Below are 54,884 nucleotides of genomic sequence, written 5' to 3'. Positions count from 1 at the left end.
GGCGCGGGCGCGGGCGCCGAGCGCCCGTGGGACCGGGGCCGCCGGCCCCGGGATGGCGCCCCGCGAGCCGTGGTCCGGTTCGCCCCGCGGCGGAGCCGCCCCGCACGGGCCCGCCAGGGCCCGAGGCCCCGGGAAGCCGCCGGCAGGCGCACGGTAGCGTGCGGCAGCATGACGCGTACCGCCCTCGTCGGGGTCACCACCCTCGTCGTTCTGGAGATACTGCGCCTCGCCGGAACCGCGTTCGGTGACGCGGCGACGGTGGGGCTGCCGCTGGTGGTCGCGTCGGCCGCGCTCGGGGCCGGGCCGGTGGCCTGGTGGTTGGGCCGGCGACGCGCGCTGCCCGCCGCGCTCGGCGCCCTCGCGGCGCTCCGGCTGCTGATCCAACTCCCGGCCCTCCGCAGCCTGTTCCTCGTCGCCCTGGCCACCGCCCTGGCCGTCGTCACGCTGCTGCTCGCCGCCCGCCGCGCCGGCGCCCGCAGGACCGGCCGGGCCGTCGCCCTCGCCGTCGCGGCCGACGTCGCGCTGCGGCTGCCGCTCGACCTCGTCGACCCGATCCGCCGTGGCGGACTCGTCGGCTGGACGGTCGCCCTGCTGCTCGTCGCCGCGCTCGGCTTCCTCGCCCGCGGGCTGTATCCGACGACGCCGTCCGCCGGCCCGCTCCGCCCGCCGGCCGAGACGGTCAGGGCGCTGGCCACCGCCGCCCCCTGGGGGCGGCCCGGCGGGCGGATCCCCGCCACCGCGCTGCTCGGCCCGGCCGTCGGCCTCTACGCCGCCCTGCTCGCCTCGCCCGGCTACCTCGCGGGACAGGCCGACCTCTCCACCCCCGTCGCCGGCCTGTGGACGGCCGTCGGCGCGCTGCTCGGCGTCGCCGTGCTGTCGCTGCCCACCGCCGCCCAGCCCGACTGGGCCGCGCCGGCGGTCCCCGTCGCGCTGGCCGTCGGCGTGCTCGGCCTGGTGTGGCTGCCGGCCTGGGCCGCCGTCCCCGCCGCGCTGCTCGCCGTGGCGGCGCTGCTCGCCGCGCTGCGCCGCGCGCTGCCGCTGACCCTGCCAGGACCCGTCTCCGCGCACGCCGCGGCGGCCGCGCTCGCCGCCACGCTCCTCGCGCTCCAGCACCGGCCGCCGTTCCCCCTCTGGCTGTTCCCCGTCCTGGCGGCCCTCGCCGTGGCCTGGGTCGCCAGCCGCGTGGTCCTCGTGCCGACGCCGCTGCCGCGCCCGTTCCTCCCCGTCGTCCTCGCCACCCTGCTGCTGGCCGCGCCGCCGCTGACCGGCGCGCTGCGCGCCGGCCCCGAGCCGCTGTCCACCGACACCGCGGGCGGCATGTACCGGCTGCTCAGCTGGAACGTCCACCAGGCCAGGGCGCGGGACGGCGAGCTCGACCCGGGGGCGGTGCTCGACGTGATCCGCGACTCCCGGGCCCAGGTCGTGCTCCTCCAGGAGGTGCCGCGCGGCCGCGTCGGATCCGGCGGGTTCGACCTCGTCGGCTGGCTGGAGCGCCGCCTCGACGTGACAGCCGTCTGGTCCCCCGAGCGCGACCGGCAGACCGGCAACGTCATCCTCACCAGCCTGCCGGTCCTCGACTCGGCCACCGGCGACCTCGCCAGCGACCGCTCCTACGCCGCCGCCGACCTCCGGCTCACCGACGGCGAGACGGCTCGCGTCGTCACCGCGCACGGCTCGCCGTTCGCCGACGTCTTCGAGCGGCTGCTCGACGTCACGGGCGACGGCACCCACACCGTGCTCGCCGGCGACCTCAACGCCCTCCCGGGATCTGCCGAGATCGAGGCGACGACGGCCGCCGGCCTGCACAGCGCGCAGGACCAGGCGCCGGACCCCGAGCTAAGGGACCGCGACACCGCCGTCGACCCGGACCGCCGCGTCGACTGGATCCTCGGCGCCCGCGACATCTCCTTCGGCGACTTCGGCGTCGAGGACACCGAAGCCTCCGACCACCTGCCGCTCACCGTCACCGTCTACCTGGACTGACCCGAGGGCACCGCGCGCGGGGCAGCCCCGGCGGCGGCCGCCGCCTGGTCCCGGGGCCGGCCCGGCAACAGCGGCACGGTGCACAGCACCACCACCAGCACCGCCGTGACCAGCCAGAAGACCCGGTGGAAGCCGGCGATCTGGTCGGGCGCCGTCTGCATGACGAGCGTGACGCAGGCGATGCCGAGCGCCGCGCCGAGCTGGTTCAGCATGTAGAGGACAGAACTGCCCTGCGCCACCAGCCGCGCCGGCAGCGCCCGGTACAGCGAGCCCATGGTCGGCGAGCTGTAGCAGCCCATGCCGAGCCCGAGGGCCAACGCGGCCAGCACGGGCCAGAGTTCGTGGGTACCCGCGTCGAACCGGGTGAACAGCAGAGCGCACGCCGCCGCCAGCAGCGCGCCCCCGGTGGCCAGGCCACGGGCGCCGACCCGGTCGGAGAGCCGCCCGGCGAGCGGCATGGCGACGGCGCCGCCGAGCCCCACCGGTGACATCAGCAGCCCGGCGGCCAACACCCCGTGCCCGTGGGCCTGTTGGTAGTAGAAGGGGAGCGCGAAGAACGCGGCGAAGTTGGCCAGGCCGCCCAGACCCATGATGGTGACGCTCGCGCTGAACCCGCGGTTGGCGAAGAGCCTGGGATCGACCAGGGGTGGGGTACGGCGCGCGTCGCGCTCCGCGCGCAGGGCGCGCGCCGCGTGCACCCCGTAGCCGGCGAGCAGCGACGCGCCGAGCGCGAGCGGCAGCAGCGCCTGCCAGGCGGCGACGGTGGACCGCTCGGCCGTCTGGGAGAGCGCGAGCACGACGGCGGCGAACCCCGGGCCGAGCAGTGCCAGCCCGACGACGTCGAGCCGGCCGCCAGGGGCGGGGGCGGACGCGCGGTCGGCCGGCAGCACCCGCACCGCGAGCAGCAGGGCGAGCAGCCCGAGCGGCGCGCTGAGCAGGAACATCCAACGCCAGGACAGGCCGCTCAGCACCGCGCCGCCGGCCACAGGACCGAGGACCGGGCCGAGCGAGAGCACCACGCCCATCAGCCCCATCACCCGACCCGCCCGGCGCGGCCCGGCGGCGCGGGCCAGCAGGATCAGCACCAGCGGGTCGAGGAGGCCGGCGCCGAAGCCCTGCAGGGTGCGGAAGGCGATCAGGCTGCCGACGTCCCAGGCCAGTCCTGCGGTGAGCGAGCCGGTCAGGAAGATCGCCAGGCCGACCAGCCAGAGGCGCCTGGCGCCGAAGCGGTCGACGGCCCAGGTGGTGAACGGGATGGTGGCCGTGACGGCCAACAGGAACCCGGTGGACGCCCAACCGACCGTGGCGAGCGAGGCGTCGAGGGAGCCGGCCAGGTCCTCGGTGGCCACGGCGGCCATCGTGCTGTTGAGGATGCCGAGCAGGCCGCCGAGCAGGACGACGCCGATCAGCGCGAGCAGGCGGGGATCGAGCCGGTCGTCGCCGGAATCATCTGAACTCATGAGTTCAACATAAAGGTCTTAGCGGTTCTCAATCAAGCTCACCAGATCAGTTAAATGAACCTGCTGGTTCAGTTGTGGGTGGGCGAGTAGGCTCCGGTACGTGATCCGAGACCTGCGCAACGTCCGGCCGCTCGGCGAACCAGCCGGCGAACCGTCCAGTGAGAGCACGCCGTTGAGCGAGGAGGAGGAACGGCGCGTGCGGGCCGTGCTCTTCCACGAGTTGGGCAACGCGATCGCCGACCGTGGCTGGGCCCGCTTCCCCGCCTACACGCCGGAGGAGCGCCGCCGGCTGGTCGAGGTCGCCGAGCGCCTCACGGCCCACTGGGGGCAGCGGGTGTTCGTCGAGGCCGAGGACCAGTGCGCCCTGCGGCTCCACCTCGCCGGGCACGCGTCAAGGCCGGCGGCCGCGTCGCCTCTCGGCGTGGAGTCCTGAGGTCGGTCAGCCGAGTCCGCCCGTGGCCCGCAGGTTCTGGCCCGTCAGCCATCTGCCGTCCGGGCCGGCGAGGAAGGCGACGACGTCCGCGACGTCCGCCGGCTGACCGAGGCGCCGCAGCGGCGTCAGCTCGACCAGGTACTCCAGGCCGCCCTCCGGGGCGACGCCGCGCAGCAGGTCGGTGTCGGTGGCGCCGGGCGAGACCGTGTTGACGGTGATCCCGCGCGGCCCCAACTCCATCGCGGCGACCGCCGTCAGCTGTTCCAGACCGCCCTTGCTCGCCGCGTAGAGCGCGATCCCGTGGGCGGGGCGCAGCGTGTTGAGGGTGGAGATGTTGACGATCCGGCCGTTGTCCCGCATGGTCCTCGCGGCGTGCCTGATGGTCAGGAACGGCGCCCGCAGGTTCGCGGTCATGGCCCGGTCGTAGGCGGCGTCGTCGAGGTCGGCGATCGGCGTCGGGGAGAAGGGGAGCACGGCGTTGTTGACGAGGATGTCGAGGCCCTCGCCGAGCGCCTCGGCGGTCCGCGTCAGCAGGTCGCGCACCTGGTCCTGGTCGGTGAAGTCCGCCCGGACGGCGTGCGCCTCGCCGCCCCCGGCCGTCACGCCGGCCACGACATCCTCGGCCGCCCGCGCGTCGTTGGCGTAGCTGAAGACCACCCGGGCCCCGTCCCTGGCCAGCCGCTCCACGACGGCGCGCCCGATGCCGCGCGAACCCCCGGTCACCAGGGCGGCCCTGCCGTCCAGCGCCCTCGGGGTCCCGGCGGCCTCCGCGGTTCCAGCGGCCTCCGCGGTTCCGTTGGCCTCCGCGGTGCCGGAAGTGTCGGAAGTCATGGGGTGAGCCTGCCCCGGCCCGGTTTCCGGCATCCCGCTCATTGACGTGACCGCGATGAGTGCGGTCGAATGCGGGGATGGATTGGGAGCGCTCCCATGGTGGGACGCCGTGGATCGGGTGACTCCCGCGAGCCCTGGAGGCGAGTCTTGAGCACGCTCCGCACGGCCGCCAGAACCCGAACCCGGACCCGGACGAGACTGGCCGCGCTGACGGCCGGCCTGCTGACCGCGCTCTCCCTGCCGCTGCTCTCGCCGGCCACGGCCACGGCCACGGCCACGGCCATGGCCACCGCCGCCGACCCGTCGGTCGCGGCCGACGCCCAGGCCGTCTCCACCTACGAGGCGGAGGACGGCACGCTGCGCGGCGTCAACGTCGCCTCCACCGCCCCCGGTTACTCCGGCACCGGCTATGTCGAGGGCTTCGACGTCGCCGAGGACGAGGTGGAGATCACCATTCAGGACAGCCCGGGCGGCCTCCACGAGCTGGGCGTCGTCTACCGCGCCCCCTACGGCCAGAAGAACGCCGTGCTGCTCCTCAACGGCGCCGGCCACGGCGAGGTGACCCTCACCCCCTCCGACACGTTCACCTCGGTCTCCGCCGGCCGGGTGCTGCTGGAGCCTGGCGACAACACCGTGACCGTCCGCAGCGGTTGGGGCTGGTACGAGATCGACGCCATCACCGTCTCGCCGGTGCCGCCGCGTCCGCCGCACCAGGTGACCGACGTGCCGGTGGACCCGGACGCCACGCCCGAGGCGCGCTCGCTGCTCAGCTATCTCGCCTCCCAGTACGGGGAGACCATCCTCAGCGGCCAGCAGAGCCTCGACGACATCGCCTGGATCGAGCAGAACATCGGCCGCACTCCGGCCGTCGCCGGCCTCGACCTGATCGACTACTCGCCGAGCCGGGTGGAGCGCGGCACCACCTCCCAGGAGGTGGAGAACGCCATCGCCTGGGACGCCCGCGGCGGCATCACCACCTTCGCCTGGCACTGGAACGCCCCCGCAGGACTGATCGACGAGCCGGGGCGCGAGTGGTGGCGCGGCTTCTACACGGACTCCACCACCTTCGACGTGGCGGCGGCGCTCGCCGACCCGTCGTCCGAGGAGTACGCGCTGCTGCTCCGCGACATCGACGCCATCGCCGTCCAGTTGGGCCGGCTCCAGGACGCCGGCATCCCCGTCCTGTGGCGGCCGCTGCACGAGGCCGAGGGCGGCTGGTTCTGGTGGGGCGCGAAGGGCCCAGAACCGGCCAAGGAGCTCTACCGGTTGATGTACGACCGGCTGACGAACACCCACGACCTGCACAACCTGATCTGGGTCTGGAACTCCGTCGACCCGGCCTGGTACCCGGGCGACGACGTGGTCGACATCGTCAGCGCCGACTCCTACCCGCCGGCCGGCGACCACGGGCCGGTGAGCGGCACCTACGAGCGTCTGGTCGACCTGGTCGACGACGCCAAGATCGTCGCGATGACGGAGAACAGCGGCATCCCCGACCCCGACCTGCTCGCCGCCTACGAGGCGGACTGGAGCTGGTTCGTCACCTGGAGCGGGGACTTCATCCGGGACGGCGTCACCAACTCCCGCGAGCACCTGCGGCACGTCTACGACCACGAACGGGTCATCACGCTCGACGAGTTGGGCGACTTCAGGGAACAGGGCGGCTGCGTGGCCGCGCACCGGGCGGTCTCCCGCTGGGGCACCGGCTACCAGGCCGAGGTGACCGTGACCAACACGGGCGCCACGCCGCTGACCCGCTGGCAGGTCTCCTGGCCGCTGGCCGCCGGCCAGACCCTCGGCACCGCGTGGAACGCCCGCGTGACGCCGGCCGGTTCGACGGCCCGCGCCACCCCGGCCGACTGGAACGCGACGCTCGCCCCAGGCGAGTCCACCACCTTCGGCTACCTGGGCGCCACCCCGTGGCCGGCCGCCACGTTGCTCGCGCCGAGCTGCGTGGCGACGACGCCGTAGGCGCGGCGTACCTCAGCGCCCGTCCGCGCCTCGGTTGAGCAGCGAGGCGCACCAGCGGAAGTGCCCGTCGCCGCCGTCCGTGGCGAACAGGTCGTACGTGGCGAGCGCGTAGGCCGCCTGGTAGAGCGCCAGCGTGGCCGGGCGGTGGCCGAGTTCGGCGGCGAACAGCCGGGTGAGCGTGGTGACATGCTCGTCGGCGTGTGGCCCGTACATGTCCCACACGGCCGCGGTGACCGCCGCCTCGAAGGCGGGGTCGCCGGCGGTGGTGAAGAACCCGAAGTCGAGGACGGCGGCGGGACGGCCGCCGTCATCGACAAGGACGTTGGGCGGCACGAGGTCCCCGTGGATGACGGTGACCGGGGTGTCCCCGAGCGCCGCGAGGGACCGAACGGCCCACCGGACGGTGCCGGAGAGGCCGGGGACATGGGCGGCGAGCAGGTCGCCGTGCCGGTCGGCGGCGCGTTCGACGAGGGCGGCGAGCGCGTCGGGGAAGCGGGTGTGGCCCCGCCACAGCGGGCGGTCGTCGCCCTGGACGGTGAGCCGGCGCATCGCCTCGCTGCCGGGGATCGCGGCGAGGCCGCTGAGCACCGTCAGCAGGGCGTCGGTCTCCTCGGATGCCAGGTGGCGACCCGCGGGTTCCGTCGCCGAGTCCGGCCGAAGCGGCGACCCGACCAGCTCGCGCTCGTAGGTGACGAGGACGCCCTCGTGTTCCTCGACGTCCAGGATCTCCGGCGTCGCGAAGGGCGGCCGGTGGCGGGCGATGTCCGCGTAGACCTCGCGGGTGAGCCGGAGGTCGGCCGGCGGCCTGCCGCTCCACACCTTGGCGACGAGGCCCTCGCCCAGCCGGTAGACGGCGCCCTCGACGCCGGCGGCCAGCGGCCGGGCGGCGGGGTGGCCCTGGCGGACGAAGTGCGCGATCCAGGCGGGGGTGTGCCCCTGGCGGTAGTCGACCACGAGGCCAGTCTGAGCCCTTCCGCCCTTACGCCGGGCCGAACGCTGGGCGTGACGAGTGGCCTTGGCACGATGGCATCCGCCGGGCTCGCGCCCGGGCTGCGGGGGTGCCTCGCGCACGGCCTCGGCCGCCGTGGACAGGCCCTCACCTGGGCCGGCTACTGACGGACAAGCTCTTACCTGAGCGATACTTCCTGGTCGGCCGTGATGGGGCAGGGGAGTTGAGGCCGGCGTCGGTTGGGTGAGCAGGTGATGAGGTCGAGGGTGCGGTAGCCGGTTGCTTGGACATACCAAGCGGCGTGTGCGTCGCCTCCCCGGTGGAGGACGCCCTCGACATGCGCGATCTTCGCCGCCAACCGCGCCGCCTCCCGCTCCTCCGCACTGGCGAACCCCGGCGCGGCGCGGGCCGTCTGCTCCTCGAACCAGGCGACGGCCGCGTCGGCATCGTGGAAGGTGGCGGCGACGGCGCTGGCCGGTCGTAGCAGCCAGTCGCTGATCAGCAGCGGTGTGCAGGGGTTGTTCGCGAACTCCACCGAGCCTGGCCGGCGTGGGCCTTCCCGGTCGTAGGTGCGGCGGTCTCCGGTCCAGCGGTAGGCGTGGAAGTGCGGCCGGGGCCGGCCCCCTTCCGGGGACCGGCCGTCGTGCGGGCTACTGGCGTCCACAGCCGTCGCCGTCTCCGCAGCCGCCGGAGTCGCCTTCGGTGGGCTCGTCGTCTCCCGGGTCAACACACACGTCGGTTACCGTTCCTCTCATCCCAAGGCGCGGGGGCTCTCCTCGCGCCGGTGGTGCAGCCGTTCCGGGCGGGGACGGCCAAATCCATCCGCCCGGAACGGACGACTCGCGAGACCTGACGGAGCGTCGAGGTCGTGCGGTAGGGCTCGTCATCTCGGTTCCGCAGAACGGCGGTTAGCTGCGGCGACCAGCGGACTGAGCGCGTCACAGAGGCTCACCAGCTCGACGTCCCGCAACTGGGCTGTCCAGTCCCGACCGCCTTCCAGCGGGCGTAGGCGAACGATCTCCGCCTGCCGGCCCACTACGCGTCCCACTGCGCGCCGCGCACGATCCCGGGCCATCGAGCCAACTGCCGGACCCTGGGGGTGACGGATCCCCGCCGCCACTCGATCGGCCGTTCGACTGACTTCTGCTTCGGTGTCCACAACGCCAGCCTGGCGCTACGGACGGTGGTGTCTCGATACCTCGCTGCTAATCTCATCGTGAGATGGCTTTGCATCCCAAGGCGACATGGGAGGGGTATGTCCTCGACGCTGATTCCCGTGGAACTGCCCGACTGGGCATGGCAACGACGTGGCATGCGGGAGGCGCTGAGTCGCCGTGACGTCGCGGGAGTCTTCAAGCTCGTTCAGCAATTCACCGGCGCCAGTCAGGCGCGGATCGCCACCGCCATCGGTATGACGCAGGCCCGAGTGAACGAGATCATCAACGGGCGGCGTGAAGTCGTCCGGCTCGACGTCTTCGAGCGAATCGCCGACGGGCTCGGGATGCCTGACGACGCCCGGCGCCTGCTGGGGCTCGCCCCCGCTCACAGCTCATACCGTGATGGCGCGGCCCGCGATCTGCTGGCCTTTCCCGAGGTTGTTTGCGTCTACCCCGGGCAGGCATCCGCCGCCGACGAGATCAGAAGGCTGGCACGGCTTGCCAGGGAGATCGACGTACTCGCAGTCAGAGGTCTCGGACTGATCGGACTGAACGACTCGCTTCTACGACCTTCCCTGGTCCGAGTTGACGGGCTGACGCCCACACTGCGCATTCTGCTCCTCGCGCCCAGCGCCCTGGCGATCCCCCAACGCGCGGGTGAAATCGGAGAGTCGGAGGAGTCACTGGCGAGCGGTGTTCAACTCACCGAAGCGGCGCTGAAGGGGCTTAGGGCGTCCTGTGACATTCAGGTCTATCGCTACCACATGTTGCCCACGTGGCGCGTGATTCGGATCGACTCGACGATGTTCGTCTCGGCATTCGACGTGGGTTGGGAGGGGCACGAGTCGGCAATGTGCGAGATCGCGGAGACTGTGAGTGGCCCGCTCTACCACGGCTTCAGGAGAATGTTCGAGGCGATACTTGCCGGCAGCGAGCGGACGATCTGACACAGGGGGACAGGGCGTGATCGAGGCTGAACTGAAGGCTCGCGTGTGTGCCCCTGAAGAGGTCGCGAGGCGGCTGGAACTCCATGGGGCGGGGCGCGTGGAACGGTACTGGGACACGTACTACGACGACGGTGACCGCACGCTCGGTGGGCGCGACCACGAGCTGCGCGTGCGAACCGTGGAGAACGCGAACGGCAGTCGGTCGGTGCTGACCTTCAAGGGGGCGGTGATCGATGCGGACTCCGGCTCCAAGTCCGAACACGAAACGGCGGTGGCCGAGGCCGAGGCGCTCCACGCGATCCTGAGGGAACTCGGTTATCAACCGTTCATCGCTTTCGAGAAGCAGTGCCGCAACTACGCATTCGAGGCGCGAGGGCGCCGGATGCTGGCAACGCTTGTGCGCGTGCCGGAGATCGAGGGCGACTACCTTGAACTGGAGACCCTGATCGAGGCGGAGGACGACCTTGAGGCCGCCCTCTCCGACCTTCGCGTGACCTTGGAAGAACTCGGGATCACCGAATCGGACCTGACGCGCGAGCTCTATACGGACGCGGTCGCCGCGCGACGGGACGGGGACATCTGAGACCCGACGAGTTCTTCCTCGTCATGGACGGCGAGTTGAGGTTCAAGCTGCGCGAGCCGGCGTGCGACGCGCGCGAGGACCTGCCGGCGCACATCCGCCCCACCACCGGGGTGCGGCTCGACGAGGCGGGCTAGCCGGCGGACGCCAGCAGGTCGCGGAGCAGCGCGTGGAAGTCCGCCGGGCGTTCGAGGGACGGGAGGTGGGCGACGTCCGGCCAGTCGACGCGGCGGGCGTCGGGGATGCCGGCGGTCACCGCGTCCGCCGCCGCGTGGATCGCCCGGAGGTCGAGGCCGCCGACCAGGACCAGGGTGGGGACCCGGATCTCGCCGAGCCGGTCGAGTGCCGGCGGGTCCAACTCGGTGGACGGCACGTCGTCCCAGTCGGCCGTCAGCTCGAAGGCGCGCCGCTGCATGGTGCGGACCAGGTCCCGGACCGCCGGATCCGCCTGCCGGCCGGGGCGGCCGACGCCGTCGACCCACCAGGTCACGTTGGCCTCGGCCGCGGCGGCCAGGTCGTCGCGGGCCAGCGCGGCCTTCTCGGCCTCGAAGAAGGCGCGCAGGTCGTCGGTCAGCTCCGGCATCAGCGAGCCACCGGGGGCGGCGAGCAGCAGGGAGGCGACGGACTCCGGCCTGGTCAGGGCGAGTTCGACGACCACCCCGGCGCCGTAGGAGGCGCCGACCAGGTGGCAGGGGCCGGTGACGTCGAGCTCGGCCAGCACGTCGAGCACGTCGTCCACCGGGGAGAGCGCGCCGGCCGGCCGGTCCGACGAGTCGCCGAAGCCGCGCAGGTCGAGGCGGATCGCGTCCCGCTCGGCGGTGAGCGCCGGCCAGATCGGGTCCCACATCCGGCGGTCGGCGACGCCCGCGTGCACCAGGACGACGGGCGGCCCGCCGGCGGGGCCCGCCCGGTCGTACGCGATGCCCGTGCGGGTGCGGGACGGCGGCTGTGCCACGTGAGGCTCCTGTCGGTAGGAAGACGACGCCCCAGCGAACACGGACCACGGCGCGGACGCAATCCGTTTACCGGCGACGCCGTTCCGCCCGGCGGAGCCGCCGGGCATGCTGGGACGATGGCCGACGAACCCTACGCACCTGCGAACATATCGGAACGGCCGACGGTCGCGGCGGAGCCGTCGGTGGTGGAGCCGACGCTCGAACCGCCGCGTCCGCCCAGGGGAGTTCTGCCGGCGCTCTGCCTGACGTCGATCACGAGTTGGGGCATCCTCTACTACGCCTTCCCCGTCCTGCTGCCCGACATCACGGCCGACACCGGCTGGTCGGGGAGCGCCTGCACCGCCGCGTTCTCCGCCGCGCTGCTGGTCTCGGCCGGCGTCGGGATACCCGTCGGCCGGCTGATCGACCGGCGCGGCCCGCGCGCCGTCATGACCTGCGGCTCGGTGCTCGGCGCGGTCGCGCTCATCGGGCTGGCCGCCGCGCCCAACCTGGCCCTCTTCACCGTGGCCTGGCTGGCGGTCGGGGTGTCCATGGCGGCGACGCTCTACCAGCCGGCGTTCGCCGCGGTGGCCCGCTGGTGGGGCCCGCGGCGGGTGCGGGCGCTGACCGCGATCACGCTGGCCGGCGGCCTGGCCTCCACCGTCTTCGCGCCGCTGACCGCCGCGCTCGCCGGTCCTTTCGGCTGGCGCGGCTCCTATCTGGTGCTGGCCGGCGTGCTCGCCGCCCTCACCGTGCTGCCGCACTGGCTGGCGCTGCGCGCCCCCTGGCCCGAGCCGCCGGAGGCGGGCGCCACCCACGCGGGTGGCGACAGCGTGACGCGCAGCCGCCCGTTCGTCCTGCTCGCCACCGCGCTGACCCTCTCCGGCTTCGTGGTCTTCGGCGGCGTCATCGCGCTCGTCCCGCTGCTGACCGAGCGCGGTCTCTCGGCGTCGACGGCCGCCTGGGCGCTGGGCCTCGGCGGCGCGGGCCAGACCCTGGGGCGCGCCCTGTACGCGGTGCTGGCGCGCCGCACGGGGACGGTGTCGCGGACCGTGGTGCTGCTCGCGCTCGGCGGGGTGACCACGTTGGCGCTCGGCCTGGTGCCCGGCCCCGCCTGGCTGTTGGTGGTGGTCGCGGTGCTGGCCGGGATGGTGCGCGGCAACGTGACGCTGCTCCAGGCGACGGCCGTGCCTGACCGGTGGGGGAGTGCCGCCTACGGGCGACTCTCGGCGCTGTTGGCGGCGCCGGTCACCGTGGTGGGGGCGCTGACGCCGTTCGCCACCGCGGCGTTGGCCGGGCCGCTCGGCGGCTACCCCCGACTCTTCGCGTGGCTCGCGGTGTTGTCCGTGCTGGCGACGGCGCTCGCGGTGGGGACGGGGGTCCGCGCCGCGCGGGGCGCCCGGCGAGAGTGAGGGGCGGGGGAAGCTCGCCGGCGCTCCGCGCGGATCCGGGTGCGGTCAGTCGACGGTCAGTCGGCGGTCGTCGAGGAGACCGCCGTGGCGGTCGTCGTCGCGATCCAGTCCTGGTGCGCGGCGACGGCCGGCAGCACGTCGGGCTCGGTGGCGCAGTCGTCGCCGACGCCGCGGCTCACGACGCCGACGACCTCCCAGCGGTCGTTGATCCACTGGAGGGCGGGCGATCCCGAGTCGCCGCCGCAGTAGCCGCTCTCCGGCTCGGAGCTGGTACAGAAGTCGCCGTCGCCGATGTCCCAGGCGCCGCCGACCACGCAGTCCTCGGCCGGGCTGACGACGCTGTCCAGCTGCTGGAGCCCGGTGGGCAGGGTGGTGGCGCCGTTGCTCTGGTAGCCCCAGCCGATCATGCGGAGGTCGGAGCCGACCTCGGGGACGTCCTCGGCGAGCACGGCCGTCGCCTGGTCGGTGACGGGCTCGGCGAGCCGCAGCAGGGCCAGGTCGCCGATCATCCGCTCGTGGTCGGCGAGGTAGTCGGGGTGGACGGCGACCTCGGTGACCTCCGACGTACTGCCGCCCGCCGTACGGTCGTTGGAGCCGACCCGGACGGTGAAGAGCGAGGCGTCGAGCACGTTCCCGGTGTCGCGGTCCGCGACGCAGTGCGCGGCGGTGAGTATCCACTGCTCGTCGACGAGCGCGCCGCCGCAGCGGAACCGGTACTCGCCGTTGTCCCGCAGCATGTCGATCGCCGTCATGAAGGAGTAGCTCTCGGTGGCGTCCCCGCCGCCGATGATCCGGGGCGTGGCGTCGTCGGCGTGGGCGCCGCCCTGGGCGACGAGCAGCGCCGCGGCGGCGAGGGCGGCGGTCAGCGTGGCGCGCAGCAGTCTCGGGTGTTTGCTCATGCGGGTGTTCTCCTCCTGCCGGTCCGGGTCTTGCGATCTCCGGGCCACAGCTTGGTGGAGCGGCACGAGCGGGGCGAGGGGTGCGGCGATCTTGCTAGCTAGATCACAAAGTGGTTTGCCACCGCGACCGTCCGTTTCCGGTGGAGATGAACGGGCGGGCGCCCAACGACGACAAAACGGCGCTGACGGCCCGGACGACTCCCCTCCGTGTCGTCCGAGCCGGCCAGCGCCGACGCTGTCCGGTGCCGCCGCCGCGGCGACCGGACGGGTTCCCGGGGCAACCGCGAATTCCCTCGAACCGCGGTCACCCCCGACGCGTCCGACCCTGGCGTCGCCCCCTCCGCGTCGCCTGGGCCACCTCGCGCCGGCTTCCGCCCGGCGGCTCCCCCGTTACCGCCGAGCATCACCCGGGAGTGAGACCGACCGCGCACCCCTGTGCGGTCGAACACTTATGAGCATGACAGTCAGCAATAAACAGGCGATAAACAAGAGCGGGGCGGGCCGTCGGGCCCGCCCCGCGGTGTCGAAGTGGGTTACTCGGTGGTGGCGGGGGACGTCGTACCCCAGTTGTCTCCGGCCTGTGCGGCCGTCGGCGCTGATGCCCCCTGCTCGACGGCCAGTGCGGGTGCCGCGACGCCGACGACACACGCCACCGTCGTGAAGCAGACGGCGAGGATCCTCTGAGTGCGAGTCATGCGGATTCTCCTAGTGGCTATTCGCCCTTGATTCGAATGTGCCCGGATTGGGCACACGAAGAACCGGCTGTAGCGGCGACGAGTCGCAGCTACAGCCGGTCGATTGGTGGTTGGCCGGCCTACTTCTGAGGCGTGTCGGCCGGATGGCTGGTGCCGTAGTTGTCCCCCAGCGGCTTCACCGGCGGCTTGGCGGCCGACGCGGCGGCCAGCGGCTTGACGGTCGGCTCGCTGGTCCCGTAGTTGTCGTCCTCGGTGTCGGCGGGCTCGCTGGTCCCGTAGTTGTCCCCCAGAGGCTTGACGGTGGTTCCCTGCGCGTCCTTGGTGGCCCGCTGCTTGTCGTTCTCGGTCACTGTGCAACTCCCGTTGTGATCATGAGCAGGCGCGGACCGTCCCCTGGCTCCCCCGTGGCCAACGGACGGCCCGGCCGGCAACCGTTGCCCCCGAATGTGGCGGTTGCTGCGCATGAGCCTCGCATGCCGAGATAAACGATCGATATATGAGGGTGCGTACGAGGTTTGAAGGCTCAGACGGCGGTCGAGCCCAGAAGGTTGCGGACGGTCGCGGCCATCCGACTGCCCAACTCCTCGTAGGTGGCGAGTGCCTGCTCCCAGCAGGCGTGGGCGCGGCCGGTCTGCCCGATGGCCGACAGGGCGTGGCCGAGCAGGGTGAGGATGTCGGCACGGCGGAAGTCGCCGCCGACATCCCGGAGTTGAGCGAGGGCCTGCTCGGCGAGGCGGGCGGCCTCGGCCGGTTGGTCGGTGCCCAGGTGCACTTCGGCCATCCGGAAGAGGGTCATGCCCTCCCACAGACGCTGCCGGTGCGACGTGAAGGTGGCGAGCCCGAGCGTCAGCTGCTGCATCGCCGCCTGGGACTGGCCGTCGGCGGCGAGGGCGCGGCCAAGTGCGTACTGGCCGTTGGCCAGCCGCAGGGCGGAGCCGAGCGACTGAAGGATCTCCAGGCACTGGTAGGCGAGTTCCACGGCCCGCGCGGTGCGGCCGAGGCTGAGGCAACTGCGCGAGAGGTTGGCGAGGGCGCTCGCCTCGCCCGGCCGGTCCCCGTACTCGCGGAAGGCGTCGATCGCCTTGAGGAGATACCCCTCGGCGTCCTCCTCCCGGCCCAGGTAACCGGCGGCGATGCCCCGCAGGTTGGCCGCCTGGGAGCGGATGGTGGGGTCCTCGGCGGCGATGCCGAGAAGCCAGGCGCGCTGGGCGTGCGCGTCCGAGGAGTCGAAGCGCCCCGCGTGGTTGTCGGCCTGGGCGAGGGCGATCAGCAGCCGTCCCTCCGTGCGCGGGTCCTCGGTGTCCTGACTGGCGCGGAGCAGCGCCTCGGCGGCCCGCTCGTACTGGAACGAGAACACCCCGGACTCCGACAGGTCGCGGGCCAGGAGCAGCAGGTCGGATCCGGCGCGCAGCCGGGCCCGCTGGGTGGCCTGCCGGGCGCAGGAGAGCAGGCAGTCCGCCTCGGTGAAAAGCCACTCCACGGCGGCCCCTGCCGTGTCGAACGGATGCCCCTGACGGCTGGTCTGCGTCAGGCGGCGAGGCAGCGGGTCGCCCGGCCGCTCCAGGCCGTACACCCGGGCGGTGGTGGCCAGGTAGAAGTCGATCAGCCGGTCCCGGGCCGCGTCCCGCTCGGCCGGGGGCTGCTCGTCCCGCTCGGCGCAGGCGCGGGCGAAGAGCCGGACCAGGTCGTGGAAGCGGTAGCGGCCGGGTGCGGCGGACTCCACGAGGGAGGTGTCGACCAGGGACTCCAGGACGGCCTCGGTGGTCTCGGGGTCGCGGTCGAGGAGCGCCGCGGCGGCCGTGACCGAGATGTCGGGGCCGTCGGCGAGGCCGAGGAGGCGGAAGGCGCGGGCCTGCTCGGCCTCCAGCTGGCCGTAGCCGAGCTCGAAGGTGGCCTTGACGGCCTGGTCGCCGGCCTGGAGCTCGTCCAGCCTGCGGCGCTCGTCGCTGAGCTTCCTGGCCAGCACGGAGACCGTCCAGGTGCGCCGCGACGCCAGCCGGGAGGCGGCGATCCGGATGGCCAGGGGCAGGAAGCCGCAGGCCGCGACGACGTCCATGGCGGCCTTGCGTTCGGCGTTGACGCGCTCCTCGCCGACGATGCGGGTGAAGAGGGTCAGCGCCTCCTCGGGGCTCATCACGTCGAGGTCGACGAGGTGGGCGCCTGCCAGGTCGACCATCCGGACCCGGCTGGTGATGAGGGTGGCGCAGTCGGGCGTGCCGGGCAGCAGGTGGCGGACCTGGGCGGCGTCGCGGGCGTTGTCGAGCAGGATCAGCAGCCGGCGGCCGTCGAGCAGCGAGCGGTAGTAGGCCGCACGCTCCTGGAGGCTCTGCGGTATGGCCTCCTCGGCGGTGCCCAGCGCGCGCAGGAAGGCCCCCAGCACGGCCTTGGGGTCGGCGGGGTTCGCGCCCGAGCCCTGGAGGTCGATGTAGAGCTGCCCGTCGGGGAAGTTCTCCCGGGCGGCGTGCGCCACCTTGACGGCCAGGGTGGTCTTGCCGACGCCCCCGATGCCGGCCACGGCCGAGACCACCATCACCCGGCCGCCGGCGGTGGCCAGTTGGGCGCCGAGCTCGGCGACGAAGGCCGCCCGGCCGGTGAAGTCGGGGACGGTCGCCGGGAGCTGGGCCGGGCGAACCGGGCGGGGCGCGGAGACCTGGGGCTGGCCGACGTAGTTCAAGGAGGGGTCCGCGTTGAGGATGCGCTGCTGGAGTTCGGACAGCTCGGCGCGCGGCTCCACGCCCAACTCGTCGATCAGCTTCTTGCGGGCGTCGGTGTAGACGGCCAGTGCCTCGGCCTGCCGGCCGCAGCGGTAGAGCGCCAGCATCAGCAGTTCCTGGAAGCGCTCGCGCAGCGGGTGTTCGGTGGTCAGGGCGGTGAGGTCGGAGACGGACTCCGCGTGTAGACCAGCCTGGAGGCCGATGTCGAGCCGCTGCTCGAGCAGGCCGAGCCGCTGCTCGGCCAGCCGGGTCTGCTGGAGCTCGGCCTCGGGCCCGGGGACGCTGCCCAGGGCCTCGCCGTCCCACAGGTCGAGCGCGTGGCCGTACAGCTCGTGGGCGCGGTTCAGCTCGCCCGCCGCCACGGCCTTCTCGGCCGCGGCGGTGAGCTTGGCGAGCGTGTCTACGTCCAACTCGTCGTTCGGGCCGAGCCGGAGGGCGTAGCCGCCGAACTCGCTCACCCACACGTCGGATCGCGCGCTCAGCATCTTGCGGAGCCGCGAGGCGTAGGTGCGGACCGTGGCGACCGCGTGCGAGGGCGGTTCCTCGCCCCACAGCGCGTTGACCAGCTCCTGGGCGGAGACCGTGCGACCGTGACGGAGCAACAGGGTGGCGATCATGGCCCGCAGCTGCGGCGAGCCCGCGGGCAGCTCTCGCTCGCCCTGCCGGACACGGACGGGCCCGAGCACGGAGAAGTACAGGGTCCCCTCACCAACGGTCATGGTGTCCTCTGCCTCTTACCTCATTAACGTATGGGGCGAACGTTGGAGTCTATCGGCCTCAACGACCCCCGAGGAAGACCGGATTGCTCATCGCGGCCATCGCGCCTGGCAGCCCGGACGCACCGCCGTCGGCCGGGCGGTGGCGTACCTCGGCCCGAACATAGGCCACCAGCGAGACGGTTGTCTCCCAGGTGAGGGTCCCCGAATTGATGTCCGACGAAAGCTCCGTCGAACGCATGAGACCCTGGTCCGTGATCAGTCGCAGCACCCCGCCTGGCACCCCTGAGGCGTCGAGGCGGACGGTGATCCTCCGCTCCGGTGGGGCGTCGAGACGTTCGCCGATGCCGGCCTGGTCGCCGCGCTCGTCGGTGACGGTCAGTGCCAGCGACACCGCGGACGACTCGGCGAGGTAGCTGCGGCCAGCCGCGATACCGGCCAGCAGGGAGCGGCGGTCCAGGCCGTCCGCCAGCACCACGGTCTGCGCCAGGCCCACCGGCTGCGGCTCCCGGTGCGCGTCGCTGTTGCCCATCGCCGGCAGCCAGTCACCCCCTTCGCGCAGCATCGCCTCCCAACTGGCCAGCGACAACTCCTCCTCGGCCGTCCACTCGCCGTTCCATACCTCGACGGCGTCGGCCTCCCGGAAACCGAACTTCCAGGAGCAGCCGATGCACGAGGCATGGGCGTGCGCCGGTACGACGAGTCCACCCGCCCGGTGGATACGGCGTGCGTAGCGGGGGTACGCGTCGTCGCGCGCGCGGTAGCGCCAGTCGACGAAGGTGCCTGGGTCGATGCCGAGCGCCAGGTAGTGGCCGTTGCGGGTGGTGACCTCCTCGCCGCAGAGGACCAGCAGGTCGTCGCCGTCGAGGCCGCGCCAGGCGGCGTGGCCCGAGCTGGTGTTGTGTTCCGTGGTGACGATGAAGTCGAGTCCCGCGGCGCGGGCGGCGGCCGCCACCTCCTCCGGGGTGCGGCGGCCGTCGGAGTGCACCGTGTGCAGGTGGCAGTCGCCGCGGTACCAGGCGCGGCCACGTCCTGCGGCGCGCTCGCGCGGGTAGCCGGGGCGCGGGGTGGTGCCGGCCGCCCCGTACTCCAGGGTGATGGTCAGCTCGTAGTCCAGGCCCTGGGGCGCGACGGTGTAGGGGCCGAGTGCCACGTGCCAGGTGCCGGCGTCGACCGGCCCGGCCAGGTAGCCGGGGGTGGCCTCCTCGGCGCTGATGGCGAACTCGGTGCGGAAGCCGCCCGACCAGCCGCGGAATCCCTCACCGCCGAGCTCGGTGCCGCGCTCGTCGAAGACGCCGATGTCCAGCGCGTTGCCCGGGGTGCCGGCCGGCACCTGCGGCCGGTCGTAGGAGTAGGCGACCGCGAGGCGCCGCACGCCCCTCGGCACGCGCACCGGAACGTAGACGAAGTCGGGCGCGCCGGTGTCGAGGTGGCCGCTCACGGTGCGGGTCTCGGTGCGCGGTCGGTTCTGGTCGGTTTCCGAGGCTTGGCCGGTTTCACTCGCGTTCGCGAAGTCCACGGGGGCCAGGGTAACGGCGGCGGCACCGCCCGTCGCGGCCCCGAGTCTCAGCACGGCGCGCCGGTTCACAGCGGACATCGCTCTCAACTCCGTTCGATCGTGGTGCGGTTGCCGGCCACGGTCACACGCCGGCGACACGGCCACATGACGGCAGGTGGAACGCCAGGCGGCCACCTGCGGCCAGGCCCTGGCCGGCCGATCTTTCCGGGGCCGCGACTCCCCCAGGCCTGGCGGCCTGGGAGGTGCCCCCAAACACGGCACCTCGCTGCGTTACCGAATCGCGCGAATACGGCCGAGTATGAGCTGCGATCCGGTGCCTGAGCGAAGCGACTGGGGGCACCTCCCGGACGAAGTCTGGGGGAGCACCGCGTCTGACGCCGCGGCCTGATCCGAAAAGATCGACCGGCCAGGACCTGCGGCGCCGCTCTTATGCTCGATGCCATGACAAAAAGCGGACAGGGCCCCACGGCCAACGCGATGCGGCGCGCGCTGCGCCGCGCCAGGGACGGCGTGGCCCTGGACGTGGCCGAGGCCGCGGTGCTGCTGCGGGCCGGCGGCGACGATCTGGCGGAGCTGGCGGCCGCCGCCGGCAGGGTGCGGGACGCGGGACTGGCGGCTGCCGGCCGTCCGGGGGTGATCACCTACTCCAAGGGGGTGTTCATTCCGCTCACCCGGCTCTGCCGCGACCGCTGCCACTACTGCACCTTCGTCACCGTGCCAGGCCGGCTGCGCCGCGACGGGCACGGGATGTTCATGTCGCCCGACGAGGTGCTGGACGTGGCCCGCCGGGGCGCCGCGCTCGGCTGCAAGGAGGCGTTGTTCACGCTCGGCGACCAGCCGGAGGACCGCTGGCCGGAGGCGCGCGAGTGGCTGGACGCGGCCGGTTACGACTCGACCCTGGCCTATGTCAGGGCCATGGCGGTGCGGGTGCTCGAGGAGACCGGGCTGCTGCCGCACCTCAACCCGGGCGTGGTGAGCTGGCAGGACTTCCAGCGGCTCAAGCCGGTCTCCGCCTCGATGGGGATGATGCTGGAGACCACCGCCACCCGCCTGTGGTCCGAGCCCAGCGGCCCGCACCACGGCTCGCCCGACAAGGAGCCGGCGGTGCGGCTGCGGGTGCTGGAGGACGCCGGGCGCTCCAGCGTGCCGTTCACCAGCGGGCTGCTGATCGGGATCGGCGAGACGTACGAGGAGCGCGCCGAGTCGCTGTTCGCGCTGCGCCGGGTGTCGCGCACCTACCGCGGCATCCAGGAAGTGATCATGCAGAACTTCCGCGCCAAGCCGGACACCGCGATGCGCGGCACGCCTGACGCGGAGCTGACCGAGCTGGCCGCCACCGTCGCCGTGGCCCGGCTGCTGCTCGGCCCGACCGCCCGGATCCAGGCGCCGCCCAACCTGGTGGACGCCCAGTACGACCTGCTGATCCGCTGCGGCATCGACGACTGGGGCGGGGTCTCGCCGCTCACCATCGACCACGTCAACCCCGAGCGGCCCTGGCCCCGGGTCGACGAACTCGCCGAGCGCACCGCGGCCGCCGGCTTCACGCTGCGCGAACGGCTGCCGGTCTACCCGGAGTTCGTCAAGCGCGGCGAGCCCTGGCTCGACCCCAGGATCCTGCCGCACGTCACCGCGCTCGCCGACCCCGAGACCGGCCTGGCCGTCGAGGACGCCATCCCGCGCGGCCTGCCCTGGCAGGAGCCGGACGAGCCGCTGACCGACGCGGGCCGCACCGAGCTGCACCGCACCATCGACACCGAGGGCCGTACCGGCGACCGCCGCGCCGACTTCGACGAGGTGTACGGCGACTGGGCCGAGCTGCGCGAACTCGCCGCGCCGGGACTGGCGGTGGAGCGGATCGAGGGGGACGTGCGGGCCGCCATCGGGCAGGCCGCCGCCGACCCGACGCTGCTCACCGACGAGCAGGCCCTCACCCTGCTGCACGCCGAGGGGCCGGCGCTCGACGCGCTCTGCCGGATCGCCGACGAGCTGCGCCGCGACGTCGTGGGCGACGACGTCACCTACGTCGTCACCCGCAACATCAACTTCACCAACATCTGTTACACCGGCTGCCGGTTCTGCGCCTTCGCGCAGCGCCGCACCGACGCCGACGCCTACACCCTGTCGGTGGAGCAGGTCGCGCAGCGCGCCGAACAGGCGTGGGAGGTGGGCGCCGTCGAGGTGTGCATGCAGGGCGGCATCCACCCCGACCTGCCGGGCACCGCCTACTTCGACATCGCGCGGGCGGTGAAGGAGCGGGTGCCCGGCATGCATGTGCACGCCTTCTCGCCCATGGAGGTCGTCAACGGCGCCTCCCGCACCGGGCTTTCGATCGCCGAGTGGCTGATCGCGGCCCGGGAGGCCGGGCTCGACTCCATCCCCGGCACCGCGGCCGAGATCCTGGACGACGAGGTCCGCTGGATCCTCACCAAGGGCAAGCTGCCCGCCGACACCTGGATCGAGGTCGTCAGCACCGCCCACGAGTTGGGCATCAGGTCGTCCTCCACGATGATGTACGGCCACGTCGACCAGCCGAGGCACTGGCTCGGCCACCTGCGCACCCTGGCCGGGATGCAGCGGGCGAACGAGGAGAAGGGCGTGGCCGGCTTCACCGAGTTCGTCACCCTGCCGTTCATCCACACCAACGCGCCGGTCTACCTGGCCGGCATCGCCCGCCCCGGGCCCACGGCGCGGGACAACCGGGCCGTGACCGCGATGGCCAGGCTGCTGCTCCACCCGCACATCACCAACATCCAGACCAGCTGGGTGAAGTTGGGCACCGAGGGCGCCGCCGAGATGCTGCGCTCGGGCGCCAACGACGTGGGCGGCACGCTGATGGAGGAGACCATCTCCCGGATGGCCGGCTCCACCTACGGCTCGCACCGCTCGGTGGCCGACCTGGTGGCCATCGCCGACTCGATCGGCCGGCCGTCCAGGCCGCGCACCACGACCTACGGCGAGGTGCCGGCCGAGCGCCTCGCGGCCGCCGAGGCCGCGGGCGGCCGGCTGCCCAAGCTGCTTCCGGTGCTGGGCGGTGAGGGGTGAGCGTTCCGACGGGGGGCACGCTGTGGGGCCGGTCCGACCAGCAGGACTTCCGCAGCCGGGTGCGCGGCTGCCTGCTGGGCGGCGCCGTCGGCGACGCGCTGGGCGCGGGCGTCGAGTTCGAGTCGATCGAGGCGATCAGGGAGCGGCACGGGGCGGAGGGCGTCGACGACTACGTGCCCGCCTACGGCCGGCGCGGCGCCATCACGGACGACACCCAGATGACGCTGTTCACGGTCGACGGCCTGATCCGGGCGCACGTCCGCCGGGACACCGGCGCCTGGCACCCGCCGACCGACGTGCACGCCGCCTACCGCCGCTGGTACGTCACCCAGCACGCCTGGGGCCCGGACGAGCGGCACGCCGGTGACGGCTGGCTGGCCCGCGAGGAGTGGCTGTACGCGCGGCGCGCTCCCGGCCGGGCCTGCCTCAGCGGTCTCGGCGACGCGACGATGGGCACCGTGGAGCGGCCGAAGAACCCGGACTCCAAGGGCTGCGGCACGGTGATGCGCTCGGCGCCGTTCGGCCTGCTGGTGGGCTGGGAGCCGCAGTTGGTCTTCCAACTCGCCGTCGAGTGCGCGGCGCAGACCCACGGCCACCCCACCGGGATGCTGGCGGCCGGCGCCTTCGCGGCGATCGTGCACGGCCTGGTGCGCGGCGACGACCTGGACGCCGCGATCCAGAAGGCGCTGGTGCAGCTGGCCACCAGGCCAGGGCACGAGGAGACCACCGACGCCCTGAAGCGCGCCCTCGGCGCCGTCCGGCAGGGTCTGCCCAGCCCCGAGCGGATCGCGTCGCTCGGCGAGGGCTGGGTCGCCGAGGAGGCCCTGGCGATCGGCGTGTACTGCGCCCTGGTGGCGCAGGACATGCGGCACGGCCTGCTCCTCGCGGTCAACCACGGCGGCGACTCGGACTCCACCGGTTCGATCTGCGGCAACCTGTTGGGCGCCCTGCACGGCGAGACGGCGCTGCCACCGGCCTGGGTGGCGGAGCTGGAAGGCCGGGCGACGCTCCTCGAGTTGGCCGACGACTTCGCGATGGAGATGACCCAGGGCCCTGCCCTGCACGGCCCGGCCGAGTCGGCGCCGATCTGGCTGGAGCGCTATCCGCGGTCCGTCGGCTGACCCTCCTGGGCGTCCTGGGCGTCCTCGGCGATGCCGAGGACGCCCAGGAAGGCGGCGGCCGCCGGGGTGCGGGTGGCGCGGCTCCAGATGACGTACTCGACGCGGGCCGGCGCGTCCGAGACCTCGACGGTGACGACGCCGCCCGGCAGTTGCGGCACATAGGCGGAGGGGAGCATGGCCACGGCGAGGCCGGGGGCGACGAGGCGGGCGAGGTAGTCGGCCGTGGTCACCTCGAAGGCCACGTCACGGGTGAGGCCGGCGGCCGCGAAGGCCAGGTCGGACTGGGCGCGGCCGGCCGTGCCGGCCGGCAGGTCGGCGAACACCTCGGTGGCCAGCCGGCGGAGGGTGACCACCGGCTCCCCGGCGAGCGGATGGTCGGGCGCGACGACGGCCACGAGCCGGTCCCTGGCGAGCTCGCGCACGGCGACACCCGCCGGGTACGCCGTGGTCGGCAGCCCGAGGAACGCCACGTCCACCGTGCCCTCCCTGACCTGCTCGACCAGGTCGTCGCCTGCCGGGCCCACTCGGCCGACTGGGCCTACCTCAGCCCGCCCGCCCTCCTCGCACCCGGGCGCCGCACGGGAACGTACCGGCGTGGCACCACCACGCTCCTCGTCGACGCCGAAGGGGTCTCCCGCGTCTCGGCCGAGGACCTGGCGGTGGCGGTCCTCGACGAGCTGGAGAACCTGGGCGAGGACCGCCACTTCACCGTCGGCTACTGAGCGCGCCGGCACGGGAGCGCTTCCCGGCGGACGGCCTCACGTCACCCCGCTTGGGCGTGGCCGCAGGAGTGGCGGATGTGGAGTTGGGGCTGGATGGTCACCTGGCGGTGGGGGAGTGGGCCCTCGGTGAGTTGGTCGAGGAGCAGTTGGGCGGCCTGTTCGCCGAGTTGGCGTTTGGGTGGGGCGACGGCGGTGAGGGGGACCTCGGCCATCGCGGCGATCTCGTCGTCGTAGGCGATCAGGGCCAGGTCCTCGGGGACGCGTAGGCCGCGGGCGCGGAGCCGTTGGAGGAGTTCGATCGCGTCGTGGTCGGAGTGCACGAGCGCCGCGCGGGTGCCGGTGGCCAGGCAGCGGTCGACGAACGTGTCGTACCGCTGGTCGGCCCCGCGGCCGGCGTCCAGGACCGGGGCGGTGGGGGAGAGGCCGAGGTGGTCGACGGCGGCCAGGTGGCCCTCGCGGACCAGGGGCGCGGTGGGGCTGCCGGCGAGGTAGAGCGCGACCCGGTCGTGGCCGAGCCGGTGCAGGTGGTGGACCGCGCGGTAGGCGCCCTGGCGGTGGTCGGAGAGCACGAACTCGCAGTGGGCGTACGGGTCTTCGGGCCGGCGCTCCAGCAGGACGAAGGGGCGCCCGGTGGCCTGGAGCGCGGTCAGGGTCTCGGGCGGCAGGTAGGGGCCGCCGGCGGTGGCGACCAGCAGTCCTTCGGCGCCCGAGGTGCGGAGCTCGTCGATCTGCGCCATGTCGCGCGGGCGGCCGTAGTCGGTGAGGGCGATGACGACGCGGGCGCCGTACCTGGCGGCCACCGCGCGGACGCCGGCCAGCACGCTCGGGTAGTAGTAGGTGGCCGACGGCACCAGCAGGCCGAGGGTCGGTCCGGTGGGAGCGGGGCCCGCCTCGGCCACCGGCGCGGGTATCGCGCCGCCGCGCACCTTGGTGAGCCGCCCCGACTCGGCCAGCTCCGACAGGTCGCGCCTGATCGTGCCGGCCGAGACCCCGAAGCGGGCCGCGAGTTCGGCCACCCGCACCGCGCCGGTGGCGCGCAGCTCGCGCAGCAGCAGCTCCTGTCGTTGTTGGACGAGCAGCTCGGTCATGCGGCCGAAGTGTAGTGCACGTTTCTGCACGCACGTTGCCGTTGGTGAGCAGTTCTGCTCGATTCTATTGACTAGTTGGCGGTTCTGGTTCAGGGTGCGGTGGCACACATCACAAAGGAGTCGAAGGAGCCGCCTTCGTGTATCAGCGCATCCTCGCCGCGGTGGCGACGGTCCTGCTGCTCGCATCCTGCGGGATCGGCTGCGGTGCGTCCGGCAACGGCAACGGCGACGGGCCCACCGTCATCACCTACTGGTCCTGGATATCCGGCTCCGAGGAGCTGGTCGACCGCTTCAACGCCACCCACGACGACGTCCGGGTCGTCCTGGAGCGGGTGCCGGCCGGCACCTCGGGCGGTTACTCCAAGATGTTCAACTCCGTCCGGGCCGGCCGCGCCCCCGACGTGGTGACCGTCGAGTACCCCCAACTCCCGGGCTTCGTCACCCAGAACGTGGTGCAGCCGCTCGAACCCCTCGGCCTGGCCGAGCTGGAACCCGAGTTCCCCGACTGGGCCTGGCGACAGACCGACCTCGGCGGCCAGTTGGCAGCACTGCCGCTCAACATCGGGCCCACCGTGCTGTTCTACCGGGCCGACCTCTTCGAGGAGTACGGCCTCGAACCCCCCACCACCTGGGACGAGTACCGGGCGACCGCCGAGCGGCTGCGGGCCGAGCACCCCGACGCCACCATCACCAACTTCGGCTCCAACGACGCCGCGCTGCTCGCCGCCCTCGCCTGGCAGGCCGGCGCCGAGTGGTTCGACACCTCGTCCGGGAACTGGCGGGTCGGCGGCACCGACGAGCCGACCAGGCGGTTCTCCGCCTACTGGGAGTCGATGATCGCCGACGAACTGGTGACCGTGGGACCCACCTTCGAGGAGCGGCACGTCAACGCGCTCCAGGAGGGCACCTCGCTCACCCTGATCGGCGCCCCCTGGACGGCCGCCAACGTCTCCCGCTTCGTCCCCGAACTCGCCGGCGCCTGGGGCGCGGTGCCGCTGCCCCAGTGGGAGGCCGGCAGCCAGACCGCCGCCAACTACGGCGGCTCGTCACTCGCCGTCCCCGAGGGCGCCCGACACCCCGAGGCCGCCGCCGAGTTCATCCGCTGGGCCGCCACCTCGCCCGAGGCCGTCGACGCCATCGCCGGCGTCAACACCTCCTACCCGGCCCACCTCGGCCAGGCCGAGGTCTGGGGCCCCGGCATCGAGGCCGCCAACCCCTACGTCGACGGCATGAACCTGCCCGAGACCGCCGCCGCGGCCGCCGCCACCGTCGACCCGAGCTGGGAGTGGGGCCCCGACATGACCGTGGGCTTCGCCCGCCTCGTCGACGAGGCGACCACCGGCCTCGACCGACCTGGCGGCCTCGCCGACGCGCTGCGCCGCTGGCAGGACGCCACCCGCGCCCAGCTCCGCCAACGCGGCTTCGACGTCAGCGACTGAGAGCCGAGAAAGGATCCACAGCCGTCATGGCAATCGTCAGTCAGCGGGCGGCCGGCGGAAGGCGGCGGCGCCACAGCGGCGCGCTGCTCCTGCTCGGCCCCTTCTTCCTGCTCTTCGCCTTCACCTACGTCATCCCGATCGTCTACGGCTTCGGCCTCAGCCTGTTCCGCGAACGCTACGACGGCGTCGGCTGGGAGGGGCCGCAGCGGGTCTTCGCCGGCCTGCACAACTACACCCGCGCCCTCACCGACCAGGAGTTCCTGGTCGGCACCGGCCGGGTGCTGCTCTACGGCCTGATCTACGTGCCGCTGCTGATCGCGCTCGCCGCCGCCCTCGCGCTGCTCCTCGACTCCGCGCTCACGGCCGCCCGCCGGTTCTTCCACACCGTGCTGTTCCTGCCGCACATCGTGCCCGGCCTGATCGCCGCCATCGTCTGGGTGTACCTCTACACGCCGGGGCTCAGCCCGATCATCGACGGTCTCGAATCCCTGGGCGCCGACGTCGACCTCCTCAACGGCGCCCCGCTGCTGCTCTCGCTCGTCAACATCGCCGTCTGGCAGTCGCTCGGCTTCAACGTGGTGCTGATCTACGTCGCGCTCCAGGCCGTGCCCCGCGCCACCGTCGAGGCGGCCACCCTGGACGGCGCCGGCGAACTCCGCACCGCGCTCGCCGTCAAGCTGCCGCAGGTGTTCCCGGCGGTCATGGTGGCCACCCTGTTCACCATCATCGGCTCGCTCCAGCTCTTCACCGAACCGCAGATCGTGCAGAGCTCCGCCGAGTCCTCGGTCACCTCGACCTGGACGCCCAACATGCTCGCCTACTCGGCCGCGTTCAACTCCAACGACTACCACTACGCCGCCACCGTCTCGGTGTTGGTCGCCGTCCTGGCCGGGGTCCTCTCCTTCGCCGTCACCACCTTCGCCAACCGCCGGAGCGCCCGATGACCGACGTGCTGCGGGCCACGCCCCGCACCCCGGCCCAGACGCCGAAGCAGCCCGCGCCCCGGCCGGGCACCGCCTGGTGGCTGCGGCGCGGAACCGCCACCACGATCACCGCGATCGCCGCCCTCTACACCCTGATGCCGCTGGTCTGGCTGCTGTTCGGCGTCACCAAGACGCTGCCCGAGCTCTACGGCAGCAACGGCTTCGCGCCCTCCGCCGGCTTCCACGTCCTCGACAACCTGCGCGACCTGTTCGCCCAGGACGACGGCCTGTTCGGCCGCTGGATGCTCAACACCGCGCTCTACGCGATCGGCGGCGCCGCCGTCGCCACCCTGCTCTCCGTCGCCGCCGGCTACGCCTTCGACAAGTTCGACTTCCGCTGGCGCGAGAAGTGGTACGCGCTGGTCATCGGCGGCGTCCTCATCCCGCACACCGCGATCATCGTGCCGCTCTACCTGATGATGGCCGAGATCCGGATGACGGACACCGTCTGGTCCGTGCTGCTGCCGGTGATGGTCAACCCGTTCGGCGTCTACCTGGCCCGCGCCTACTCGTCGGGCGCGATATCCGACGAACTGCTGGAGGCCGCCAGGATCGACGGCGCCGGCGAGCTGCGCACCTTCTTCTCCGTCGGGCTGCGGCTGATGGCGCCCGGCGCGCTGACCATCTTCCTCTTCCAGTTCATCGCCATCTGGAACAACTTCTTCCTGCCGCTCGTGATGATCACCGACAACGACCTCTTCACCATCGGCCAGGGCCTCTTCACCTGGAACTCGGCGGTCGGCCAGAATCCCGACTACACCCGGATGGTGGTCGTCGGCTCGGCCGTCGCCACCATCCCCCTGATCCTGCTGTTCATCCCGCTCCAGCGCCGCTGGCGGGCCGGCCTCGCGGAAGGCGGCGTCCGTTGACCACCCCAGCCCCCAACCCCGCACTCTCCCCCCACACCGGCTGGACCAGGGCGCACTGGGAGTGGGCGGCAGACGAACTGCTCACCGCTGTCCGACCGTTCGCCAACGCCAGCGGCTCCCTCGTCCAACTCCCAGGACCGGCCAGCGGCTCGGGCGTACTGAGCGACGGACTCGAAGGCTACGCGCGGACGTTCCTGCTCGCCGCCTTCCGCGCCGCGCACGCCGAGCCGGGGCACGCGGAGCGGATCCTCGCCCCCTACGCGACCGGCCTCGCCGCCGGCACCGACCCGGACGCGCCCGAGGACCAGCGCTGGCCGCGCCCGAGCGAGGTCCGGCAGGCCAGGGTCGAGGCCGCCTCCGTCGCCCTCGCCCTGCACGAGACCCGCCCCCTGCTCTGGGACCGACTGCCCGACCGGGTGCGGCGGAACGCCGTCGACTGGCTCTCCGAACTGTCCGACGTCGAGGTGCCGGCCAACAACTGGGTCTGGTTCCGGGCCGTCGTCGCCACCTTCCTCGCCTCCGTCGACGCCCCGTACGCCGCGGGCGACATCACGCACGCCATCGAGGCCACCGACGACTGGTACCGGGGCGGCGGCTGGTACACGGACGGCGGCACCACCTCCTTCGACCACTACAACGCCTGGGCCATGCACCTCTACCCGCTCTGGTACTGCCGGATCTCCGGCGACCCGGCACCCCTCGACCGCTACCGGGAGCGGCTGCGGACCTTCCTCGACGACGCCGCGCACCTCGTCGGGGGCGACGGCGCGCCGCTCTTCCAGGGGCGGTCGCTCACCTACCGGTTCGGCGCCGCCGCGCCCTTCCTCACCGGCGCGCTCTTCGACGCCACCCCGCTCTCGCCAGGACTCACCAGGCGGGCGGCCAGCGGTATGCTGCGCCACTTCCTCGACCGGGGCGCCACCGACGAGCGCGGCCTGCTCTCGCTCGGCTGGCACCGCCGCTTCGAGCCGATCAGGCAGCACTACTCGGGCCCCGCCTCCCCCTACTGGGCGAGCAAGGGCTTCCTCGGGCTGCTGCTGCCGCCCGACCACCCGGTGTGGACCGCCACCGAGGAGCCGCTGCCGGTGGAACGCGGCGACTTCACCCGGACGTTGGCCGCGCCCGGCTGGCTGGTCAGCGGCACCTCGGCGGACGGCGTGGTCCGCGTCGTCAACCACGGCACGCTCCGCTCCCCGGCCGGCCGCGACCCGTTCTACGCCAGGCTCGCCTACACCACCCACACCGGGCCCGAACTCGGCACGCCCGACCCGGCCGCCGAGTACCGGCGCGACGGCGACGCCCGCCTCGGCGACCCGGGTCCCGACAACCAGGTGAGCGTGCTCGACGCGCACGGCGCGCCGTCCACCCGCGCCGGCCTCGAACCGGTGGCGCTGGACGGCCGGGTCGCCGCCTCCCGGCACGCGGCCCTCACCGTGGTCTCGGCGGTCGCCGGGCCGTGGGAGGTGCGGGTGGTGTGGCCCGACGAGACGACGCGCGGCAGCCGGCTGCGGATCGGCGGCCACCCGCTGGCCGCCGACGTCCCACCGCGGGAGCCGCGCCCCGGCGTGGTCCTTCGCCAGGACGGGCTGACCAGCGCCCTGCTGGCGCTCCACCCACCGGTCGAACCGCCGCCGGCCCACCGGTCGGAGGGCACCAACCCGTTCGGCGCGCACAGCGCCACCCCGTGGCACGAGGCCCCCGCCGAAACCGCCCTGGCCGTCGCCGTCTTCCTCGGCCACACGACGGACGGCACGCTGCCGCCCGCCCCCCGTTTCGACCCCACGAGCGGCGAGGTGACATGGCCCGACGGCACCACGGCCCGCACCACCCCGGCCTGACCCGGCCGGCTGCCCTGGCCGGCGGCCCACCGCGTCCGCGCCGGCCGACTGGGCCGTGCTAGGGCCTGTCTTCCGGATCTTCGTGGGGCCGCGACGCCTGCTACGGCACCTCGCTGCGTTACCCCACGCCGCGGAGCGGCATGTCAGGCGCCGCGCGCGGATACGGCCACGTATGAGCTGCGCTGCGGTCGATGTGCGGCTCCGCCGCGTGGGGCGCCTGAGCGAAGCGACTGGGGGTACTCCCCCAAGCACTCCGTGCAGGGGGCACCCCCACCCAGGCCGCCAGGCCTGGGGGAGCCAAGGCCTGATCCACGAAGATCCAAAAGACAGGCCCTAGCGCTGCCGCGCTGATGCAGCCCCGGCCGGGGCCGCGCGGCGGACGCCGACAGGACGTCGACCGGCCTGAGCGGACCGGCGGCTCGCGGTGCCGCGGCGACCGTCGGTCGGGGCGCTCACCGGCATGGTGCCGCCGTCCCGGCCGAGCCGGGCCCCCGGCATGGGCGACGGCCGCAAGGCCGGTGGGCCGGCCGTTCGCCAGTCCGGCGCGGTGCGCCGCGCACCGGCGGCCCGGCTCTGTGTGGCGGCGCTGTCCGTCGTGGCGCCGTTGGCACCACCGACCCGCCTCGCGGCGCGGCGTTCGCTGGTCGGAGCGTCCACTGGCATGGTGCTGCCGCTGTCCCGGCCGAGCCAGGATGGGACGGCGCCGCCGGCGGCGGGCGGCAACCGGCCACGCGCCTGCTTCGCGGCGCGGATACCGGCCGCGCGTTGGCGTGGTGCGGGCCGGCCGCTTCTGGTGCGGCCGTTCGTCGGGGTGCTGGGACGCCGTCGTCCCAGCGGAGCTGAACGGGCCTGGCTTTGCCGGTGGTTGCGGTGTGGTGCGGTGTGGTGCGGTGTGGTGCGACCGCCCGTCAGGGCGGCCTGCGGCGGGACGCCGTTGTCCCGCGCGCAGCGCGGTGGGGGCTCCGTTGACGCGAGACGCCTCCGCCGTCAGGCGATGCGCAGGCGCGGCGCGTCGTGGGGCTGGTGGGCGCGGGGTTCGTCGTGGTCGGGGTGGACGTCGAGGCTGGCCAGGTCCCTGGCCACGCCGGCGTAGCCGTGGCGTCTGGCGAGGGACGTGGCCTGGCGCGCCCACTGCGCGCTCTCGGGGGTGTGCTCCGTGGCCATGGCGAGGCCGGCCAGGGCATGGAGTTCGCCGCGTCGGTAGCTGAGGGTTCTGGCCTGGGCCAGTGCCGCCCGGTGGTGGCCGATGGCGCTCGCCGTGTCGCCGAGCAGGGCGAGCGTGCGGCCCGCCGCGTTGCGGGCCTCGACGTGGGCCCACCGGTCGCCGCTGCCCTCGGCGGTGCTGACGCCCTTGCAGGCCGCGGCCCTTGCCTGGTCGCGGGCGCCGAGCTCGGCGAGGTGGGTGCTGAGGTAGGCCTGGCCGAGCGCGACGGGGCGCGGTAGTTCGCCGGCCAGTGACACGGCCGCCTCCAGCGCCTCGACCGCGCCCTGCGGGTCGCCCAACGTGCCGAGCACCGCGCCGCGTTCGGCGTGGATCACGGCCAGCAGCGGCCGTGACCTGTGCGCGGACGCGAGCCGCAACGCGGTCGCGTAGGAGCGGGCGGCGAGCTCGGGGCGGCCCAGGTCGAGGTCGACCCGGCCGAGTGCGCAGCGTGCGAGGGCGAGGCGCAGCGGATCGCCGAGGGCGTGGTAGCGGCGGACGGCCTCAAGCAGCAGCTCGTGCGCCTCGGTGAGGTCCCCGGTGAGCCATCGGGAGCGCCCCATGTGCTCGTGGGCGGCAGCCAGCGGCCGCGGCAGGTCGTACGTCCGGCCCAGGGCCATGGCGTGCAGGGCGTGCTGCTCGGCCTGGTCCATCCGCCCCGCGGTGAGCATGGCGTCGACGAGGCTGATGGACAGCTCCGCCTCGGCCTGCCGGTCGCCTGCCCGGCGGGCCGCGCGGAGCCCGGCCTGGGCGCCGGCCAGCCACTCCGGCATCAGGCTGTGGTGCTTGCAGGTGCCCCAGAGCCGCTGGGCGAGCATCCAGGCGGCGGGGTAGGGGCCGTGTTCCGCGGCGTACTCCGCCAGCGGAGCGAGGTTGGCCAACTCGTCGACCGGGGGCCGCAGGGGGTCGGCGCGGCCGTGGATCCGCTCGTCGGAGGCGGTGATCTCGCCGCCCGGTGCGGCGGTGAACAGCCGCCCGGAGGCGCCCTCGACCAGCGAGGCGGCCCGCATCGCCCAGGCCGTCAACCGGTGGACGGCCGCCTCCCGTTCGGCGTCCGGCTCCTCGGCGAGCGCCCGCTTCCGCGCGTACTCGCGCAGCAGGTCGTGCGGGAAGCGGTAGAGGCCCTGCGACTGGGCCTCGATGAGGTTGGCGGCGACCAGCGACTGGAGGGCGCGCTCCGTCTCGCCGGCGTCGGTGCCGGCCACCACCGCCGCGCCGTTGTGGGTGAGGTGGGGTCCCGGGACGAGGCCGAGCCTGCGCAGCACCCGGCGGGCGGCCTCGTCGAGGGTGCCGTAGGAGAGGTCGAGGGAGGCGGAGAGCGAGAGCTCCTCGTCGCCCGGGATGGCGGCGCCGGCCAGCGGGCCCTCGGTGGCCAGTTGGCTCACGACGGTGTCCAGGCTGTCCGACCTGACGGCCGCGCCGGCAGCCACCAGGCGCAGCGCCAGCGGAAGGTAGCCGCAGAGGCGGGCGATCTGGGTGGCGGCCGGGCCGACGGCGGCCGGGCCGAGCATGGTGCGCAGCAGGTGCTCGGCCTCCCGTGGCGACAGCACGGGCAGCACGACCCGCCTGGCGCCCTCGCTGGCCACCAGCCCGGGGAGGCCGCGGCGGGTGGTGATCAGCACGGCGCAGCCGCGCGCTCCGGGGAGCAGGGGCCTGATCTGGTCGGCGTGGGCGGCGTTGTCCAGGACGACGAGCAGCCGGCGCTTGGCGAGCAGGGTGCGGAAGAGGTCGGAGCGTTCCCGGGTGTCGGGCGGCACCCGCTGCGCGGGGATGCCCAACGCGCGCAGGAAGCCGCCGAGGATCTCGGTAGGGTGGGCGGGGCCCAGCTGGTCGAAGCCGCGGAGGTCGGCGAAGAGTTGGCCGTCGGCGAAGTCGTCGGCGACCTGGTGGGCGCAGTGCACGACGAGCGCGGTCTTGCCGACACCCGCGGTGCCCTCGACGTAGACGATGGGCATGCCGTCCGAGCGGAGCAGGCTGGTTATCTGCTCGACCTGCCCGCGGCGCCCGGTGAAGCCGAAGGCCTCGTGGGGGAGTTGGGCGGGGACGGTGGTGGGCATGTCCCTGGTGGTCTCCTCGGCGGCCTGTTGCGGGCTGCCGGAGAGCACCTGCCGATGGGCGGAGCGCAGCTCGGGCCCCGGGTCGGTGCCGTACTCGTCGGCGAGTCGGCGGCGGATGCGTGCGTAGACGTCCAGCGCCTCGATCTGGCGCCCGGACTGGGCCAGCGCGCGTATCAGGAGGCCGTGGAGCCGTTCCCGTTGGGGGTGCTCGGCCGCGAGCCGTACCAACTCGGGTACCGAGTCGGGGCCGCTGCCGAGTAACAGGCCCAGCGCGTACAGGTCTTCGAAGGCGATGAGCTGCCGCTCCGCGAGGCGATCGCGCTCCAGTTCGATACCGGGGCCGCCGATGCCCTCCGCGAGTGGTCCACGCCACAGCGCCGTGGCCTTGGTCAGGGCCTCGGACGCGTTGTCGGGGCGGCCGCCGGCACGGGCGGCCCTGGCGGTGGCCAGCAGTTGCTCGAACTCCCAGAGATCGAAGCCGTCCCCGGGGTTCAGCGCGTAGCCGCCGGAACTCAGCGTGATGGGCGCGCTGTCGGGGAGACAGCGACGCAGCCCCGACACGTACTTCTGTACCAGGTTCACCGCGTGCGCCGGGGCGCCCTCGCCCCAGACCGTGGTGATGATCCGCTCCGCGGAGATGGGGCGCGGCGCGCGCAGCAGCAGCGCGGTCAACACCGCTCGCTGGCGTGGCGGCCCCAACGTCACTTCGCTGTGCTCATGTAGCGCTCTGACAGGTCCGAGAACCTCGAACCGAACACCATCGTGACTCACGACTACCCCCGTATCGATCACGATTTTTCCGAATTGATCACTTCGGTCGCGCGCTCTGCTGATATGTGGAGCATAAGCGAAGCAACCCTTGATCACCCGGCAGTTACTAGGAGTTCACGAGAGCGAACTTCGGTTCCGCTTCAGCTTCGCCTTCAGGGGGCTTCAGCGTTTCTTCCAACGCCCCGTCAGTGGCTACCGCCATGGTCGCTAGTCGGGGCACCGCCGTGGTGCCCCGTCCCGCACAGGTCCCGGTAAGGAGCACGGCATGTCCCTGCCCATAAAACTCCCCTCGGCCTCGTCCCGCGACCGGCTGAGATACGACGCGACCGTTCCCCGCGCGCTGGTGCACCGGGCCTCGGTGGCCGAGGTCTTCATCACCGACTCGGTCGCCGACGCGACGAACGGTCTCGGGCGCTCCGAGGCCGTCTTCGAGGTCGCCGCCCAACTGCCCCGCGGCCACCTGATCGGCGAGCGCGCCGCGACCTACGACTTCCTGCTGATCGTCGAGGTGCTGCGGCAGGCCGGGGTCTTCGTGGCCCACCGCCACCTCGACGTGTCGCTCGACTCGGCCTTCATCTTCAAGTCCATGAACTACCAGGTCCGTTCGGTCGACGCACTGCGCATCGGATCCAAGCCGGCCCAGGTGGTCATCACGCTCACCGTGCGGCCCGAACGCAACCGCGCGGGGCGGGTGCTCGGCTTCGACTTCGACGGCGTGATGTTCGTCGACGACGCCCCGGCCCTGGAGGCGAGCGGCGGTCTGGTCTTCGTCAGCCGCCGGGCATTCGGCATGCTGCGCGCCAAGGGCCGTGAGCGGGTGCGGCAGGCCGCGCCCGGATCCACCCTGGTCTCCCGGCTGGCGCCGGCCGCCCCCTCCACCCTCGGCCGCCACGACCCGCGCAACGTCGTGGTGACCGAGCCCACCGTCGACCCGAGCGGTAACGCGCGCGCCCGCCTCGTGGTGGACACCAGGCACCCGCACCTGTTCGACCACGAGTTGGACCACGTGCCCGGCAACCTCCAGCTGGAGGCGGCGCGGCAGCTCGCGGTGGCGGCGGTCGCCCGACTGCACGGGCTGTTCCCCGAGCAGTTGCTGGTCTCCGAACTGCGGGCGCACTTTCCCGAGTTCGCCGAGCTCGACCTGGCCACCACGGTCGACGCCCGGGTCGGCGGCGTCCGCCAGTCCGGGTCGGTCGGGCTGCTCTCGGTCCCGGTCGACCTGGTCCTCGAGCAGAGCGGCAGCGTCGTCAGCGAGGTCGCCCTGGAGGTGGCGCTGTGGGCGTGACCGACGAGAGACCCGAGATCACCACCCTGGTGTGCGACTACGGCGGCGTCCTGACCAACCCGCTGCTGGAGACGTACCAGGCGTTCGCCGACCGGACCGGCATTCCCCTGGAGACCATCGCCACCGCTTTCGCCGCCGCGACCAGGCGGTACGGGGTGACCCCGATGGCCGATCTGGAGACCGCGGCGATCACCGAGGAACAGATGGTGCGGCGCGTCGTCGCCGAGATGCCGATCGAGGCCGTCGGTCGGTTGGAGGGGCGTTCGTTCGGGGAGCTGTGGTTCCTCGGCAGGCACGCCAACGAGCAGCTGGTCACGTTCCTGCGGACGGTACGGGAGGACGGCCGTCGCGTGGCGCTGCTCACCAACAACGCGCGGGAGTGGGAGCCGCGTTGGCGGGCGACGCTGCCCGTTGACGAGCTCTTCGACCTCGTCGTCGACTCCTCGGTGGAGCGGATCCGCAAGCCCGACCCGGAGATCTACCGCCGGCTGCTCGAACGGCTCGGCGCGGAGCCGAGCAGCTGCCTGTTCGTGGACGACACCGAGGAGAACCTGGTCCCGGCTCGCGAACTCGGCATGCACACCGTGCACTTCGACCACACGAGCCAGGCGGTCAAGGAGATCGCCGCGCTGCTCGGACTCGACCAGGACCGCATGGCTGGAGGAGCCAGCGCATGACCAACGACCGGACCGTACTGATCGCGGGGGCCGGGCCGACCGGGCTGACCGCCGCCTGCGCCCTGCTGCGGCAGGGAGTGGACGTGACCGTCGTCGACCGGCGGAGTGGGCCGGCCACCGCGCCCAAGGCGATCGTGATGTGGAGCGGCGCCCTCGAGGTGTTCGACCGCCTCGACGTCGCCGCCCCGCTCGCCGAGCGCGCCCTGCCGCTGAGCGGAGCCTCGTACTGGTCGCGCGGCCGCAAGGTGGCGGCCGTCGCGTTCGGCGGGCTCCCCAACACCCGCTTCCCCGGGCCGCTGTGCGTGCCGCAGCCGGTCACCGAGGAACTGCTCTACGAGCGCCTGACCCAACTCGGCGGCACCGTGCGGTGGAACACCACCGTGCTCACCGTCACCGCCGACGACTCCTCGGCGACCGTCACCCTCGACGAGGGCGAGGGCGAGGGCGAGGGCGCCGAGTCCACCCTGCGGGCCCGCTGGCTGATCGCCGCCGACGGCATGCACAGCACCGTGCGGGGCGCGCTCGGCGTGCCCTTCGAGGGCGACACCTACCCGCGCGACTTCCTGCTCGGCGACGTCGTTCTCGACGCCGCGGGCGGCTCCCCGCTGCCGGAGGCCGAGGCCCAGTACCACCTGACGCCGGACGGCGTGCTCGTCGTGGTGGCGCTGCCCAAGGGCGGCCACCGGGTCTTCTTCGACCAGCCGGCCGGCACCAGGACCGACCGGCCCGACACCGCCGAGCTCCAGCAGCTCCTCGACGAGCGCGGCCCCGGCAGGTGGCGAATCGGCGAGTCCTGGTGGACCAGCAGGTTCCAGGTGCACACCAGGGTCGCCGGCGCGTTCCGGCACGGCGCGGTCTTCCTGGCGGGCGACGCCGCCCACGTGCACAGTCCGGCCGGCGGGCAGGGCCTCAACACCGGCGTGCAGGACGGCTACGACATCGGCTGGAAGCTGGCCGCCGTCTGCCGGGGCGCCGACGAGTCGCTGCTCGACAGCTACCAGGCCGAGCGCCGGCCCGCCGCCGTGCGGGCCGTGCGCAACGCCGACCGGCAGACCAAGCTGTGGCTGGTCCGCAACCCGGTGGTGCGGGCGCTGCGCGACACCCTGCTGCGCCGGCTCTCCAAGAGCGGCGCGCTGGAGCGCCGCATCATCCCCGAACTCGCCCAGATCGACCTGGACCTGACCGCCAGCCCGGCCGTCGACGCGGTGCCGGGCGGCGACGGCGTCACTCCGGGCCGCCGGATGTCCGACACGGTCCTCACCCCGGTGCGCGGCGCCCTGGCGGCTACCCTGCACGGCTACCTCGCCGCCGGCCGGCACGCCGTCGTCGTCCTCGACGACGGCACCGCCGCCGAGCGGTGCGCCAAGGCCGCCGAGCAGGCCAGGGCCAGCTTCGCGCCCGGCGCCGTCGACGTGCTGCTCGTCACCGCGGGCCAGGCGCCGGACGCCGCCAGCTACGACGTGGCCATCGCCGCCACCGCCGCGACCGCCACCGAACGCCGCCCGGCCCAGGCCGTGTACGTCCGCCCCGACGGCATGGTCGGCGCCCGACTGGTGCTCGACGGATCCCGCGCGATCGGCGAACTCCTGGCCCGGGTACCGGAGTCCGCGGACGCCCAGGCTGGCGACACCCCAGGGCGGCGGTGATCTCACGCCATGGCGAAACCCAAGAGCGATCCCAAGCGGGATCCCAGAAGTGATCCCGACCGCGAACAGAACCGCCCCAGATGGCCCAGGTTCGTGCTGCTGCTCGCGGTGCTGTTCATCATCGACGCGCTGCTGGTCGGCGGCGACGTCGCCGACCGGCTGCTGGCCGGCGGCACCGAGGACGAGGGCTCCGAGTCGTCCCAGGCCACCGAGCTGCTCGAGGACGCGTTCCCGGCGAGCGAGCCCAACCTGGTGCTGGTCGTCAGCCCCACGGACGACGTCACCGTCGACGACAACGCCGTCGCGGCCGACGGCATCAGGCTCGCGCAGCGCCTCGCGTTCGAGCCCGACGTCGCCGGCGTCACCTCCTACTGGGCGACCGGCGCCGAGCAACTGCGCTCCGAGGAGCGCGACCACGCGCTGATCGTGGCCCACATCGAGGGCACCGAGGACGAGGCCCAGGCCGTACTCGAAAGGCTCGAACCCGACTTCCGCGGCACCCCGGAGGGCACCGAGCAAGTCGAGGTGCGGATCGGCGGCAGCGTCGCCGCCATCGGCCAGATCCAGGAGACCATCTCCGAGGACCTGCTCACCGCCGAACTGATCGCGCTGCCGATCACCCTGATCATCCTGATCCTGGTGTTCGGCGGCGTGGTCGCCGCACTGCTCCCGCTCGGCGTGGGCGTGGTGGCCATCCTCGGCACCAACGCGGCGCTGCGCGTCGTCACCGAGTTCACCGACGTCTCGATGTTCGCGCAGAACCTCACCACCGCGCTCGGCCTCGGCCTGGCCATCGACTACGCGCTGCTGATCGTGCGCCGCTACCGGGAGGAGCTGGCCGGCGGCCTCGCGCCGCGCGAGGCCGTCGCGAAGACCGTGCGCACCGCGGGACGCGCCGTGCTGTTCTCGGCCCTGACCGTCGCCATCGCGCTCTCGGCGATGCTGGTCTTCCCGCTCTACTTCCTGCGCTCCTTCGCCTACGCCGGCATCAGCGTCGTGCTGCTCGCCGCCGCCGCGGCGCTGGTGCTGCTGCCCGCCGTGCTGCTGCTCCTCGGCCACCGGGTCGACGCGCTGCGGATCAGGCGGCGGCGGGAGCCGGCCGCCACCGCCGAGGGCGGCGGCGCCTGGCGGGCGCTCGCCGGCGGCGCGGTGCGGCACGCGCCGCTGGTCGCGATCGGCAGCACCGTCCTCCTGGTGGTCGTCGGACTCCCGTTCCTGCGCGTGGAGTTCGGCACCACCGACGACCGGCAGCTGCCGGCCACGGCCGACGCCAGGGTGGCGCAGGACATCATCAGGGACGACTTCGACTCCGCCGCCACCGCCACCATCGAACTGGTCGCCCGCCAGGCCGACTCGGAGCGTGACGCGGACGGCATCGAGGTGTTCGCGCTGCGGCTCTCCGAACTGCCCGGCGTCTCCACCGTCGACAGCCCCGTCGGCACCTACGAGGACGGCGAGCGGACCGTCTCCGAGACCCCGGCCCACGCGCTGCGCGCCCACGAGGGCATGAGCCACATCTCCCTGGTACCCGAGTCCGGCATCGAGGTCAGCTCGGCCGAGGCACGCGAGATCGTGCTCGGCGCCAGGGGCCTGGCCGAGCAGGCCGACTTCCGGGCCTTCGAGACCCTGGTCGGCGGCGACGCGGCCGTGCTCGAGGACAGCAAGCGGGCCATCTCCTCGCGGCTCGGCTGGGCCCTGCTGATCATCGTCGGCGCCTCGCTGCTGCTGATGTTCCTGCTCACCGGCAGCCTGCTGATCCCGGTGATGTCCGTGGTGCTCAACGCGCTGAGTCTGTCCGCCATGTTCGGCGCCGTCGTCTGGATCTTCCAGGACGGCAACCTGTCGGGGGCGCTCGGCTTCACCGCGACGGGCACCATCGAGGTGACGCTGCCGGTGCTGATGTTCTGCGTCGCCTTCGGACTCTCCATGGACTACGGCGTCTTCCTGCTCTCCCGGGTCACCGAGGAGTACCGCCGCACCGGCGACCCGCAGGGCGCCATCGTGGCCGGCGTGCAGCGTACCGGCGGCGTCATCACCGCGGCCGCCGTGATCCTCTCCGTGGTGCTCGTCGCCATCGGCACCTCGCGGATCACCAACACCAAGATGCTCGGGATCGGCCTCGCGCTCGCCGTCATCGTCGACGCCACGCTGGTCCGCGGCCTGCTGCTGCCGTCCGTGATGCGGCTCGGCGGCCGGCTCACCTGGTGGGCGCCGGCCCCGTTGCGCCGCTTTCAGGAGCGGTTCGGGCTCCGCGAGGAGGCCCCGGAGCCGCCATCGAAGGGCGCCGGCCCACCGGCCGCGCCACGCCAACCCGAACCCGTACTCGAGGACGCGTCATGAGCGACGAGACCCCCCGCCGCGTGGTCGTCACCGGCGCCACCGGGCTGCTTGGCACGGCCGTCGTCGAGCGGCTGTTGACCCAGGGCCACCAGGCCGTGGCCCTGGTCCGCGACCCGGCGAAGGCGCGCCGCGTGCTGCCGGAACACGCCGGGCTGACGCTGGTGGTGGGCGACGTCAACGAGCCGGCCAGCTACCGCTCCGCACTCGTCGGCGCCGACGCCGTCATCCACACCGCGGCCTACTTCCGCGAGTACTACCAGCCGGACCCCGACCTGCCGCTGCTGTTCCGCACCAACGTCGACGCGGTGCGCGACCTGCTGCGTGAGGCGGTCGACGCCGGGGTGCCGGTCATGGTGCACACCAGCTCCATCACCACCCTGGCGCCCGGCAGCGCGGAGGCGCCGGCCGACGAGTCGGCGCCCCCGCCGCCCGGCTGGGAGCGCAACTCCTACCGGGCGAGCAAGGTGCGGGCCGAGGAGGTGATCCTGGAGTTCTGCGTCCGCGAGCCGGCGCTGCGGGTGCCGATCGTGCTGCCCGGCTGGATGTGGGGCCCGCGCGACGTCGGCCCCACCTCGGCCGGCCGGCTCTTCCTCTCCGTCGCCAAACGGCAGTTGCGGGCCGTGCCGCGGGCCGGCAACCACGTGGTCGACGTCCGCGACGTGGCCGACGCCCTGCTGCGGGCCGCCGAGACCGGCCAGAGCCTGCGCCGCTACATCGTCGCCGGCCGCTGGCAGCGGCTTTCGAGCACCGTCACCGGCGTCGCCGAGGCCGTCGGCGTGCCCGCGCCGCGCGAGGTGCCGGCCGGCGCCGCGTTCGCCTTCGCCACCGTGCTCGAACTCTCGGCGAAGCTGCGGCGCCAGCCGCCCATCGCCACCAGGGAGGGGGTGCGGGTGCTGCTCGACGGCAACCGCACCCGGATCACCTCAGCCCGCGCCGAGCGCGAACTCGGCGTCTCCTTCCGCCCGTTGGCGCAGACCTTCGCGGACGAGGCCGCCTGGTACCGGGCCGCGGGGCTCCTCACCAACACCACAGGGGCCGCCGCGTGAGCCCCCAACCACCGCCAGCACGGGCGCAAGCAGCCAGGAGGACCCGACCCATGCCCCGCACCAGAACCATCGCCCTGGGGGCCGCCGCCACGCTGCTCGCCCTCAGCCCCGCCTACTGGGCGCTCGCCGTCGCCTCCGAGCCGACCGCGCCCGCCGACCCGGCCGCCGAGGCCAGGGCCGCCGAGATCAACGCCGAACAGGCGGCCGAGGCCACGGCCGAGCGAATGGCCGACGCCGACATCGTCGACGTGCCGGTCTCCTTCACCGTCGTCAACCAGAACCGCACGCTCGCGGCCTGCGCCGTGGACGGCGAGACCTACACCATCCGTGGCCATCTCACCGCGCCCCGCGCCCTGTTGGAGGGCGAGGCGGCCGGCGAGGAGACGCCGATCACTCTCTACGAGCACGGCATCGCGGGCGGCGAGTGGTACTGGCGCCTCGACGCCGAGGGCTACCACTACGCCGAGGAGCTGGCGCTGCGCGGCCACGCCTCGCTGACCATCGACCGGCTCGGCTACGACTCCAGCGACCAGCCGAACGGCCTCGGCTCCTGCATCGGCGGCCAGGCCGACATGGCCCAGCAGATCACCGACCAACTCCGCGACGGCGGCTACGAGATCGGCGAGCCCGACGCCCTGCCGGGCGACGACACCCCGTCGTTCGACCGGGTCTTCCTCGCCGGCCAGTCCAACGGCGGCCAGGTCATCCAGATCGCCGCCTACTCGTTCCTGGACGTCGACGGACTGATGATCATGGACTGGACCGACCTCGGCCTCACCCCCGAGGCCAACGCCAGGTTCTTCACCTCGCTCCAGACATGCCTGCGCGGCGGCGACGAGGGGTACGCCTACTACGACCTCGGCACCGAGGAGTTCGACACCGGCAACTTCACCGAGACCGAACCCGAGGTGCTCGAGCTCTCGCTGCCCCAGCAGAACGCGCATCCGTGCGGCGACATGGTCTCCCAGCTCGCCGGCGTCCTGATGGACGTCCAGCACGTCTCGGAGATCGACGTGCCGGTGCTCTTCATGTACGGCGCGGAGAGCGCCCGCGTCGAGGGCGGCGAGGAGCACCGCGCGCTGTTCACCGGGAGTCCCGAGACCGAGGTCGTCGAGATCCCCGGCGCCGGCCACTACATCAACATGGCGCTCGAAGCCCAGCAGGCGTTCGACGCCGCCGCCGACTGGCTCGACCGACAGGGAGGTTGATCGCCCGGGCCCCACCCGTCCCCCCACCGCACCACACCGAATCGCACTGAACCGAACCACCCCACCCCCACAACGGGTTGACACCGAGGAGTCACGTTCATGTCCGCATCACCGCCGCCGCTGAGTCGGCTCGGCGGCCTGGCCACCCGGCGTCGCCGCGCCGTGCTCGTCGTCGGGGCGATCCTCTTCGCGATCGCCGCCGCGATCGGCGCCGGCGCCCAGAGCGCCCTTTCGCTCTCCCGCTTCGAGGCCCCCGGATCCGAGTCCGACCGGGCCGAGGACGTGCTGCGGGCGGAGTTCGGCGACGGCAGCCCCAACTTCCTGCTGCTGGTCACAGCGAAGGAGGGCACGGTCGACGACGCGGCGGTGGCCGAGGCGGGCAGCGCACTGACGGCGGAGCTGGCCGAGGAACCCCTGGTCACCACCGTCGGCTCCTACTGGACCCGCGGCAACACCCCGACCCTGGCCAGCCAGGACCGCACCCAGGCACTCGTGGTCGCCTGGCTGGCCGGGGACGCCACCGAGGTCCGCGAGGAACTCGCGGACGTCTCACCCCGGTTCACCCGGGACGAGGAGCTGTTCACCGTCCAGACAGGCGGCCAAGACGAGATCTTCCGGCAGGTGAGCGACGAGTCGCGGCAGGACTTCCTGCGGGCCGAGGCCGTCATCGTCCCGGTCGTCCTGGTGCTGCTCGTGTGGGCCTACCGCCGCTGGTCGGCTGCCGGACTCACGCTGGGCGTGGGCCTGTTCTCCGTGCTCGCCACGCTGGCCATCCTGCGCGGCGTCACCGCGTTCGTCGAGGTCTCCACCTTCGCCGCCAACCTGGCGCTGGTGCTCGGCCTCGGCCTCGGCATCGACTACAGCCTGTTCGTCATCGCCCGCTTCCGGGAGGAGAGCGCCGCCGGCCGCGACAAGCTGACCGCCGCGGCCCGTACCGTCGAGACCGCCGGCCGCACCGTGCTCTTCAGCGGCATCACCGTGGCCGCCTCGCTCGCCGCGCTGTTCGCCTTCCCCTTCCCCTTCCTCCAGTCCTTCGCCTACGGCGGCATCGCCGTCGTGCTGACGGCCGCGTTCGGCGCCGTCGTGCTGCTGCCCGCCGCGCTCGCCGCCGTCGGCCACCGGGTCCTGCGGCCCCGCCCGCCGTCCACCACCACCGACGTCACCGCCGGCCGCTGGTACCGGTCCACGCTGCGCGTGATGCGCCGGCCGCTGCTCTACGGCCTGCCGGTGCTCGTCGTGCTGCTGGCGCTCGGCGCGCCGTTCCTCGGCGCCCAGTTCGGCCTGCCCGACGAGCGGGTGCTGCCCTCGGACGCCTCGAGCCGCGTCACTCAGGAGGAGATCAGGACCAACTTCCCGACCGAGGTCACCGACGGCCTACAGATCGTCGCCACCGACGTCGCGGACCCGGCGGGCACCGACACCGACGCCTACGCCGCCACGCTCTCCGAACAGCCTGGCGTCTTCCAGGTCGAGGGGCCCACCGGCACCTACGCGGACGGCACCCGGGTCGCGGAACCCGCCGCCGACCTCGAACGGTTCGCCACCGACGACGCCGCCCGCATCACGGTGGTCGCCGACCGGGCCGCACTGGAGGGCGACATGACGGAACTCGTCGCCGAGATCCGCGCCGTAGAGGCCCCCTACGACGTGCTGGTCGGCGGATTCCCCGCCGCCATGACCGACTTCAGGGAGGCGCTCCTCGACCGGCTGCCGCTGGTGATCGCCATCATCCTCGTGGTCACCTTCGTCATCATCTTCCTCATGACCGGCAGCGTCCTCATCCCGGCCAAGGCCACCGTGGCCAACGTCCTCAGCCTCACCGTGATGTTCGGGTCGCTGGTGTGGGTCTTCCAGGACGGCCACCTCTCCGGGCTCCTCGACTTCACCCCGGCGGGGAAGATGGAACCCAGCATCCCGATCCTGATGTTCTGCATCGCCTACGGGCTCTCGATGGACTACGAGGTGTTCATCATGGCGAGGATCAAGGAGGAGTACGACCGCACCGGCGACAACACGGCGGCGGTGGCCGCCGGCATCCAGCGCAGCGCGCCGTTGATCACGGCCGCCGCCGGCATCCTGGCGCTGACCTTCGCCGCCTATGTCACCGGCAGCGTGGTCTTCCTCAAGCAGCTCGGCGTCGGCATGGCGCTCGCCGTCCTGGTGGACGCGCTGCTGATCAGGACGGTGCTGGTGCCGGCCGCGATGCGGCTGGCCGGCGACGCCAACTGGTGGGCGCCGGCGCCGCTGCGCAGGCTGCACGAACGGTTCGGGCTGCGTGAGGCACCGCCGGCGGAGCCGGCACCCGCCGCGCCCGCGGTCGCCGGCAAGCGGTAGTCCGCCGGCGAGCGGTGGATTCCGCCGGGCTCCCCCGGCTCGACGGAATCCACCGTGCGCGGGCGCCCCGGCCGTGTGAGACTGCCCGGCATGCCGCACACCTCCGAAGAGACCCCGCTGACCGGCGGGAACGTCAGCGCCGGCGTGGTCCTCGTCGGCGACACCGTGCGCCGCCCCGCCGGCCCGCAGACGCCGGCCGTCCACGCCCTGCTGCGCCACCTGCACGCGGTCGGCTACCACGCCGCGCCCCGCCCGCTGGGGATCGACGAACAGGGCCGCGAGGTACTGACGTTCGCCCCCGGCACCACCCTCTGGCCCGACCGGATGGCGCTGCTCGACCCCGCCGACCGGCTGGCCGGGGTGGCCCGGCTGATCCGCGACTACCACGACGCCGTCGCCGACTTCACCCCGCCGCCGGACGCCAGGTGGCGGCCCCTGATGCCGGCCGACGGCGCCGAACTCGTCGCCCACCACGACCTGGCCCCCTGGAACCTGGTGGTGGACGAGGCCGCCGACTCGTGGGTCCTCATCGACTGGGACGGCGCGGGGCCGGGCACCCGCCTGTGGGATCTGGCCTACGCGGCCCGCGGCTTCGTCCAGCTCACCGCCAACCCCGCCTACCGGCACCCGGATCCGCTGGCCGCCGCCCGGCTACGGGCCTTCGTCGACGCGTACGGCCTCGACGAGGCCGACCGGCGTGCCCTCGTCCCGCTGTTGGGCCGCCGCACCCGCGCCATGCACGACTTCCTCCGCGACCGCGCGGCCGAGGGCGTCGAACCGTGGACCACACTCCCCCAGCTAACGCTGGGAGGTGCCCCCATACTCAGGGCCACGGCGACGCCTGGCTCGGCGACGCCGAATACGTCGAGCGCCGCGCGGAGTTGTGGACGGCGGCGCTGCTCGACTAGGCCCTCCGGCAGGACAGGACCTAGCGGGTCAGCGACTGCCCCAGGCGGCGGCGAACGCCCGTGCCGGGTTGTCGACGAAGATCGCGTTGGCCACCCGCTCGCCCAACTCCCGCTCCACCCGGGGCCGGAGCCCGGTCAACAGGAACGGCATCCCGGGGCCCTCACCGCCGGCCGCAGCGGCCCTCGCCCGGGCCGTGGTGGTGTCGCCGCCGAGCAGCAGCCGGTCGGCGTGCCCGGCCTCGCAGAGCGCGGCCAGCGCGTCGAGCAGCCGCCAGTCGGTGGCGTGGTGGGCGCGCGACGGGCCGTCGAACGCCAGGAACGCGCCCGCCTCGGCGGCCTGCCGGTGCACCCGCGCGTCGGGGGAGCGGTTGAGGTGGCTGAGGATGACCCGCGCCGGCGAGACGTTCAGCTTCTCGCACAGCAGTGCCAGCACGTCCAGGGCCGCCGTGCCGCCCTCCAGATGCACCCCGATGGGCGCGTCGGTCGCGTGGTGCGCCTCGGCGGCCGCCGTCATCACCGCGCGGGCGTGCGCGTCGAGGCCGTGGAAGGCGCCGGCCACCTTGATCAGGCCGGCCCGCGCCGTGCCGTTGGCGCCGTCGGGGTCGTCGTCGTTGCGCAGCCCGCGCGAGAGTTCGTCCACGAACAGCTCCGCGAGCCGCCCGGCGACCCGCTCGGTCATCAACTCGCCCTCGTGCGCCACCTGGTGGAAGCCGGTGGCGGCGATCAGGTGCACGCCGGCGGTCCGTGACACCTCGCCGAGCCGGCCGGCCCGCCGGCCCATGCCGAACGGTGTCCACTGCGCGACCGCCCGCCCGCCCGCGGCGGCGAAGGCGCGCAACTCCTCGACGGCCGCCGGGAGATCGTCCAACTCCTGCCCCGGCAGCCGCGCCGAGCGGAGGAAGAGGTGGTCGTGCGCGTCGCAGACTCCCAGCTCACCGGGGGCGATGTCCCCCAGGACGGTGCGGATGGCGAGAGCGTCAGGCATACCCGAATCGTAGCCGCCGCCCACGACCTGCTACCCGACGGTTGCGCCTCGGTGGCGTCAGGGGCCGGGCGCGACAGATGGACTTTCTCCGAGGCCGCGCGCAGGATGTGGCGTTATGAGCCACGACCAGCGCGACATCGGTCCCGTCCTCGTCGCGCTGGCCGACCCGACGCGCCGGCGGCTGCTCGACGCGCTCGCCGAGGCCGGCCAGGCCAGCGCCACCACGCTGGCCGGCCGGCTCCCGGTCTCCCGGCAGGCCGTCGTCAAGCACCTCCAGGTGCTGCTCGACGCCGGCCTGGTCAGCGGCGGCCGCGCCGGCCGCGAGGTGCTCTACCGGGTGCGCCCGGCCCCGCTCGACGCGTCGGCGCGCTGGCTCGACGAACTGTCGGCCTCCTGGGACCGGCGCCTCGCCGCACTGAAGCGGGCGGCCGAGCCAGAAGGCCCCGCCGTCACGGGCGGTACACCGCCACCCGCACCGAGACCGTGACCCGCGCCGGCGCCGGCAGCGCCGCCACCCGCCGCCCCAACTCGTCCGGGGTCACGTGCCGCGCGGAAGGCCCCATCGAGACCAGCGCCGTCGCCCCGGCCGCCGACAACTCCACCGGATACTCGATGAGCGACGCCGGTCCCGCCGGCGCGAAGTGCCCGTCCAGCGTCCGCCGCACCCGTTCCTCCTTGGCCGCGTCCACCGACAACAGCCCGAGCGGTCCCCGCAGTTCCGCCAGGTGGCGCTCGGTGGGCGTGACCACCACCAGCGCGCCCCCCGGCCGCAACACCCGCCGGAACTCGGCGCCGTTGCGCGGCGCGAAGACGTTCAGCACGGCGTCCGCCGACGCGTCCGCGACCGGCAGCGAGTGCCAGACGTCGCAGGCCGCGGCGGCGATCCTGGCGTGGGCCCGTGCCGCGTGCCGCAGCGCGTGCTTGGCGGCGTCGAGCCCGAGCCCGACGGCCGCCGGCCGGGCGTCGAGCACCGCGGCCAGGTAGTAGCCGGTGCCGGTGCCGGCGTCCACCACGGTCTCGGCGGACGGGGGACAGGCGTCGGACACCGCCGCCGCGATCGGCGCGTAGTGGCCGGCCGCCAGGAAGTCGGCCCTGGCCCGCACCATCTCGGCGGTGTCGGCGCCGGGCGGCGACCCGCCGCCGGTCAGCAGGCTCACATAGCCCTGCCTGGCGACGTCGAACGAGTGCCGCTCCGGGCACCGGAGGGCACGGTCGGCGGGCCGCAGCGGACCGCCGCAGATCGGACACCTGAGCATGGCCAAGGCGGCGTCGGGCATCGGGACGTTCATGGGGTTCGTGGTTCCTAGGTCGGTGCACGGCGGTCGGGGTGGGGTCACCAGCGCCGGGCGCCCGCCGTCGTCTCACCGCCGGCTCAGAAGAAGGCCAGCGCGCTTCCGTCGCATGCCATGCCCGGGATGTTACCCGTCTGCCCAGCTCAGCGGGGCCGGCGTAGGGTGACCACCATGAAGCTGCGCTGCGCCGTGCTCGACGACTACCAGGGCGTCGCGCTCACCATGGCCGACTGGTCGCCGCTCGCCGACGCCGTCGACGTCACCGTCGTCCGGGAGTACATCGCCGACCGCGACCGGCTCGTCGAGCTGATCGGCGACTGCGAGATCGTCGTCATCATGCGGGAACGCACCCCGTTCCCGGCCGAGTTGTTCGACCGGCTGCCCAGGCTGCGGCTGCTGGTCACCACCGGGATGCGCAACGCGTCCGTCGACCTGGCGGCGGCCGAGCGGCACGGCGTCACCGTCTGCGGCACGTTCAGCCGCTCAGAACCGACCGTCGAGCACACCTGGGCGCTGCTCCTCGGCCTGGCCCGCAACCTGCCCCGGGAGAGCGCGGCCGTCCGCGACGGCGGGCCCTGGCAGTCCACCCTCGGCGTCGACCTGCACGGGCGCCGGCTCGGCCTGATCGGCCTGGGGAAGATCGGGTCCCGGGTGGCCGCGGTCGGCGCGGCCTTCGGGATGGAGGTGGTGGCCTGGAGCCCCAACCTGACCGAGGAACGGGCCGCGGCCGGCGGCGCCACCCTGGCCGCCGGCCTCGACGAGCTGCTGGCGACCAGCGACTTCGTCTCCCTGCACATGGTGTTGAGCGACCGCACCAGGGGCCTGCTCGGCGAGGCGGAACTGCGCCGGATGCGGCCCACCGCCCGCCTGGTCAACACCTCGCGCGCCGCCCTCGTCGACCAGGCCGCGCTCGCCAGGGCCCTCCGCGAGGGCTGGATCGCGGGCGCCGCGGTCGACGTCCACGACACCGAACCGCTCCCCGCCGACCACGAGTTCCGCACCCTGCCCGGGCTGCTCGCCACCCCGCACCTGGGCTATGTGACGGAGGGCAACTACCGCAGGTTCTACGGCGAGGCGGTGGAGGACATCGCCGCCTTCCTGGCCGGCGAACCGGTCCGCGTCCTCGGCGGCTAGAACTCGATCAGGGCACGGAGGTCGATCTCGACCGGGAACGGCTCCTGGGTGGTCAGCTTGTCGCGGTGGACCGCGTGTTCATGGGCGGGGATGTAGGCGCCGGTGTCCGGATCGATCCGGTACTCGGCCACGACCGGAAGGTTCTCCCTGTCGCGCTCGACGCACCAGTAGTGCGGCACGGCGGCCTCGGCCAGCATCGCCGGCTTCACCCCCCGGTCCTGCCGCTGCGAGCCGGGGGAGACGACCTCCACGGCCAGCCGGACGTGCGACACCGGCACGCACTCCATGGTGAAGGGATCGAGGCCCCGCTTGTCGAAGACGACGACGTCCGGCTTGATGACATTCCGCTCGTCGACCATCACGCAGGTCTCGACCGCTACCTCATGGGACTTCGGCCCGGCCGAGGACAGGGCACGGAAGATCGCGCCCTTCACCTTGTCGTGCCAATAAGGCGTCTGTCCCCGGACCACGATCACTCCGTCCACCAGTTCCCAGTCGAACGGGAGCTCCACGTCCTTGACCTGGTCGAACGTCCAGCCTTCCGCCGGCGCGCGCCACCAGTTGTCCGAAGTCGCCTGGATCTCCTGCGGGCGCTCGGTCATCAGTACTCCCATGGACACAGAATGGACGAGACGGGGGAGGTGATCCCTCCATATGACCGTACCCTCACCCGAAGTGATGGACGCGATGACGCGGCTTTGACGCGGGTCGCGAACCGCCTCACGGCCAGAGCAGCCCGCGCCGCCAGCGGCCCCCGCCGTCCACGCGCCGGTATCGCAGCCGGACGTGTCGTCGGCCCGCGTCGCCCTGCCAGAACTCGGCCTCGTCGGCCCACAGCACGTACACCGTGTGCCCGGGCGGCACGGCGTCCGGCTCGGCGGCCAGCCGTCGTTCGGCCTCCTCGGCCGCCCGGGTCCACTCGCCGAGCGAGCCGAGCGGCTCGCTCTGCCGTGCCACGAGTCCGGCCACCCTGGAGCGGGGCGAGCGGGCGTGGAACTCGGCCGCCGAGACGTCGGGCGGTGCCGTCGCGACCCGGCCGCGCAGCCGCACCTGGCGTCCCTGCGCCGGCCAGTAGCACGTCATCGCCGCGACCGGACCGGCCGCCAGCTGGGCGCCCTTCGGGCTCGTGGCGTCGGTCGCGAACACCCAGCCGCCGCCGTCGACATCGACGTTGCGCAGTGCCAGCACCCGCGCGTCCGGGGCGCCTTCGGCGTCGACCGTGGCGAGCGTGACGGCGTGCGGGTCGAGCACCCCGGCCGCGACGGCCTCGGCCAGCCACCGGGCGAACAGCTCCCCGGGTCCCTCCGGGGCCGCGTCCGCGTCGAACGCCGGCAACTCCCGTGCCATCAACGGTGTCCCGGCCAACAGCCGCCCCACCTCGCCCGGGCCCGCCGGCCATGCCATGCCCGTCATCCTTGGCTCCCTTCTCACCGCGCCACATGATGACGCAGGGCGCGCACACTTCGCGCACAGCGCGCCGCCCCCGAAATGGCGGAATCAGGCGCGGTGGTGGGCGCGAATCGGCGGGAACGCTTCCAGGGCGGGGGCATCGACGGGTGGGGAGATGTCATGAACGGTGCAATCAACCCGGACGGTGCGGCGCCCGAGCCGCCGCCGGGCGGCGGCCGGCTGGCCGGGCTCGTCCACGCCTTCCGGCGCCACGTCCTGCGCAACACGTTGATCGCGGCGGCCGGCGTCACCGCCGTCACCACGGCGGTGGCCGTGCTGGTCACCTCGCTGACGGAGCGCGTGGTGGCCGAGGACCCGCCGCCGAGCTGCCCCGGCACGGCCTGCGACGGACGCGATCCGGAGGAGGTCCCGGAATGCGGTGAGGACGTCGGCTCCCACCGGCCGGCCGAGGACAACCCGGCCGTGCTGGAAATCCGCTACAGCCAGGACTGCCAGGCCGTCTGGGGCCGGATCCTGAACGGCGAACCGGGCGACCGCGTCACCGTCCAGGTCCCAGGCGGCCGCGTCCTGGAGGCGGAGATCGCCTGGGGCGCGGATCAGTTCACCAAGATGGCCGGCGTCGACCCCGACCGGTTCCAGGCGGAGGTCTGCGCCGTGCCCGGCCTCTCCCCCGAGCGCCAGGCCGACTGGCCGCGCTACTGCATCGAGGCCAGCGAGGACACGGAGTTCTCGCTCCGCTAGCGGGTCTGTGTCCCGGCCCAACCGGCGAACGCCCCCCAGGCACCGGCGGCGACCCGCACGACGGGCCCGCCCAGGGCCTTGGAATCCCGGAGGCCCACCAGCCCATCGCCGAGGGCCACCTCGACGCACTGGCCGCCGTTGTTGTCGCTGTAGCTGCTCCTGCGCCATGCGGCATCTGGATCGCCTTGAACACGCACTACCGCGTGCCTCCTCTCGCGTCGTGGCTCATCGTTCGTCGGCCACTCGCAGGATAAGGCGCCGTGACTCCACCGGCCCCAGGGCGGCGGCCTGGAGTCGGTCCCACAAGGCAGAGTAGGCGCGCACCGCGTCGGGACGATCAAGGTAGTTCGCGTCCATGTAGTCCTCCAGGTACACGACGTCCGTGCTCGCGTCGTGGTCAAAGCGAAGCACGGTGAAGCCGAAGGTGGCGGTCTCGTAGCTCTCGCTGTCGAAGGGCAGGATCTGGAGTTGGACGTTGGGCCGCTGCGCAACGTTGGCCAGGAACTCTCGCTGCTCTCGCATGACTTGCGGTCCACCGACGTTACGCCGCAGGGCCGACTCGCTCAGGATGAAGTTCACCTGTGGCGCATCGGGCCGGTCAACGATGCCGACCCTTTCCATGCGGACCCTGATCTGACGATCGAGATCGCCGTCCTTGAACTGGGGCGCGGTTACATGCAATGCCCGGACGTAGGCCTCGGTCTGAAGAATCCCGGGCACCAACTCCGCCTGGTACCAGCGAATCTCGGTCGCGTCCTCCTCCAGGTCCAGGTACTGCCGGAACCAGTCGGGGATGACGTTCCGGTACCCGCTCCATCGCCCACGCTGTCGGCCGGAGCGGGCCAAGTCCCGCATCCAGTCGGCCTGCTCACCCGTCACGCCGTAGAAGTCGAGCAGCACGTTGAGATCGGTCAGCTTGATGCCGTTCTGCCCGATCTCCATGCGGCTGACCTTGCTTGAGGCCGCGTCGATGAGGACGGCTGCCTCGTCCTGTGTCTTGCCGGCGCGCTCGCGGGCCCGCTTGAGCGCGATTCCGAGACGCCGTCGCTGGATCGTTGGTGAAGCCACTCCGCACCCCTATGTCAACCGTCACTCACACGACTGAATCCCGCACGGGGAGTGCTCGCACTCTAGCTGAAGGTGACTGGTGACATCTAATGTAGGAGTCCAAATTGGTTCTGCGGAGGATCGCTCAGCCACCAGCCATAGGAGGGCGATCACCCATGTCCCACGGCACTCCACAACCCACCGTCTACTACCGCGACCGCATCCGGCACCTCACCGGGTCCTCGAAGACGCGACCGCCGACCGCGAGATCGCCGTCTTCCGGGCGCATGAACACGGGGCCGCGCAGGAGGAGATCGCCCGCTGGGCGCTCCTCGGCCCCGCTGAGGTCCGCACCATCGTCGACGGCCTGCGCAAGGAGGAGGACGTCGCCGACTGGCCGGACGGCCCCGACTACCTCGCCGTCTGGCCGCACTTCCGCTGAGGAGCGCGGAGCCGACCGGTGCGTCCGGCTGTGACGGGGCGCACCGGATCGGGCCCACCGCTCAGTGGCGGACGCCAGGGCCGTACTCCGCAGGTCACCCGATCGTGGAGATCGACGGGTCGGCTTCGACCGAGGGGCTTGACCCGCCAATGCGACGGTGGGCCCGTTTCCTGGTCGCTTCGTGGGCCTACCGTCGCACTCCGCACTTGCCCGGCCGTGCTCGGACGCCGACAGGCCGCTGTGGCGGAGCTTCTCGACGACCGCGAAGTACGAGGCCAGGGTGTCGTAGCCGGGAGGCGCACGGGCATTGCGGTTGGCGAAGTGTAGTGACCCACCTGTCTCGCGGGGGCGGGGATCGCCGTGGATCCTCTCCGGGCTTCAGGACTTGATCCCGACCGCCGCCCAGGCGGAGATCCTCGCGTCCAGCTCCGTCGACTCGCTGGCCAGCGCCCGCCAGCGGTGCGGCACCGTGATGCCCGGCTCGAGGAGTTCGAGCCCGTCGAAGAACCGCGCGACCTCCTCACGCGTCCTGACCTGGGCCGGGATGCCGCCGCGCCGGTAGATCTCCTCGACCTGCCGCAGGGCCGGCGCGTCGAAGTCGGGCGTGACATGGCTGAGCAGCAGCGCGGAGCCGGCCGGCAGCGTGTCGAGCAGCCGCCGCACGATCGCGTGGGCGCCCTGCTCGTCGGTCACGAAGTGCAGCAGCGCGAGCAGCGACAGCGCGACCGGCTTCGACAGGTCGATGGTCTGCGCGAGTTGGGGCGACGCCAGGATGTCGTCCAGCTCGGTGATCAGGTCGGCGTGGACGTAGGTGGTGCGGCCCTCGGGCGTGCTCCGCATCAACGACTCGGCGTGCGTGAGCACCAGCGGGTCCTTGTCGACGTAGACGATCCGGCACTCGGGCGCGGCCTCCTGCGCCACCTGGTGCAGGTTGGGCTCGGTGGGTATTCCGGTGCCGATGTCCAGGAACTGCCGGATCCCCGCCTCCTCGACGAGGTGCCTGATCGCCCGCTGCATGAACGCCCGGTTGGCCTGCGCCGCGTCCCGCACCCCAGGCCACCACTCGAACACCTTCTCGGCGGCCACCCGGTCGACCTGGTAGTTGTCCTTGCCCCCGAGGTAGTAGTCGTACATCCGCGCCGAATGCGGCACGCTGAACGGGTCGTTGGGGGTGCTCATCTCTCTCCCGGGGGTGGTGCGGAACCTGGGCGCAGGCTATCTCCCGTGACTCATGCCCCATCAGGCGGCGGCCGTCACAGCTGGATGTCGCCCAGGGCCCCGCCCAACTCGTCGGCCTCGAGAACGGAGCCGGCGTCAGGACGCTCGAAGGGCGGCTCCGCCCCGAAGCCGTCGTACTCGACGGCGAGCCTCCCCAGGCCGTAGGCGTCGGACTCCAACTCCATGGTGAGGAGCCGAGGATAGGGCTCGCCCTCGGTGGCGATCAGCGTGGTGCTCGTGACGCTGCCGGTGCCCGTCTCTTCGGTGTCCTCGCGGCGGACGGCGACCACGGGCGTCCCAGCGTGATCGTTCGACTCCTCGATCGTCAGGGCGGTCAACTCGATGCCGTCCATGATCTGGTGGGGCCACAGCAGGTTCTCCACGGACTCCTCGCGGTCGCAGAACGAAGCGAGGTCCGACAGCCTCGGGTCGTCCACCGAGCCGTGGATGAAGTGGTCGGCGAGCGCCTCGACTCCGTCCTCGTCCAGGAGCGCGGCCAACATCCCGGTGGAGAACCGAACCCAGAGGTCATCGCCGTCACGCCGGACCTCGACGCCGCCCTCGAGGCCGTCTTCGGCGGACTCCATCGTGCCGGCGCACCGCTCGTCCCGGCCGAACGCGATGGCCATGGTGCTGGAGAGCCCTGGCCCCTCGTACGAGGCGTAGACGGTGTACGAGGCCGCGCCCCGCAGCGCGGCGTCAGCCCGTCCCAGCAACTCCTCGGCCGCGGGATCCACCGCGCTCGGCGCCTCGGCGTCCGCCGGCCCGCTCGCCTCGGTGGCGGCCCCCTCGGCATCCCAGGGTCCGTCCATGCCCCGGCTGGCGCATCCGCCCAATGC

44 protein-coding genes and 3 pseudogenes are annotated in these 54,884 nt (G+C 73.1%); 26 read left to right on the top strand and 21 right to left on the bottom strand.

From position 1 onward, the window contains the following. The first annotated feature begins 168 nt into the window (after positions 1-168). Positions 169-1,983 (top strand): endonuclease/exonuclease/phosphatase family protein, encoded by a 1,815-nt coding sequence (locus ACYVPE_RS10215; protein WP_461033146.1) that lies wholly within the window; start codon positions 169-171, stop codon positions 1,981-1,983. Here ACYVPE_RS10215 and ACYVPE_RS10210 read toward each other — a convergent pair. Beyond that, a complete protein-coding gene (locus ACYVPE_RS10210; protein ID WP_461033145.1) occupies positions 1,971-3,443 on the bottom strand; it encodes a DHA2 family efflux MFS transporter permease subunit in 1,473 nt (490 codons plus the stop codon). The two genes, ACYVPE_RS10215 and ACYVPE_RS10210, sit on opposite strands and share 13 nt — an antisense overlap. 100 nt (positions 3,444-3,543) lie before the next feature. Here ACYVPE_RS10210 and ACYVPE_RS10205 point away from each other — a divergent pair, with 100 nt between their 5' ends. Then, positions 3,544-3,876, top strand: coding sequence for a hypothetical protein (locus ACYVPE_RS10205; protein WP_461033144.1), 333 nt, complete (start codon positions 3,544-3,546; stop codon positions 3,874-3,876). Between the two features lie 6 nt (positions 3,877-3,882). On the opposite strand, the gene ACYVPE_RS10200 is transcribed toward ACYVPE_RS10205, so the two are convergent. After that, complete coding sequence (locus ACYVPE_RS10200; RefSeq protein ID WP_461033143.1) at positions 3,883-4,707, bottom strand: SDR family oxidoreductase; 825 nt, start codon at positions 4,705-4,707, stop codon at positions 3,883-3,885. A 147-nt stretch (positions 4,708-4,854) separates the two neighbouring features. Here ACYVPE_RS10200 and ACYVPE_RS10195 point away from each other — a divergent pair, with 147 nt between their 5' ends. Then, positions 4,855-6,678 (top strand): glycosyl hydrolase, encoded by a 1,824-nt coding sequence (locus ACYVPE_RS10195; RefSeq protein ID WP_461033142.1) that lies wholly within the window; start codon positions 4,855-4,857, stop codon positions 6,676-6,678. A 12-nt stretch (positions 6,679-6,690) separates the two neighbouring features. Here the strand turns inward: ACYVPE_RS10195 and ACYVPE_RS10190 are convergent, their stop codons facing one another. Next, a complete protein-coding gene (locus tag ACYVPE_RS10190) occupies positions 6,691-7,632 on the bottom strand; it encodes a phosphotransferase family protein (protein ID WP_461033141.1) in 942 nt (313 codons plus the stop codon). Positions 7,633-7,805: 173 nt separating this feature from the next. Next, a complete protein-coding gene (locus tag ACYVPE_RS10185) occupies positions 7,806-8,291 on the bottom strand; it encodes a hypothetical protein (protein ID WP_461033140.1) in 486 nt (161 codons plus the stop codon). Positions 8,292-8,882: 591 nt separating this feature from the next. Between ACYVPE_RS10185 and ACYVPE_RS10180 the strand changes: the two genes are divergently transcribed. Next, complete coding sequence (locus tag ACYVPE_RS10180; protein ID WP_461033139.1) at positions 8,883-9,731, top strand: helix-turn-helix domain-containing protein; 849 nt, start codon at positions 8,883-8,885, stop codon at positions 9,729-9,731. A gap of 16 nt (positions 9,732-9,747) precedes the next feature. Further along, the gene (cyaB, locus tag ACYVPE_RS10175) at positions 9,748-10,314 is read left to right on the top strand and encodes a class IV adenylate cyclase (protein WP_461033138.1); all 567 of its coding nucleotides are present in this window, start codon (positions 9,748-9,750) and stop codon (positions 10,312-10,314) included. Between the two features lie 130 nt (positions 10,315-10,444). Here cyaB and ACYVPE_RS10170 read toward each other — a convergent pair whose 3' ends face one another. Further along, complete coding sequence (locus tag ACYVPE_RS10170; RefSeq protein ID WP_461033137.1) at positions 10,445-11,266, bottom strand: alpha/beta fold hydrolase; 822 nt, start codon at positions 11,264-11,266, stop codon at positions 10,445-10,447. 117 nt (positions 11,267-11,383) lie between these two features. Between ACYVPE_RS10170 and ACYVPE_RS10165 the strand changes: the two genes are divergently transcribed. Beyond that, positions 11,384-12,658 (top strand): MFS transporter, encoded by a 1,275-nt coding sequence (locus tag ACYVPE_RS10165; protein WP_461033136.1) that lies wholly within the window; start codon positions 11,384-11,386, stop codon positions 12,656-12,658. A 56-nt stretch (positions 12,659-12,714) separates the two neighbouring features. On the opposite strand, the gene ACYVPE_RS10160 is transcribed toward ACYVPE_RS10165, so the two are convergent. The 5 genes from ACYVPE_RS10160 to ACYVPE_RS10140 all read right to left on the bottom strand — a co-directional run bounded on the left by ACYVPE_RS10160 (position 12,715) and on the right by ACYVPE_RS10140 (position 19,279). Next, a complete protein-coding gene (locus tag ACYVPE_RS10160; protein WP_461033135.1) occupies positions 12,715-13,557 on the bottom strand; it encodes a S1 family peptidase in 843 nt (280 codons plus the stop codon). A gap of 533 nt (positions 13,558-14,090) precedes the next feature. After that, the gene (locus tag ACYVPE_RS10155; protein ID WP_461033134.1) at positions 14,091-14,252 is read right to left on the bottom strand and encodes a hypothetical protein; all 162 of its coding nucleotides are present in this window, start codon (positions 14,250-14,252) and stop codon (positions 14,091-14,093) included. A 119-nt stretch (positions 14,253-14,371) separates the two neighbouring features. Beyond that, positions 14,372-14,602: a hypothetical protein gene (locus ACYVPE_RS10150; protein WP_461033133.1), complete on the bottom strand. Its 231-nt coding sequence runs from the start codon at positions 14,600-14,602 to the stop codon at positions 14,372-14,374. A gap of 173 nt (positions 14,603-14,775) precedes the next feature. Continuing rightward, positions 14,776-17,685: an AfsR/SARP family transcriptional regulator gene (locus tag ACYVPE_RS10145; protein WP_461033132.1), complete on the bottom strand. Its 2,910-nt coding sequence runs from the start codon at positions 17,683-17,685 to the stop codon at positions 14,776-14,778. Between the two features lie 58 nt (positions 17,686-17,743). Then, positions 17,744-19,279, bottom strand: a complete 1,536-nt coding sequence (locus tag ACYVPE_RS10140) for a CehA/McbA family metallohydrolase (protein ID WP_461033131.1) — start codon at positions 19,277-19,279, stop codon at positions 17,744-17,746. Positions 19,280-19,642: 363 nt separating this feature from the next. Between ACYVPE_RS10140 and ACYVPE_RS10135 the strand changes: the two genes are divergently transcribed. Further along, a complete protein-coding gene (locus tag ACYVPE_RS10135; RefSeq protein WP_461033130.1) occupies positions 19,643-22,243 on the top strand; it encodes a bifunctional FO biosynthesis protein CofGH in 2,601 nt (866 codons plus the stop codon). Beyond that, positions 22,240-23,364, top strand: coding sequence for an ADP-ribosylglycohydrolase family protein (locus ACYVPE_RS10130; RefSeq protein ID WP_461033129.1), 1,125 nt, complete (start codon positions 22,240-22,242; stop codon positions 23,362-23,364). Before ACYVPE_RS10135 ends, ACYVPE_RS10130 begins: the two co-directional genes overlap by 4 nt. On the opposite strand, the pseudogene ACYVPE_RS10125 reads toward ACYVPE_RS10130, so the two are convergent. Next, a pseudogene (locus ACYVPE_RS10125) lies at positions 23,343-23,891 on the bottom strand (LysR substrate-binding domain-containing protein); the annotation flags it as partial. The gene ACYVPE_RS10130 and the pseudogene ACYVPE_RS10125 overlap by 22 nt on opposite strands. Between ACYVPE_RS10125 and ACYVPE_RS10120 the strand changes: the two are divergent. Next, positions 23,865-24,086: pseudogene (locus ACYVPE_RS10120) on the top strand (NADH-flavin reductase); the annotation flags it as partial. The pseudogenes ACYVPE_RS10125 and ACYVPE_RS10120 sit on opposite strands and share 27 nt — an antisense overlap. 41 nt (positions 24,087-24,127) lie before the next feature. On the opposite strand, the gene ACYVPE_RS10115 reads toward ACYVPE_RS10120, so the two are convergent. Beyond that, on the bottom strand, positions 24,128-25,174 hold the full coding sequence (locus tag ACYVPE_RS10115; RefSeq protein ID WP_461033128.1) for a LacI family DNA-binding transcriptional regulator: 1,047 nt from the start codon (positions 25,172-25,174) through the stop codon (positions 24,128-24,130). 137 nt (positions 25,175-25,311) lie between these two features. On the opposite strand from ACYVPE_RS10115, the gene ACYVPE_RS10110 reads away from it, so the two are divergent. From ACYVPE_RS10110 to ACYVPE_RS10095, 4 genes are read left to right on the top strand one after another with little or no spacing between them, the layout of a single operon-like run. Further along, positions 25,312-26,613, top strand: coding sequence for an ABC transporter substrate-binding protein (locus ACYVPE_RS10110; protein ID WP_461033127.1), 1,302 nt, complete (start codon positions 25,312-25,314; stop codon positions 26,611-26,613). Positions 26,614-26,639: 26 nt separating this feature from the next. Beyond that, on the top strand, positions 26,640-27,557 hold the full coding sequence (locus ACYVPE_RS10105; RefSeq protein WP_461033126.1) for a carbohydrate ABC transporter permease: 918 nt from the start codon (positions 26,640-26,642) through the stop codon (positions 27,555-27,557). Beyond that, positions 27,554-28,465: a carbohydrate ABC transporter permease gene (locus ACYVPE_RS10100; RefSeq protein ID WP_461033125.1), complete on the top strand. Its 912-nt coding sequence runs from the start codon at positions 27,554-27,556 to the stop codon at positions 28,463-28,465. Before ACYVPE_RS10105 ends, ACYVPE_RS10100 begins: the two co-directional genes overlap by 4 nt. After that, positions 28,462-30,303, top strand: coding sequence for a DUF2264 domain-containing protein (locus ACYVPE_RS10095; protein ID WP_461033124.1), 1,842 nt, complete (start codon positions 28,462-28,464; stop codon positions 30,301-30,303). Before ACYVPE_RS10100 ends, ACYVPE_RS10095 begins: the two co-directional genes overlap by 4 nt. A gap of 987 nt (positions 30,304-31,290) precedes the next feature. Here the strand turns inward: ACYVPE_RS10095 and ACYVPE_RS10090 are convergent. After that, entirely contained in the window at positions 31,291-34,266 is a 2,976-nt protein-coding gene (locus ACYVPE_RS10090; RefSeq protein ID WP_461033123.1) for an AfsR/SARP family transcriptional regulator, read from the bottom strand. A 331-nt stretch (positions 34,267-34,597) separates the two neighbouring features. On the opposite strand from ACYVPE_RS10090, the gene ACYVPE_RS10085 reads away from it, so the two are divergent. From ACYVPE_RS10085 to ACYVPE_RS10045, 9 genes and pseudogenes are all read left to right on the top strand, one after another. After that, the gene (locus ACYVPE_RS10085) at positions 34,598-35,617 is read left to right on the top strand and encodes a ScbA/BarX family gamma-butyrolactone biosynthesis protein (protein WP_461033122.1); all 1,020 of its coding nucleotides are present in this window, start codon (positions 34,598-34,600) and stop codon (positions 35,615-35,617) included. Beyond that, positions 35,614-36,294, top strand: coding sequence for an HAD family hydrolase (locus ACYVPE_RS10080; RefSeq protein WP_461033121.1), 681 nt, complete (start codon positions 35,614-35,616; stop codon positions 36,292-36,294). Before ACYVPE_RS10085 ends, ACYVPE_RS10080 begins: the two co-directional genes overlap by 4 nt. Then, on the top strand, positions 36,291-37,940 hold the full coding sequence (locus ACYVPE_RS10075) for an FAD-dependent monooxygenase (RefSeq protein ID WP_461033120.1): 1,650 nt from the start codon (positions 36,291-36,293) through the stop codon (positions 37,938-37,940). Before ACYVPE_RS10080 ends, ACYVPE_RS10075 begins: the two co-directional genes overlap by 4 nt. 9 nt (positions 37,941-37,949) lie before the next feature. Further along, complete coding sequence (locus tag ACYVPE_RS10070; RefSeq protein WP_461033119.1) at positions 37,950-40,280, top strand: MMPL family transporter; 2,331 nt, start codon at positions 37,950-37,952, stop codon at positions 40,278-40,280. Next, positions 40,277-41,326 (top strand): NAD-dependent epimerase/dehydratase family protein, encoded by a 1,050-nt coding sequence (locus ACYVPE_RS10065; protein ID WP_461033118.1) that lies wholly within the window; start codon positions 40,277-40,279, stop codon positions 41,324-41,326. The genes ACYVPE_RS10070 and ACYVPE_RS10065 overlap by 4 nt, the downstream gene beginning before the upstream one ends. A 50-nt stretch (positions 41,327-41,376) precedes the next feature. Next, on the top strand, positions 41,377-42,534 hold the full coding sequence (locus tag ACYVPE_RS10060) for an alpha/beta hydrolase (protein WP_461033117.1): 1,158 nt from the start codon (positions 41,377-41,379) through the stop codon (positions 42,532-42,534). A gap of 99 nt (positions 42,535-42,633) precedes the next feature. After that, positions 42,634-44,868: an MMPL family transporter gene (locus tag ACYVPE_RS10055; RefSeq protein WP_461033116.1), complete on the top strand. Its 2,235-nt coding sequence runs from the start codon at positions 42,634-42,636 to the stop codon at positions 44,866-44,868. A gap of 90 nt (positions 44,869-44,958) precedes the next feature. Beyond that, positions 44,959-45,486, top strand: a pseudogene (locus ACYVPE_RS10050) (phosphotransferase); the annotation flags it as partial. Positions 45,487-45,647: 161 nt separating this feature from the next. Next, positions 45,648-45,776, top strand: a complete 129-nt coding sequence (locus ACYVPE_RS10045; RefSeq protein ID WP_461033115.1) for a hypothetical protein — start codon at positions 45,648-45,650, stop codon at positions 45,774-45,776. Positions 45,777-45,804: 28 nt separating this feature from the next. On the opposite strand, the gene ACYVPE_RS10040 is transcribed toward ACYVPE_RS10045, so the two are convergent. Further along, positions 45,805-46,761 carry a phosphotriesterase family protein gene (locus tag ACYVPE_RS10040; protein WP_461033114.1) on the bottom strand — a complete coding sequence of 319 codons (957 nt, stop codon included), beginning with the start codon at positions 46,759-46,761 and terminating at the stop codon, positions 45,805-45,807. Between the two features lie 115 nt (positions 46,762-46,876). Between ACYVPE_RS10040 and ACYVPE_RS10035 the strand changes: the two genes are divergently transcribed. Continuing rightward, positions 46,877-47,248 carry an ArsR/SmtB family transcription factor gene (locus ACYVPE_RS10035; RefSeq protein ID WP_461033113.1) on the top strand — a complete coding sequence of 124 codons (372 nt, stop codon included), beginning with the start codon at positions 46,877-46,879 and terminating at the stop codon, positions 47,246-47,248. Here the strand turns inward: ACYVPE_RS10035 and ACYVPE_RS10030 are convergent. Further along, the gene (locus ACYVPE_RS10030) at positions 47,211-48,038 is read right to left on the bottom strand and encodes a putative RNA methyltransferase (RefSeq protein ID WP_461033150.1); all 828 of its coding nucleotides are present in this window, start codon (positions 48,036-48,038) and stop codon (positions 47,211-47,213) included. The two genes, ACYVPE_RS10035 and ACYVPE_RS10030, sit on opposite strands and share 38 nt — an antisense overlap. Positions 48,039-48,224: 186 nt before the next feature. Here ACYVPE_RS10030 and ACYVPE_RS10025 point away from each other — a divergent pair, with 186 nt between their 5' ends. Next, a complete protein-coding gene (locus tag ACYVPE_RS10025; protein WP_461033112.1) occupies positions 48,225-49,187 on the top strand; it encodes a D-2-hydroxyacid dehydrogenase family protein in 963 nt (320 codons plus the stop codon). Here ACYVPE_RS10025 and ACYVPE_RS10020 read toward each other — a convergent pair. Both ACYVPE_RS10020 and ACYVPE_RS10015 read right to left on the bottom strand, forming a co-directional pair. Next, positions 49,184-49,801, bottom strand: coding sequence for a Uma2 family endonuclease (locus tag ACYVPE_RS10020; RefSeq protein ID WP_461033111.1), 618 nt, complete (start codon positions 49,799-49,801; stop codon positions 49,184-49,186). The genes ACYVPE_RS10025 and ACYVPE_RS10020 overlap by 4 nt on opposite strands. A 106-nt stretch (positions 49,802-49,907) precedes the next feature. Then, positions 49,908-50,591 (bottom strand): pyridoxine/pyridoxamine 5'-phosphate oxidase, encoded by a 684-nt coding sequence (locus tag ACYVPE_RS10015; RefSeq protein WP_461033110.1) that lies wholly within the window; start codon positions 50,589-50,591, stop codon positions 49,908-49,910. A 165-nt stretch (positions 50,592-50,756) separates the two neighbouring features. Here ACYVPE_RS10015 and ACYVPE_RS10010 point away from each other — a divergent pair, with 165 nt between their 5' ends. Beyond that, positions 50,757-51,338: a DUF2690 domain-containing protein gene (locus ACYVPE_RS10010; protein WP_461033109.1), complete on the top strand. Its 582-nt coding sequence runs from the start codon at positions 50,757-50,759 to the stop codon at positions 51,336-51,338. On the opposite strand, the gene ACYVPE_RS10005 is transcribed toward ACYVPE_RS10010, so the two are convergent. Further along, positions 51,335-51,535, bottom strand: coding sequence for a DUF397 domain-containing protein (locus ACYVPE_RS10005; RefSeq protein ID WP_461033108.1), 201 nt, complete (start codon positions 51,533-51,535; stop codon positions 51,335-51,337). The two genes, ACYVPE_RS10010 and ACYVPE_RS10005, sit on opposite strands and share 4 nt — an antisense overlap. Before the next feature lie 28 nt (positions 51,536-51,563). After that, positions 51,564-52,406, bottom strand: a complete 843-nt coding sequence (locus tag ACYVPE_RS10000; RefSeq protein ID WP_461033107.1) for a helix-turn-helix domain-containing protein — start codon at positions 52,404-52,406, stop codon at positions 51,564-51,566. 79 nt (positions 52,407-52,485) lie between these two features. Between ACYVPE_RS10000 and ACYVPE_RS09995 the strand changes: the two genes are divergently transcribed. Then, complete coding sequence (locus ACYVPE_RS09995; RefSeq protein WP_461033106.1) at positions 52,486-52,827, top strand: hypothetical protein; 342 nt, start codon at positions 52,486-52,488, stop codon at positions 52,825-52,827. Positions 52,828-53,205: 378 nt separating this feature from the next. Here the strand turns inward: ACYVPE_RS09995 and ACYVPE_RS09990 are convergent, their stop codons facing one another. Continuing rightward, the gene (locus tag ACYVPE_RS09990) at positions 53,206-54,006 is read right to left on the bottom strand and encodes an SAM-dependent methyltransferase (protein WP_461033105.1); all 801 of its coding nucleotides are present in this window, start codon (positions 54,004-54,006) and stop codon (positions 53,206-53,208) included. Between the two features lie 74 nt (positions 54,007-54,080). Next, complete coding sequence (locus tag ACYVPE_RS09985) at positions 54,081-54,857, bottom strand: hypothetical protein (RefSeq protein ID WP_461033104.1); 777 nt, start codon at positions 54,855-54,857, stop codon at positions 54,081-54,083. Positions 54,858-54,884 lie beyond the last annotated feature (27 nt).

Source organism: Streptomyces mayteni (genome assembly GCF_054783955.1).
The sequence above is the reverse complement of the archived record's forward strand: the minus strand, read 5'-3'. Positions and strand labels throughout refer to the sequence as shown.

Bases quoted from the DNA above. Each gene is read 5' to 3' on its own strand.
- ACYVPE_RS10215 (WP_461033146.1), top strand. From the start codon at position 169: ATGACGCGTACCGCCCTCGTCGGGGTCACCACCCTCGTCGTTCTGGAG.
- ACYVPE_RS10210 (WP_461033145.1), bottom strand. From the start codon at position 3,443: ATGAGTTCAGATGATTCCGGCGACGACCGGCTCGATCCCCGCCTGCTC.
- ACYVPE_RS10200 (WP_461033143.1), bottom strand. From the start codon at position 4,707: ATGACTTCCGACACTTCCGGCACCGCGGAGGCCAACGGAACCGCGGAG.
- ACYVPE_RS10180 (WP_461033139.1), top strand. From the start codon at position 8,883: ATGTCCTCGACGCTGATTCCCGTGGAACTGCCCGACTGGGCATGGCAA.
- ACYVPE_RS10165 (WP_461033136.1), top strand. From the start codon at position 11,384: ATGGCCGACGAACCCTACGCACCTGCGAACATATCGGAACGGCCGACG.
- ACYVPE_RS10160 (WP_461033135.1), bottom strand. From the start codon at position 13,557: ATGAGCAAACACCCGAGACTGCTGCGCGCCACGCTGACCGCCGCCCTC.
- ACYVPE_RS10155 (WP_461033134.1), bottom strand. From the start codon at position 14,252: ATGACTCGCACTCAGAGGATCCTCGCCGTCTGCTTCACGACGGTGGCG.
- ACYVPE_RS10145 (WP_461033132.1), bottom strand. From the start codon at position 17,685: ATGACCGTTGGTGAGGGGACCCTGTACTTCTCCGTGCTCGGGCCCGTC.
- ACYVPE_RS10140 (WP_461033131.1), bottom strand. From the start codon at position 19,279: ATGTCCGCTGTGAACCGGCGCGCCGTGCTGAGACTCGGGGCCGCGACG.
- ACYVPE_RS10135 (WP_461033130.1), top strand. From the start codon at position 19,643: ATGACAAAAAGCGGACAGGGCCCCACGGCCAACGCGATGCGGCGCGCG.
- ACYVPE_RS10115 (WP_461033128.1), bottom strand. From the start codon at position 25,174: ATGACCGAGCTGCTCGTCCAACAACGACAGGAGCTGCTGCTGCGCGAG.
- ACYVPE_RS10105 (WP_461033126.1), top strand. From the start codon at position 26,640: ATGGCAATCGTCAGTCAGCGGGCGGCCGGCGGAAGGCGGCGGCGCCAC.
- ACYVPE_RS10100 (WP_461033125.1), top strand. From the start codon at position 27,554: ATGACCGACGTGCTGCGGGCCACGCCCCGCACCCCGGCCCAGACGCCG.
- ACYVPE_RS10085 (WP_461033122.1), top strand. From the start codon at position 34,598: ATGTCCCTGCCCATAAAACTCCCCTCGGCCTCGTCCCGCGACCGGCTG.
- ACYVPE_RS10075 (WP_461033120.1), top strand. From the start codon at position 36,291: ATGACCAACGACCGGACCGTACTGATCGCGGGGGCCGGGCCGACCGGG.
- ACYVPE_RS10070 (WP_461033119.1), top strand. From the start codon at position 37,950: ATGGCGAAACCCAAGAGCGATCCCAAGCGGGATCCCAGAAGTGATCCC.
- ACYVPE_RS10065 (WP_461033118.1), top strand. From the start codon at position 40,277: ATGAGCGACGAGACCCCCCGCCGCGTGGTCGTCACCGGCGCCACCGGG.
- ACYVPE_RS10060 (WP_461033117.1), top strand. From the start codon at position 41,377: ATGCCCCGCACCAGAACCATCGCCCTGGGGGCCGCCGCCACGCTGCTC.
- ACYVPE_RS10055 (WP_461033116.1), top strand. From the start codon at position 42,634: ATGTCCGCATCACCGCCGCCGCTGAGTCGGCTCGGCGGCCTGGCCACC.
- ACYVPE_RS10040 (WP_461033114.1), bottom strand. From the start codon at position 46,761: ATGCCTGACGCTCTCGCCATCCGCACCGTCCTGGGGGACATCGCCCCC.
- ACYVPE_RS10035 (WP_461033113.1), top strand. From the start codon at position 46,877: ATGAGCCACGACCAGCGCGACATCGGTCCCGTCCTCGTCGCGCTGGCC.
- ACYVPE_RS10030 (WP_461033150.1), bottom strand. From the start codon at position 48,038: ATGCCCGACGCCGCCTTGGCCATGCTCAGGTGTCCGATCTGCGGCGGT.
- ACYVPE_RS10025 (WP_461033112.1), top strand. From the start codon at position 48,225: ATGAAGCTGCGCTGCGCCGTGCTCGACGACTACCAGGGCGTCGCGCTC.
- ACYVPE_RS10020 (WP_461033111.1), bottom strand. From the start codon at position 49,801: ATGGGAGTACTGATGACCGAGCGCCCGCAGGAGATCCAGGCGACTTCG.
- ACYVPE_RS10015 (WP_461033110.1), bottom strand. From the start codon at position 50,591: ATGGCATGGCCGGCGGGCCCGGGCGAGGTGGGGCGGCTGTTGGCCGGG.
- ACYVPE_RS10010 (WP_461033109.1), top strand. From the start codon at position 50,757: ATGAACGGTGCAATCAACCCGGACGGTGCGGCGCCCGAGCCGCCGCCG.
- ACYVPE_RS09990 (WP_461033105.1), bottom strand. From the start codon at position 54,006: ATGAGCACCCCCAACGACCCGTTCAGCGTGCCGCATTCGGCGCGGATG.
- ACYVPE_RS09985 (WP_461033104.1), bottom strand. From the start codon at position 54,857: ATGGACGGACCCTGGGATGCCGAGGGGGCCGCCACCGAGGCGAGCGGG.